Source organism: Amnibacterium sp. (assembly GCF_051956055.1).
Classification (GTDB): domain Bacteria; phylum Actinomycetota; class Actinomycetes; order Actinomycetales; family Microbacteriaceae; genus Amnibacterium.
Genome location: NZ_JBQCGC010000061.1, coordinates 1 through 40832, shown reverse-complemented (window position 1 = coordinate 40832; position 40832 = coordinate 1). Strand labels below are relative to the sequence as shown.

Here is a 40832-nt window from a genome sequence, read left to right as displayed (position 1 = left end):
TTCGTCCGGTTCATCGGCGGCGGCCTCGCCCCGTTCGTCGCGGGTCTGATCGTCGAGGCCTGGGACCCGAAGGCCCACCTGCCGTTCTTCATCGCGGCCGTGACGGTAGCCGTGGCGGCGGTCGTGCTGAGCACCGTGCGGCGCTCCTTGGCGGCGGCGGACCGCGGCGAGATCGCGCAGCCGGAGCCGACGACCCTCGATCGCGTCGAGGGCCGCGACCCGGTGGTCGGAGGTCTCGCGGTCGGCGACGCCGACTGACCCCGTTCCCGGGCGACTTCCGACAACCCGGGCGGGCAATCCCGCCCGCCCTGTCGGATCCCGCCCGGATCCGCGGCTGCGCCCGTCGGACGCGGGCTGATCGACGGAGGCGGGAGACCGCCGGCGCTGCATACCCATTTGCAGGTCGGCGGCCCCCCTCGTCTCACCAGCGACGGCCCGAACGGTCGGACGATGAGACTTCGGAGCCGGACGGAGGGGCAGCTCCGCCCGGAGTCGTGCGCGCTGCGCATGCCACCGACCGGGTTTCGGGCGAGGTCGGCGCGCCAACAGTAGGGCGCCCTGGAAAGCACTGCAATGCGACGTCCCCCGATTGCACCGCACGCCGTACCCCGGTCGCGTCGCCGTTCCATCGAGCGGTTGTGCGGCTATGCTGCTGGCGCCGGGAGACGTCGCATAGTCCGGTCGAGTGCACCACCCTGCTAAGGTGGAGAGCCCTATTAGGGCTCCGTGGGTTCAAATCCCACCGTCTCCGCTCCTGTCGTAGCCCCGCGATCCGCGCGATCCGGGGCTACCGCTCTCTTCAGGGCATCCCACAGCAGCCGCTGCACCATCGGCGGCCCCTGTCAGACGGAGCCCCGACGTCGCCAGGGGGCAGCCACCCCGGCGCTGGATCCGAGCCGTGTCGGAGCGGTACGGTCATCGAGGTGATGGAGCTCGCCGCAGCCGACAGAGGCTGAAACCGTCGACATCCGACTGATAGCCCCTCCCGCGCGACGGCAGCGGAAGGGGATCGGCATGCCCACGACCAGTCTCGGACGGCTCGCCGGACGGCCTCCTGTCCTCGCGCCGGGAACGAACGGCCGGGGTGCGACCCATGGCTGATCTGGACCCCGCAGTGGTCGTCGGGATCGCCGAGCACCAGGCCGACGCCGTCCTGCTCGTCGCCGCAGCGATCGCGAAGCAGTTCGACGCACGCCTGCTCTGTGTCACGGTCGATCCGGAGCACTTCGCCGAGCGGGACGTGACCGGGCGCACGAACCGATGGCCGATCGATCCCGACGCCGTCGATGACCCGGAGGCCGTCGAAGCGGCCGAGCGGGCCCTCGACGCGCACCTGGACTCCGTACTCCGACCGATGCGGGTGGAATGGGAGCTGCGCCTCGTGTTCGGGGACCCCGCCGACGGACTCAGCCGCGTCGCAGCGGAGGTGTCGGCGCTCATGATCGTCATCGGAACGAGCCCCCGGTCGGTCCTGCGCTCGACCCGTGAGCTCTTCACCGGCTCGATCGCGGCCCACCTCGCGCACCGGCAGCCTCGACCCGTCCTCGTGGTTCCGATGAACCCCGTGCTCGACGGCGGCCTCCCGTGGAGCGGGAGCGCGTGAAGCACTCCTGCTCGCTGCCATCGAGGCGACCCCGGTAGCCGAAGCTGCGCCACCCGTCCGCTCGCCGCCCGTTCCGCGCGACCCGCATCCGACCGATCAGGAGCCATGTGCAGCACGAGCGCGACGCCCTCCCGATGGACAGCGACCTCGAGGTGGTGGAGACCGAGCATCGGCCGCGGCCCGTGCACCTGCGCCCCGCGGCGATGGCGGTGGTCGCCGCGGGCGGTGCGGCCGGAACCGCCGCACGGGTGCTCTGCTCGCTCGCCGTGCCGGACGTCGCTGGGATCCCGGTCTCCGTCCTCGGCATCAACGTGGTGGGTGCGCTGCTGCTCGGGCTCCTCCTCGAGGCCCTCGCCCGGAGCGGTCCCGACCGGGGCCTGCGGCAACGGCTCCGGCTTCTGCTCGGCACCGGCTTCTGCGGCGGATTCACCACCTACAGCTCACTCGCCGCGACGTCCGCCGTGTTCATCTCCTCCGGGCTGCCCTGGGACGCCGCCGTCTACGGCGTCCTGACGGTCGGGCTCGGCTTCCTCGGCTCGCTCGCCGGCATCGGACTCGGCAGCCTCCGCGGCCGACGGGCGGCCCGGTGAACCCCCTGCTCCTCGTCGGGATCAGCCTCGCGGGCGGCGTCGGTGCGACGACCCGCCTCGTCGTCGACGGACTGGTCCGGGCTCGCATGGGTACCCGGTTCCCGTGGGGCACCTCCTTCATCAACCTGACCGGCGCGTCCCTGCTGGGTGCCGCGACCGGCCTGGCCGCCACCGCACTGCTCAGCCCCGCGTGGGATCTGGTGCTCGGCACCGGCCTGCTCGGCGGGTACACGACGTTCAGCACGGCCAGCTTCGAGACGGTCCGGCTCGTGCAGGAGCGTCGATGGGCTGCGGCGTTCGGCAACGGGATCGGTGTCTGGCTGCTCGCGGACGCCGTCGCCCTGGCCGGATACGTGCTCGGATCCCACCTGTGATCGGAGGCCTGGGCGACGGCCGGGCACGCGGCGGCGACGGCCACGGTTCGCCCACGTCCCGATGGATCAGAAGCCGGGACGGCCCGGATCCGTGCCCCCAGTTCGCCCGCACATGAGGAACCTCCGGGCACGTCCCGCCCGGCGCGGACGAGGGAGGAAGCCGCCCGGCCCGGCCTCCGACGCGCCCCTGAGGAGCCTCAGCGAGGGTTCGAATCCCTCCGTCTCCGCTCCTGCCGGAGCGCTGCCGTCCCGCGTGATCACCGCGCCGTCGCTTCACCGGATGGGCGGTCAGGCCGACCGACCCACGCGGGCCGGCGTGCGGGCTCGACAGCTCGACGAACCGGAGTCGCGACGTTCCCGCTGCTGCTCGAGCGGAGTCCCGGAGGGGTGGCGCGACCCGCGCGCCACCAGGACTGGGGCGCGTGCCGCGGCGCAGGCGTCCATACGGTCAGCCCGTGCACCTTCAGCAGCAGGCCGGAATCGCGCGGGCCGGCGGCCGAGCCGGACGTGTCATCGTGGGCGTCGTCGCGCTCATCTCAGGTCCGACGACCCGGAGGGCGACGACCGCCAGCTCCGTGGCGAGCGGGACACGCATCGGCTCCCGCCGCGTCGCGGCACTCGTGCTCGCCGTCGGCATCGCGATCGCGGGGGTCGGGGTCAGCGCGTTCGACGTGCAGCCCGCGCAGGCCGCTCCGTCGTCCCCGGCGCTGACCGGGTTCGACCCGGCGAACATCATCGACGACGCCGTCATGTTCAACGGGGGCGCGATGACCGCCGACCAGATCCAGACGTTCCTGAACACCCAGCAGCCCTCATGCGCTCCCGGCGCCACCTGCCTGAAGTCCGTCACCGTCGACATGCCGGCGGTGCCCGCGAACCCGATGTGCGCTGCGATGCCCGGTCAGGCGAACGCGACCGCCGCCCAGGTCATCGCCGCCGTCGCGGTGGCGTGCGCCGTGAACCCGGAGGTGATCCTGGTGACGCTGCAGAAGGAGCAGACCCTGATCACCGGCCGCACCCCGTCCGCCGGTGAGACGGTGTCGCTGATCTACCGCAAGGCCACAGGACTCGGCTGCCCGGACACCGCCGCGTGCGACCCCACCAAGTACGGGCTCTTCAACCAGCTGTACGGCCTCGCGTACTGGCTCGTCCGCTACACGACGCCTCCGGGCACGACGGGACCGGGCTGGACGCAGTTCAACTGGTTCCCGGTCGGGAAGCCCAGCGCCGTGCTCTACAACCCCGACCCCACCTGCGGAACCGAAGCGGTCACGATCCAGAACAAGGCCACCGCCGCGCTGTACTACTACACGCCGTACGTGCCGAACACCGCTGCGCTGTCGGCCGGGTGGGGTCTGGGGGACTCCTGCTCCGCGTACGGCAACCGCAACTTCTACCTCTACTTCACCAGCTGGTTCGGTTCCACACACAGCGTCGCCACCGGGCCGGCCGTCACCGGGGCGATCGCCGCCGCCTGGTCGCAGTCCGGGGGTCAGCAGGGACCGCTCGGGAACCCCACCGGCGCCGCCGCCTCCGCCACCGGCCAGGGCGTCACCGGGCAGACGCAGGCCTTCCAGAACGGCACCATCTACGCCAGCTCCGCGGGAGCGTGGCCGGTGACGGGGCCCCTGCTCGCCGCCTACGCGCACCTGGGGGGCCAGGCCGGCGCGCTCGGCTGGCCGACCACGAACGCCTACACGGATCAGAACGGCTCCGTGCAGCGGTTCCAGCAGGGCGCGCTGTACGTCGACTCCTCGGGGTCCTTCACCCTCGACGGCGCGCTGCTGAGCGCCTACCTGAACGCCGGGGGCCCGACCGGTCGGCTCGGTTGGCCCACCGGCGCTCCGAGCACCTCGCAGGGACGCATCACCGGGCGCTTCGCGCACGGCACGCTCACCGCCGTCTCGCTCCCGGGGTTCGGTGCGTGGCCCGCCACCGGCTCGGTCCCCTCCGCACTGGCTCAGGGGCAGACGCTGTCGCCCGGCAAGGGGCTGCTGTCGCCCGACGGGCGTTTCCTGCTGACCCAGCAGCCCGACGGGAACCTCGTCCTCTACGACAACACGGGCCGCGCGCTGTGGGCCAGCCATCGCTCCGCCCGCGGCTCCCAGACCGTGATGCAGCCCGACGGCAACCTCGTGCAGTACACCTCCGCGCACCGCGCGGTGTGGGCCACCGGCACGAACCGCAGCGGAGCAGCCTCCGCCGTCATGCAGTCCGACGGCAACTTCGTGCTCTACACCCGCGCGCGGAGAGCCGTGTGGGCCACGGGCACCCGCGGTCTCGCCGCCAGGTTCACCCCCATGACCGTCCGTGCGGTGTCGGTCCCGGGCTTCGCCTCCTGGCCGGCGATCGGTTCGCGAACCGGGACGCTGACCGAACCGAACACGTTGTCCAGCGGCCAGGGCCTGCTCTCGCCCGACGGCCGGTTCCTGCTGACCCAGCAGGCCGACGGCAACCTCGTGCTCTACACCAGCGCCGGCAGGGCGCTCTGGTCCAGCCATCGGTTCGGGCAGGGCTACCGCACCGTGATGCAGGCCGACGGCAACCTCGTGCAGTACACCCCCGCGCACCGCGCGGTGTGGGCCACCGGCACCAACCGGACCGGCGCCGCCTCCGCCGTCATGCAGTCCGACGGCAACTTCGTCCTCTACACCGGCGCGGGCAAGGCGGTCTGGGACACCAACACCCGCGGCTGAGGACCCCCGGAACGGCGCCGCGGCCTGCTCGGAGCTCGCTGCGGTTCTCCGCACGCCCCGAACGAAGGATCATCGAGTCGTGACCCCGCACGACGCCCTCGCCGAGATCGCCTTCCGGCTCGAGCGGGACCGGGCCGAGCCGTTCCGGATCCAGGCCTTCCGCCGTGCCGCGGCGGCGATCGAAGGACTCACCGAGGACGACCTCCGCTCGCGTGCCGCGGACGGCCGTCTCGGGCGGACGAAGGGCATCGGGGGCCGCAGCCTCGAGGTCATCACCCAGGCGCTCGGCGGCGCGGTGCCCGACTACCTGCAGCGCCTCCGGGCGGAGGCCGACGCCGACTCGACACCGGAGGGTCGCACCCTGCTGGCCGCGCTGCGGGGCGACCTTCACACGCACAGCGAGTGGTCGGACGGGACCACGCCCATCGAGGCGATGGCGGACGCTGCGCGGCTGCTCGGCAGGGAGTACATCGCCGTCACCGACCACTCCCCGAACCTCACGGTGGCCAACGGTCTGAGCGCCGATCGGCTCACGCAGCAGCTCGACCTGCTCGACCGGATGCGCGACGGAGCGGTCCGCCTGCTTCCGGGCATCGAGGTCGACGTGCTCGAGGACGGGACCCTCGACCAGGAGCCCGCGATGCTCGACCGCCTGGACGTGGTGGTGGCGAGCCTGCATTCACGGCTGCGTGCGGACCGCTCCGAGATCACGGCACGGCTCCTCGGTGCGATCGCGGACCCGCACACGAACGTGCTCGGCCACATCACCGGCCGGCTCGTCGAGGGGCGGCGCGGCACGCGTCCCCAGTCCGCGCTCGACTCCGCCCGGGTGTTCGCCGCGGCGGCGGAGGCGCGCGTCGCGATCGAGATCAACTCGCGTCCAGAGCGGCAGGATCCGCCGGACGACCTGATCGCGGAGGCGCTCGAGGCCGGCTGCCTGTTCAGCATCGACACCGACGCCCACGCGCCCGGCCACCTCGACTTCCTGGGCCTCGGGGCCGAGCGCGCAGCGGCGGCCGGGATCCCGCCCGAGCGCATCGTCACGACCTGGCCCGTGGAGGACCTGCTCGCCTGGACGCACCGCCGCCACTGACCGGTGCGGAGGAGCGGGCTCCCACGTGCTGGTAGCATCGTGCGGTCGCTTCGGCGGCATGCGCCCGTAGCTCAACGGATAGAGCATCTGACTACGGATCAGAAGGTTGGGGGTTCGAGTCCCTCCGGGCGCGCAGCACGACGAAGAGGGCCGCCCGTCAGGGCGGCCCACTTCGTCGTTCTGCGGGGTTGGAGGATCGAGAAGCCACTCGAGGGGTGGGCCCCGACGCGCGCCGGGGTCCCGCGGCGACGCGAAGCGGCGGCGTGGGGCGCGCGGTGGGATCGAGTCCCTCCGGGTGCGCAAGAGCAATGAGCAAAGGAGCCCGGCTCGGCCGTGCCTGTTCCCGTCACGACACATGGCGCCGCGGCGCGCCACGCAGATGGGCAAGGGCGTGACTGAAGGACGTGACCACTGCTCGGTCGGCGCGTACCGGATGAAGGGCCGCGGCGATTGGCGTGGCGTCATCGACCACGGCTACTCCTCAGATGCCCCGTGGGCGCAGCGCTACGCACAAGCGAAGATCCGCAAATAGTGCGTGCGCAAGCTACGCCAGCTGGCGCGCGCGAGGTCGCCGAAGGTGGCGTGCCCGATCGCCCGATCGCGTCGCGGACCTCACCACCTGTGGCCTGGAAAACACCGCCGTGCGCCTGAAGCCGAGCCCGGCAGCGGACACCGTTGCTACATCGAGGCCGACATCGTCCCGGCGCTCGAAGAGCATCAAGCCAGACCGGCGCCCCTCGGACGTCCGGCCCTGCACGGCGCGATCTTCGCGAGGAACGTGCGCCCGCCCCCCTTCAGGCGCGCGACGCACGCTCTCGGCCACGCTCCCCTACTGATATTCCGGAACCTCGCCGAACAACTGGACGCCCGGAGGCAGACCACCGTCGAACATGACCTCCTCACTCGCGCGGGAGCTCAATCGCTCGTGAAGGTGGGAAGCCGTGGTGGATCCTGACCCTGCCGCCCCGGGCCCGGACATTTGCTTCGGGCGCTCCGCGCCCGCGCCCTTCCATCCTGGCTCTTCAGTCGGAACGAAACCCAGGTCGAATCACCAGGACCGACCAGCGCCCGTCACACGCACGCAACCACTGACAGCTCATACTCCGCCCAAGGGGCCAGTGCGACGCCGGTGTCGACTGCCGCCAGGGGCCGGATGCGACTCCATCACACGCGGACGCGCATTCTGCGCCCTTGCATGAGCCGAGCCAGCCTAGAAGCCGACACGCCGCTCAAGTACGCAGCCGGCAACTACTGCACTTGCGGTGGCCATCAAATCTCGGGTTGAATCCGGCCATCGTCACCGGTCGAACTCGGCACTGGAGCCTTGGACGCCTGACGATAACCCCCTCCCCTCCCCCCTTCGCGTGCGCTTCGTAAACGACGCGTAGTTAGGAATACTCATGTCTATACGAATTGGAGCGCGGGTGGCCGCGCTTGTGACCTCCGTCGGCCTGCTCGGCGGAGCCGCCTGGATCGCCTCAGGCACCACGGGCGCTTACTTCAGCGAAACACGAACCGGCTCCGTAACAGGCACGATCGGATCGATTCATGTAACAACGTCCGGAGGAATCGGCAACGACAATGCGGACGTGGCCTTCACGGATCTTCTCCCCGGGCAGCCGCAGACCGTGACGCTGAAGTATTCGAATTCCGGCAGCAGCCCCGAAGACGTGTACGTCGTGTTCAACAACCCTACGGCACTGAGTGCACTGAACAATCTGGGAACATACGGCGAGGTCCACCTCGCCGCGAACGGCAATGCTCTTTTTGATTCCGCAAACCTCAATGACCGCGCAAGCACCTGCGGCGCCTTCGCTCCGACTGGCTGCTGGCCATTGAAGAGCCAGTATCTCGTGGCGCGCAACGTCCCCGCCGGCGCTGGCGGAAACGTCAAGTTCACCTTCCAGTACGCAAGCAAACTGAAGTCCCAGCCTGCTGCAGGTACGACAGCGGCCTGGAATCAGTACCCCGTCTCCGGCCAGACCACGACGAATGCTGCAGATGGAACGGGCAGCGGACTTCCTCTTCAGGTGGTCGCGACGCAGCCTGGCGTGACCCCAGGGTCCTGAGGTGGTGCTGGGGCGCGGTCGTCCAGGACTGCGCCCCAGCATTCAATTGGAGGTGGCCAATGACGCACAGGCGCAAGCGGTCGACAGTATGGCCCCTAGCAGCCCTGGCGCTCTGCGTGGCGGCAATAGGGTTGTTCATGACGAACGGCCCGTACCGTCTTTACATCGTGCACACCGGTTCGATGGAGCCGACCATCCCCACCCGGAGCGCGGTAGTCGTACAACTTCATAGATTCCACGTTGGCGAGCCGGTTGCGTTCATGGAACAGGGGAGCGTCATCACCCATCGCCTCCTGAGCATTAGCAGTGCCGGCACCATCACAACTAAGGGCGATGCCAATACGACAGCGGACCCGTGGCACCCGCCAGTGTCCGCCGTACTGGGCGGAGTGATCGCTGCGCCGCCCAACCTGGGCTACTGGCTGTTCTACTTCAAGACTCCAATGGGTCTGATTTCCGTTCTCCTCGCTGGGCTCGTGTGCTGGCAATTGTGGGCCATCCTCGGGCCCCGGCCACACATGCAGATTTCGACCACACCGCCGCGTATTCATTCATCGCCGGATCAGCTTCAGCCAGTCGAAGAAAACGGACTCTTCTGAAGAGAACTCGTGTTCGCGGTTCGCGCCAGTTGGAGGCCTTGGACGGGCGCGGCACCCCCTCTCGGTGCAATATCTGCCCGTCGACAGTTGCGCCGTCAGTCGCACGGAAGCATGCACGGCGGTTCTGACTACGGATGAGAAGAATGAGGTCCGAGTCCCTCAGGACGCGCACCACGAGAAGCGTCGCCGACCCAGCCGGTCAGCCGGCCGAGACCTCGTCCGCGAGCGCCGCGAGCAGTGACGCCATGGCGTCGAGCGCCGGGCTGTCCCCGGGGAGGTCGAACCGCTCGGCGAGCGCGTGCGGGTCCTCGAAGGCGATGTGCGTCCTCCCCTGCGCACTCCAGACGAGGATCCGGAGCGGCAGTTCGATCCCGACCCGGGGGTCGGCCTGCATCAGCCCGGTCCCGACGGCGGGGTTGCCGAAGATCAGGACGGTCTCCGGTTCGAGGTCGAGTCCCACCGATGCGGCGCCGGCCGCGTGGTCGATCACCGCGAAGAGCTCGATGCCGCGCCGGGAGAGCGCGTCCCTGAGCGCCTGCACCGTGTCCGGCACCGACCGAGGCGCGCGCCGCGTCGTCAGTCCGAGGTCCATGGACGCACACTCTCCTCCACGACCGCGGCGTCCGCACCCGCGCGGTCGCCGCGACGCCACTTCTGCCCTCCTGAGCGACACGTGCCCTGCGGCGCCGGAGGGCACCTGTCGCTGAGCGGGTCATGAGCGCGCCCCACGAGCCCAGCGCGGAGCGCGTCCGCCCCGACCTCATCGCGCGTCGCCTCAGGCGTCGTCGTCGCTGCCCTGGGCGGCCCTTCGCGCGCCGGGGTCGCCGGCCCAGCCTCGCAGGATCATCGAGGCGCCCACGGCGAGCAGCATGCCCACCGCGGGGCCCAGGAGGTAGATCCAGATGGTCCCGAGATCGCCCCCGATCAGCGCAGGACCGAAGCTCCGCGCGGGATTCATCGACGCCCCGCTGACCGGGCCCGCCCAGAGGCCCGCGAGCGAGATGTACGCCCCCGCCGCGATCGACGCCAGCGGGCCGATGTTCTGCGCCCCGGATGCGGCGCCGAGCACGACGCTGACGAGCCCGGCGGTGAGCAGCACCTCCGTCAGCAGCGCCTGCACGTCGGTGAACCCCGGCCCGGGTCGAGTGGCGCCGAGGCCGCCGTGCATGCCGAACAGCGCGGCGATCGTGAGCGTCGCGAGCACGGAGCCGATCGTCTGGACGAGCACGTACCCCGGCACCCGTCGCCACGGGAAGTCGCGGCGGAGCGCGAACGCGACGGTGATCGCGGGATTCAGGTGCGCTCCGGAGACCGTCCCCATGAACAGGATGATCGCGGTGACCATGAGCGCCGGCGCGACGACCTTGCCGCCCGGCCCCACCTGGCCGCCCGACGCCTGGTCCACGACGCCGGCGCCGACCGCGACCAGCACGAGGAGGTAGGTGCCCAACAGCTCGGCGAACAGGCGCCGCAGCTCGTGGTTCGGATTCCGGAAGTCCCGGACCTCCGCCCGCTGCCGGTTGGACAGGGTCGGGTGCTCCACGTCCACCGCGCTCATCGCTCACCCCTTCCGCTGATGCTCAGCATGCTCCGATCCGGGGCCGCGGACGGAGCGCCGAGCACGCCTCGGAGGGCACCCCTGCCCTCGTGAGCGACACGTGCCCTCCGGCGCCGGAGGGCACGTGTCGCGCAGCGGGTCAGGAGCGCGCGGAGGGCGACGGGCGATCCCCGTCGCGGCCGGGCGTCAGGCGAAGTCGGCGAGCCAGAGGTCGGGGCCGAACACCTCGTACTGGATGTCCCGCGCCGGCACACCCCGCTCGATGAGGGCGGAGCGGACGGACTGCATGAAGGGCAGCGGACCGCACAGGTAGTACTGGGCGTCGGCGGGGAGGTCCCGCTCGCGGAGGTCCATGAAGCCCTGCTGCGCGTCCAGACCCTCGGCCCCGTCGGTGTCGAGCAGCCAGGTCGCCGCCGTCGCGTTCGGGAGCCGGCCGAGGTCGGCGAAGACCTGGTCGCGGAGCGCGTAGGTGCCGATGGCGTCGTCGGCGTGGAGGAACAGGACGTGGCGAGGCGCGGCGGCGTTCGCGAGGTGCGAGAGCATCCCGGCCATCGGGGTGATGCCGATGCCGGCGCTCGCGAGCACGAGCGGGCGGTCGGTGTACTCGAGCACGACGTCGCCGAACGGCGCCGACAGCTCGATCTCGTCGCCGACCTGCACCTGGTCGTGGAGCAGGTGCGACACCTCGCCGTCCGGCCTGCCCGGCGAGTGGACCCGCTTGACCGCGAACACCCGGTGCTCGCCGTCGTCGGCTCGCGTGAGGCTGTACTGCCGGGGCTGCAGCACGCCGTCGGGCATGCGCAGACGCGCCGTGACGTACTGGCCGGGCAGCGACGGCTTGACGTCCCGATGGTCGACGGGTTCGACGACGAACGTGACCGTGTCCGGGGTCTCCTGCGTCTTCTCCGTGACCCGCCAGGTGCTGTACACCGACTCGGGCGTCAGCCCGACCGCGCCGTAGAGCCCCCGCTCCCGGTTGATGAGCATGTTCGCCATCAGCCAGTACACCTCGCCCCATGCGCCGGCGACCTCCGGCGTGACGGCATCGCCGAGGACATCGCCGATCGCCCACATGAGGTTCTCCGCGACGACGTCGTACTGCTCCGCCTGCACCCCGAGCGAGGCGTGCTTGTGCGAGATCCGGGACAGGAGGTGATCGGGCAGCTTCCTTGGGTTGGACACGAGGTAGCCCGCGAAGGCCGCGACCGACCCGGCCAGCGCCTGCTGCTGCCGGCCGTCGGCCTGATTGCCGCGGTTGAACACGCCGTCGAGCAGCTCCGGGTGCTCCTCGAACAGGTGCCGGTAGAACCTCGTCGCGATCTCCTGGATGTGCTCCCCCACCACGGGCAACGTGGCCTCGACCACCGGCAGTGCAGCATCGGAAAGCATCACAGACACCTTTCGCAGCGCCTGCGTCGTCGGGTCGTTCCCCGAACGGCTGGTCCGCAGCGCCCAAGTCCAGCCCATAGCCTGCGACCTCGGGACCCCCCGACGCTGAGAGGAACGTCAACCGCGTCCACTCTCCGGAAGGGGCGTCAGGAGGCTCACCCTCGACCTCGATCCGAGCGAGGGCGCCCCCACGAGATCCGAACCTGCTAGGAAGGAGTGGTTCAACCGTGCCAGCCGATCGGATGACCGCGATGAGTCCCTGCCGTGGTGACCGGACCCGCCTTCGGGCGGGCGACGGCCGGCGGAAGAGGTGGTGAGCCGGTGAACACCGCCGAGCTGAAGCGGACGTGGGGGCTGGCGGAGAGCCTCGGCGACGAGGTGCCGCTCTACTTCTACTCCCACCTGTTCCTGACGCACCCCGAGGTGCGCGCCATGTTCCCGGTCTCGATGGCGACCCAGCGGGATCGACTGGTCGGCGCGCTCGGCCGGATCGTCTCGAGCGTCGACGAGCTCGGGGAGGTGACCGAGTTCATCCAGCAGCTCGGCCGCGATCACCGTCGGTTCGAGGTCATCGCCGAGCACTACAACGCAGTGGGCGCGTCCCTCCTCGCCACGCTCAAGCACTTCCTCGGGGAGGGATGGACGCCCGAGGTCGCGGCGGACTGGGCGGAGGCCTACGGGGTCATCGCGTCCGTGATGGTGCAGGCGGCCGAGGCCTCCGAGGAATCAAGCCCGTCCTCCTGGGCCGCCGAGGTGACCGCGGTGGAACGACGCGGCCTCGACGTCGCGGTCGTCCAGGTGCACCCGGAGCCCCACCTGGCGTTCCAGCCGGGACAGTCCGTCGCGGTGGAGATCCCGGCCCGCCCCCGGCTCTGGCGCTACCTCAGCCCGGCCAACGCGCCGCGCCCCGACGGCAGTATCGAGTTCCATGTGCAGATGGTTCCCGGGGGCCAGGTCAGCAGCACGCTCGTGCGCTCCCTGAAGGTCGGCGAGACGGTCCGTCTGGGCGCGCCCGTCGGCCAGGAGCTGACCCTCGACGAGGAGGAGCGGCAGCGGGATCTGCTCATGGTCGCCGGCGGGACCGGGCTCGCTCCGCTCCGCGCGCACCTGGAGCGGATCGACCAGGGCTGGCAGGCGACCGGCCGGGCTCCCCGCGTCCAGCTGTTCCACGGCGCCCGGCTGCCGTGGGGTCTCTACGAGAACCGGTTGCTCGAGCGGCTGACCGCCCGCCCGTGGTTCAGCTACACGCCGGTGGTGTCCGACGACCCGAGCTACCCGGGCCGGAAGGGCCGCGTCGGCGACGTCGCAGCCGACGCAGGTCCCCTGCACGGACTCCTCGCTCTGGTGTGCGGGTCCCCCGGGATGGTGCGGCACACCGTCTCCCGTCTCGGTGCAGGAGGGATCGCGCCCACCGACATCCGCTTCGAGCAGTTCGCGACGCTCGACGAGGACAGCCACGCCGCGCACCACCACAGCCCCGAGCCGCAGCCCTCCGGGCTGCCGCGCAGCGAATAGCCGCCGTAGAGCGAACAGGGGGACCCTCATGATGCAGACCGATTCCGACAGCGTCGCTCCCGCGACCGGTACGGGGCCCGACAGCGCCCTGGCCGTCGCGGTGAGCCGCCTGCCGGACATCCGCTCCATCGAGTTCAACACCAAGGTCAGGGGCGGCGCGTACGACCGTGCCGAGGTCGACCGGTTCATGGGTCAGCTCGCGCGGGTGATCGACGAGGTCCGTGCCGCCACCACGAGTACGGGTCAGGAGCTCGCGACGCTGCGGGCCGAGAACGCGAAGCTGCGCGGCGGGTCGGGCGCCGACGTCGAGGAGGAGATCACGGCCGGGGCGATGGCGCTGCTCACGCAGGCGCAGCTGATCGCCGACAAGGCGATCGCCGACGCCGAGCACTACGCGCGCGACCTGGTGCTCACCGCTCGGAACCAGTACCGCGAGATCCTGGAACGGGCCGAGTCGAGCGCCAGCCAGGCGACCGCGACGATGGCTGCGCAGCAGCAGCCCGGGCCGGCCGTCCCGGAGATCGAGTACGTCCGCACCTACGCCCGGGTCGCGCAGATCCAGTTGCGCTCGGTCCTCGAGGCCCTGACGGAGCAGGTCGACCGGCTCGGGAGCCTGCCGCAGACCCCTCAGGCGCCGCAGGTGCGCCCGAGCGCGCAGGACGTCCACGAGATGTCCACGGGTGAGCCCGAGTGGGCACCGCCGGTCACGGCCCACGCCACCGCGCAGCGCTGACTCCCTGCGGCGCCGCGCGCGAGGCCCGGCGCTGCCGGCCTCTCCGGGAGGGTGGACGATGGGTGACGTGACATCCACCACGGAGCAGGCCCTCGCGACCGATCGCATCATCGACATCACGACCATCGGCAGGAGGACCGGGGAGCCCCGCCGCATCGAGATCTGGTTCCACCGCGTCGACGGCCGGTACTACATCACCGGGACCCCGGGTGCGCGCAGCTGGTACGCCAACCTGCTCGCGAACCCGGACTTCACGTTCCACCTCAAGCAGTCCGCGGAGGCCGACCTGGCCGCGAGGGCCGTGCCGGTCGAGGGCGCCGAGAAGGAGCGCATCCTCGCGGCGATCACCGAGTCGATCGACGACACCGGGGTCCGGCTCGACGCCGGAACGAGCCCGCTCGTCGAGGTCGTGTGGTCCGAGGAGGCCTGAGCACGCGGGGCGCCCGCGGCAGCACGGCGACCCCGGGCGGCCTCCGGAACCGACGGTCCCGCCTTGGTCGGCCTTGGACGCGTCTGGTACACAGGGCCGAGCGCGGCCGGGTCCTCGCTCCACGACCGGTGGGAAGAACCCGGACACCGCTGCGTTGATCCCAGCGTCCCGCGCGTCTCGAACGAAGGAGCCAGAGACATGAAGCGAGTCGTCCTCTTCGGCCCACCCGGTGTCGGCAAGGGCACCCAGGGCGGACGGCTCGCCGTCGCGCTCGGCGTGCCTGCGATCTCGACCGGCGACCTGTTCCGCGCGCACGTCAAGAACGGCACGGAGCTCGGGACGCGGTTGAGCGCGCTGATCGCCGCGGGCGACTACGTGCCCGACAGCATCACCAACACGATGCTCGCCGAGCGGCTCGCCGAGCCGGACGCCGCGGCCGGCTTCCTGCTCGACGGCTACCCGCGGACCGCCGATCAGGTGGCCGAGCTGGATCGGCTCCTCGCGCTCGCGGGGACCTCGCTCGACGCGGTCCTGCTGCTGGCCGCCGACGACGACGTGCTGGAGGAGCGGCTGCTGAAGCGCGCCGCGGACCAGGGCAGGGCGGACGACACCCCCGAGGTGATCCGCCATCGACTCGCGCTCTACCACGCCGAGACGGAGCCGCTCGTGGCGCTCTACGACGCGGCGGATCTCGTCCTCCGCGTCGACGGAGTGGGCACGCCGGACCAGGTGCACGAGCGCCTCATCGAGGTGATCGGCCAGAAGGAACCGAGCGCGCTCTCCTGATCCCGACGCGTGCTGCGACGCGGCGCGCCGGTGCACAGATCGGCATGGACAGATGTTGCAGAGGGTGTAATCTTGCACTCACTGCAAGCATCGACGTCGAGCTGTGGCGCTCGACGTCGCGGCCACCGGTGCGCCTCCGCTCCCTCTGAAGGACCTTCGTGACCTCCACCACCACCGCCGAGCGCCCCGGCGCCGTGATGACGCACCGGCAGATCCTGCTGGTCATCTACGGCCTCATGGCCGGCATGTTCCTCTCCGCCCTCGACCAGACGATCGTCGGCACCGCGATCCGCACGATCGGCGACGACCTCCACGGCCTCGACCAGCAGGCCTGGGTGACGACGGCGTACCTCATCACGTCGACCATCGCGACGCCGATCTACGGCAAGCTCAGCGACATCTTCGGCCGTCGGCCGCTGTACATCTTCGCGATCAGCGTGTTCGTGTTCGGTTCGCTGCTGTCGTCGTTCTCGACCTCCATGCTGATGCTGGCCGGCTTCCGGGCCGTGCAGGGCATCGGTGCGGGCGGCCTGATGTCGCTGCCGCTCGCGATCATGGGCGACATGCTCGCTCCCCGGGAGCGCGCGAAGTACCAGTGCTACTTCCTGGCCGTGTTCGGCATCTCCTCCGTGATCGGCCCGCTGGTCGGCGGCCTGTTCGCCGGGGCGAGCCAGATCCTGTTCATCCCGGGCTGGCGGTGGGTCTTCCTCGTCAACGTGCCGATCGGCGCCGTCGCGCTGTTCATGGTGCTCTCGTTCCTCCACCTGCCCCGCTTCGGCTCCCGCAGCGTGCGGATCGACTGGTGGGGCGCCGCGGCCGTCGTCGCGACCCTCGTGCCGCTGCTGCTCGTCGCGGAGCAGGGCCGCACCTGGGGCTGGGGGTCGATCGGCTCGATCACCTGCTACGTGATCACGGGCCTCGGACTCGTCGGCTTCCTCGTGGCGGAGACGCTCATGAAGGACGACGCGATCATCCCGCTCAAGCTGTTCCGCTCGCGGGTGTTCTCGATGTCGACGGTGCTCGGCGTGCTGGTCGGCTTCGGCATGTTCGGCGCGATGCTCACCCTGCCGCTCTACCTGCAGATCGTCGTCGGCCTGAGCGCGACCGCGTCCGGATTCGCCACGCTGCCGATGATGGCGGGCCTCATGATCGCGTCGATCGGTTCCGGCCAGATCGTGTCCCGCACCGGCCACTACCGGATCTTCCCGGTGACCGGCACGGCCGTGCTGGCGATCGGCTTCGGCTTCATGTCGACCGTGACGATCGACAAGCCGCTCTGGTACCTGATGATCGGGATGTTCCTGATCGGCCTCGGGCTCGGCCAGATGATGCAGACCCTCACGCTCGCGGCGCAGAACTCCGTGCAGCCGAGGGACATGGGCGTCGCGACGAGCTCGTCGACGTTCTTCCGGCAGATCGGCGGCACGCTCGGCACCGCGGTGCTGCTGTCGGTGCTGTTCTCGGCGATGCCGGGCAACATCACCAACGCGCTCGAGGACAAGCCGATCCTGACCTCCGCCCTCGACGCGGCGCTCACGCCCTCCGTGGCGCAGGCCCCGAAGAACGCGGCGATCATGAAGCAGATGTGGAACCCGATCGTGGACCCCATCAAGTCCAAGGTCGACGCGAGCCTCACCGACGCCACCGCCACCGTGAAGAAGGCGGCCGACGCCGCGGCGACGCAGGCGGTCACGAAGCAGGTCACCGCAGCGGTGAACCAGCAGGTCGCCGCCGGGCGAGTGCCCGCCGCCGCCGCGCAGACCGTCATCGACCAGCAGGTCGCGGCCGCCCTGCCGAACGCCAAGGCCACCGCCGAGGCGGCGGCGCTGAAGCAGGCGGCGTCGAAGGCGAACGCGAGCGTCGTGAACGGCACGCTGACCGTCGACTACAGCAACACCGCCCAGCGGCACGCGGTCGTGAACGAGGTCGTCCCGACGATCATCAAGCAGATCAAGAAGGGCACGTCCTCCTCCTCGTCGTCGACCACCAGCGCGACGAGCGACACGTCCTTCCTGAACGGCGCGGACCCGCGGCTCGCGAAGCCGTTCCTCACCGGGTTCAACAACTCGGCCGTGCTGATCTACCTCGTCGCGCTCGGCGTGATCCTGCTCGCCTTCGTGATCACGTGGTTCTTCAAGGTGCCGCCGCTCCGGCAGCGCTCCGCCCTGCAGGAGCAGGCGGACAAGGCGCACGCCGACTCGCTGGAGGTGGACCAGGCGACCGCCGCGGCCGCGACGGGCACGACGGCTCCCGCGAACACCGGGGCCGTCCCCGCTGGACGGAGCTGACCTCCGGCTGATCGACGAAGCCCCCGGCGCTCAGGCGCCGGGGGCTTCGTCGTCCCCGGCCGCGGGTGTCGGTGCGGGGCCCTACCGTGAGCCCGTGACGCTGGAGCTGCCCGTTGCCGCGGAGGTCTCCTGGGCGCCGGTCGGCCCCGACCTCGTCATGGAGGGCGACAACCTCCCCCGGCTCCGCGCCCTGCCGGACGGCGCGTTCCGGCTCGCCTACCTCGATCCGCCGTTCAACTCCGGTCGCGAGCAGCGCCGCAGGACGACCATCACGCGGCACGACCCGATCGGGGGCACCCGCATGGGCTTCCACGGCAGGCCGTACGACGTCGTGAAGAGCACGGTCACGCGCTACGACGACGCGTTCACCGACTACTGGGGCTTCCTCGAACCCCGGCTTGAGGAGGTCTGGCGACTCCTCGCCGAGGACGGCACCCTGTACCTCCACCTCGATCAGCGGGAGGTGCACTACGCGAAGGTGCTGCTCGACGCGCTGTTCGGGCGGGAGTGCTTCCTGAACGAGATCGTGTGGGCCTACGACTTCGGCGCCAGGAGCACGCGGCGGTGGCCCACCAAGCACGACACGATCCTCGTCTACGTGAAGGACCCCGACCGTTACCTGTTCGACTCGGCGGAGGTGGACCGCGAGCCGTACATGGCGCCGGGCCTGGTCCCGGCCGCCAAGGCCGCGCTCGGCAAGCTCCCCACCGACGTCTGGTGGCACACGATCGTGTCCCCCACCGGCCGGGAGAAGACGGGCTACGCGACGCAGAAGCCACTCGGCATCCTACGGCGGATCGTCGCCGCGAGCAGCGCCCCGGGCGACTGGGTCCTGGACCCGTTCGCCGGCAGCGGCACGACCGGCGAGGCGGCGCGCGCGCTGGGCCGCCGCTTCGTGCTCATGGACCAGAACCCCGACGCGATCGACGTGATGCGGCGCCGCCTCGGGTCCGGGGTGCTCGTCAGCCGACCCCGCTGAGCGATGCCCCACAGTCCGTTCCGCTTCCGCTTGTAGGACTTCCACATACCGCGCGGGAGCATGCTCCGGCGACGCGCACGGATCCCGCCAGCGGATTCCGGGGTCCTCCGGGCTCGGGATTACTGTCCTGACCGAACGGACAGGAGGCAGGCATGGCAGTGGAATCGGTGACGAGCACGACCGCGAGGACCGTGGACGGCACGCGCGCGGGCGGCGGCGAGCAGCCGGACTTCGACCGCATCCGCGACGACCTGCTCGGCAGCTGGAAGGACATCCGCCTCGCTGCCCGCGCCCGCACGCTCGACCCCGCCCTCCACCGTCGCGACGACCAGCTCGTCGCCGACCACCGGGCCCGGGTGACGGCGCAGCTGCAGGTGCTGCTCGACAGCGGCGCGGTCCGCCTCCCCTTCCCCGAGCAGTTCGGCGGCTCCGGCGACGCGGGCGGCAACCTGGTGGCGTTCGAGGAGCTGGTGACGGCCGACCCGTCCCTCCAGATCAAGGCGGGCGTCCAGTGGGGGCTCTTCGCCGCGGCGATCCTCCACCTCGGCACCCGGTACCACCACGAGCACTTCCTCGCCGACGCGATCGAGCTGCAGACCTTCGGCGGCTTCGCGATGACGGAGACGGGGCACGGCTCGGACGTGGCGTCGATCGCCACCACCGCGACGTACGACCCCGCGACGCAGGAGTTCGTGATCGACACCCCCTTCCGCGCCGCGTGGAAGGACTACATCGGCAACGCGGCGGTCGACGCCAGGGCCGCGGTCGTGTTCGCGCAGCTCGAGACGCTCGGCGAGCGGCACGGCGTGCATGCCTTCTACGTGCCGATCCGGGACGAGGCGGGCGGGTTCCTGCCCGGAGTCGGCGGTGAGGACGACGGCCCGAAGAGCGGCCTCAACGGCGTCGACAACGGGCGGCTGCACTTCTCCGGCGTCCGGGTGCCGCGCGCGAACCTGCTGAACCGCTACGGCGATGTCGCGCCGGACGGCACGTACACCTCGCCGATCGCGAGTCAGGGGCGCCGCTTCTTCACGATGCTCGGCACGCTCGTGCAGGGTCGGGTCTCGCTCGCGGGCGCGGCGAACACCGGCGCGAAGATCGCGCTGCAGATCGCGCTGACCTACGCCGACCAGCGCCGGCAGTTCGCCGGGGCGACCGGCGAGGAGGAGGTGCTGCTCGACTACCCGCAGCATCAGCGCCGCCTGCTCACGCGGCTGGCGGGGGTCTACGCCGCGACCTATACGCAGGACGAGCTGCTCCTGGACTTCCACCGCGTGTTCACGGGCGAGCACGACACCGACGAGTCCCGGCAGGAGCTGGAGAACTTCGCGGCCGCCGCGAAGGCGGAGGCGACCTGGCACGCCCTCGACACGATCCAGGAGTGCCGCGAGGCGTGCGGCGGCGCGGGCTTCCTCGCAGAGAACCGGTTCGGTCAGCTGCATGCGGACCTCGACGTGTACGCGACCTTCGAGGGCGACAACACGGTGCTGCTGCAGCTCGTCGGCAAGCGCCTGCTCACCCAGTACGGGCGCCGCCTGAAGGCCGCGGGGTCCACTGGGGCAGCCCGCATCGTCGGCGCCCAGCTGCTCGGTGCCGCGGCCGCGTCCGCCGGCCTGACCGCGCTCGCGCAGCGCACCGCGGACGGCGGCACGGCGGCCGGCGCGGCACGCTCCCTCCGGGATCCCGCGGTGCAGGAGCGGCTGCTGCGGGAGCGGGTCGAGGTGGCCGTCGCCGAGATCGCACCCGCCCTGCGGCCGACGCCGGGCACCTCCGCCGAGGAGCTCGCCGCGCGGTTCGGCGAGCACCAGCACGCGCTCATCGACGCGGCCCGCGCCGAGGCGAGGCTGCGGCAGTGGCGCGCCTTCACCCGCGCGGTCGAGCGGGAGCAGCACGGCCCGACCAAGGCGCTGCTCGCGCTCGTGCGGGATGTGTTCGCGCTGACCACCATCGAGCGGGACCTCGGCTGGTACCTCGTGCGGCGCCGGCTCAGCACCTCCCGCGCGAAGGCCGTCACCCGTCTGCTCGACTCGCTCATCCGACGCATGCGCCCGCACGCCGTCACGCTGGTCGAGGCGTTCGGCTACGAGCAGGGTCATCTCCGCGCGGCGATCAGCTCGGGTGCGGAGGCGGCGCGGCAGGCGGAGGCTCGGGGCCGCTGAGCGGGGCGCTCGCCGGGCGGCCCGGTCAGGTCAGCCGCGCGAGCGCCGCTCCGGCGGCCGTGAGCGCCGCGACCGGCTCGGTCAGCGCCCGGTCGCGCCCCACGAGTTCGGTCAGCGACACGGCCGCGGCGTACCCCGTCGTGGGCGCATCGATCGCGCCGGCGATCAGCGCGGCGCGGACCCCGGCCCCGGTCGCGAGCGAGCGCACCGCATCGGGCACCTTCCCCTCGAGGGACTGCCCGTCGAACCGGCCCTCGCCCGTGATCACGAGATCGGCGCCCGTCAGCGCCTCCGGCAACCGCACGTGCCGCGCGACGGCGAGCGCCCCGGGGGCCAGCTCCGCACCCCAGGCGAGCAGGCCGAAGCCGGTGCCGCCCGCCGCGCCGGCCCCAGGCGTCCCCGGGTCGATCGGGAGCTGCGCGGCGAGGCGGCCGAGCGCCTCGTCCAGCACGGGGACGTCCGCGGGCGTCGCGCCCTTCTGCGGTCCGTACACGGCCGCCGCCCCGCGGGGACCGAGGAGCGGGTTCCCGACGTCCGACAGCACGAGCGCGCCACGGGCCGGCAGGGGTTCGAGCCCCGAGAGATCGACCGCGGCCAGGTCGAGCAGACCGGCGCCACCGTCACCCACCGCCCTGCCCCGATCGTCCAGGAACCGCGCCCCGAGCTCGCGGAGCATCCCGGCGCCGCCGTCGGTGGAGGCGCTGCCGCCGATCGTCAGCAGCAGCCGGGTCGCGCCCGCGCGGATCGCGGCCCGGATCGCGGCGCCGAAGCCCCTGGTGTGCGCGGTGAGCGGTATCAGCTCCCCGAGCAGGGTGATCCCGCTCGTCGACGCCAGCTCGACGACGGCGCTGCCGTCCTCGAGGAGGAGCACCGGCGCCTCGACCTCCCGCCCGTCGGGACCTGGAACGCGGACCGGGAGGCGCACCGCGGCCGGCGCGGCTGCGGCGATGACGTCGAGCGTGCCCTCGCCGCCGTCCGCCATGGGCACCTCGACGACCTCGTCCTGCGGCCGGATCGATCGCCAGCCCTCCGCCAGGGCCGCTGCCGCTCGCGTAGCGGAGATCGTCCCCTTGAAGGAGTCGGGGGCGATCACCACGCGCATCGATCCTGGCGACCGCATCAGCGGAGGGTCACCGGGTACCGAGGTTGTTCCCGACGGAGCAGGTCTGCTGCTGCACGGTCTGCCCGACCACGGTGCTCGGCAGGTCGACGGTGTCGCTCGAGGTCGGGGACGGGCTCGGCGACGAGGCGCTCGACGACGAGGGCGCCGACGATGAGGAGGCCGATGACGGACTCGGCGTGCTGCCCTCCGTCACCGATCCCACACCGGAGGTCGCACCTGTCTGCTTCTTCGCGAGCCGGAGCGTCTTGTCCGCCTTCACGGCGTCCATCAGCACCGTGTCGCTCGCCTCGTTGGCGACGAGGCCGTCGCCGTAGAGCGTCGTCGGGTACTGGACGAGGACGAACTGCGCGAGCGGGATGGCGGCCACCGCACGCCCGATCGAGACCATCGTGTCCACGTTCGCGAGGCTCGAGGAGAGGGTCATGCTCTGCGAGGCCGCGGTCGCGAGGCCGTAGAGCTTCGTCACGTCGGAGAGTGTGGCGTTGCTCTTGATCTTCCGCACGAGGGACGACAGGAACACCTGCTGGGAGCTGATCCGCGTGAGGTCGCTGCCGTCTCCCACGCCGTGGCGGGTGCGGAGGAACTCGAGCGCGGTGGGGCCCTGGATGGTGTGCTCGCCCTTCGACAGGTGCAGCCCGGTGTAGTCGTCGTTGATCGCGGACGCGACGCAGACCGGGACCCCGCCGACGGCGTTCGACATCTCGACGACGCCGTCGAAGGTGATGAGCGCGGCGAACGGGATCGTCATGCCGGTGAGCGCCGCGACGGTGTCCCGCACGCAGCCGAGGCCGCCGTACTCGAGCGTCGTGTTGATCTTCACGCCCGTCGCTCCCGGCAGCGTCTTCGACGGGTCGGAGGGGTCGGTGCAGGACGGGCGCGTGACGTAGAGGTCGCGCGGAAAGCTGATGACGGTCGCCTTCGTGTGGTCCTGACTGATGTGGATCAGGATGTTCACGTCGTTCAGCGTGCTGCCCGGGTTGGAACCGTAATGACCCTTCTGCCCGTTCCTCGTGTCGCTGCCGACGAGGAGCAGGTTGACGGTGCCCGAGTAGGCGCCGATCTGCGGGACGTGCGTCGAGGAGTCGCCGGGCAGCGTGACCGTGTTCGTGCCGATGTTCGCGGAGAGGCGCTCGAAGGCGATGGCGCCGACGGAGACACCCGCGACGAGGACCACGCAGAGCCCGATCCCCACGGCACGGAGGACCGCCCCGGCGAGGCCCGGGGAGCGCAGCCGACCGTGGCGCGCGACGGTCCCATCCGGGCGACCTGCCATGACGGCTCCTCCTTCCGGGACGTCGATGGTGCTGGACGACGGTCGGGGTGTGAGCGCGCACGCATGCGCCTCGCAGTGGGGGACGAGGTTCCGTCACCCGCCCTCTACCGTCGATCGGGCACGACGAATGGGATCCTACCGATCGCGTTTCCCCTGAACAGGGGTTGATCCTGAGCGGTTCCTACTCATTCGGCCAGACCTGGGGGGCCTGACGAAGCACCGATGACCGCACGCACGACGACCATCACCACCGCGCTCGCCGCCGCCATCGTCGGCGCACTCGCGCTCGGCGCCGCCGCGCCCGCGGAGGCGACGACGCCGACCCCGGCGCCCTCGGTGTCCGCCTCGACGACCCCGGCCCCGGGGACGAGCACGTCCGCCGCCTCCCCCAGCCCGGCGCCCGACGACCCGCCGACGGCCGACCCGAGCCCGACGCCCACCCCGACCCCGGTCGTGCCGCTGCCGCAGGTCGCGACGATCGACAAGCACGTCGGGCACACCACCGCGTCGCGTACCGCGACGATCACCGGCACGCACCTCCTGAACCTCGCGGGGGTGCAGATCGCGGGTGTCGCCATGCCCGACCTGGTCGTGCTGTCCGACGACCTGGCCCGATTCGTGATCCCGAACGCGATCGACTACCAGGCCAGGACGGCCGCCATCACGACCACCGCGTACTCCGACCCCACCGCGCAGCCCACCGGCCTGACCTTCCAGTACCGGGTCACGAGCAAGCTGGACCGGCAGATGGCGTACGCGTTCCGGTACTGGAACGTGTCCTCGAACCGCACCTTCGGCTACCTGAGCGGCAACGACTGCGCCAACTTCGCGAGCCAGACCCTGCTCGCCCGCGGCTGGAAGCGCTCATCGCAGTGGTTCGACTACGGGCCCGGCCGCTGGAGCCCGACCTGGGTGTCGTCGACCGCGCTGAGCAGGTGGCTCCAGAAGCGCAAGGATCTGGCCACCCACCTCACCTACGCGCAGCGGGACCTGGTGTCCGTCGGCGACATCGTCCAGTTCCGGTGGCCGGGCCACCCGAAGTCGTACAGCTCGTGGGACCACACCGCGATCGTGTCGAAGGTTGTCGTGCTGCCGAACGGGCGCCACGACATCTTCTACGTCGCCCACACCACCAACCGGCAGTACGGCGGCAGCACCGGGGCGCTCGCCGCCTGGTACTCCGGGCAGCGGATCAAGGGATCGACGCTCCACATCCAGTTCTTCCACCTCAGGAGGTGAGGGCGGCCCGAGGTGCGGCGGGGCCGGGCGCGGCATACTGACCGCCCGTGGCCCCGCTCCTCTCCGTCCCGTTCGCGCTCCTCTCCGTCGCGTTCCTCCTCGTCCTGCTGCTCGCGCTCGTCGTCGCGACGGTCCTGCTCGCGCTGCTCGTGCTCCTGGTGCTCGACCTGCTGCTCGAGCGCCACGGCGTCGACCGATCGGGTGCCCTGCGCCGCACCTGGGAACGCCTCCGCGGCCCGGTGGTCGCCGCGCCCGCCCAGGCGGCTCCCGGCCAGGACGGGGCGCCCGCCGAGCGCCCCAGCGCCCGGATCCCGTTCTCCGCCCGGCATCCGAGCAGGCCCACCCGCCCGGTCCAGCCCGAGGCTCCCCGGCAGCCGGAGGACGCCGAGCGGCCGGAGCAGCCGGTGGCGGCTCACCAGGCCCCAGCTCAGGACATCCCGGCTCCGCGGGTCCCCGCTCCCCAGGCCCCGGCTCAGGTCATCCCGGCCCCCCAGATCCCGGCTTCACAGGACGACGACGCGGTGACGGAGGTGCTCACCGCCCCTGCACCGCCCCGCACCCGCGCGCCGAGGACGCCCCGTCCCGCGACGGCTCGCCGGACCGTGGCCCCCGCCCCCGCACCCGCACCCGCACCCGCACCCGATCAGGAACCGGGCGCCGAGGACCGGGATTCGGCCATGGACCGCCTGTTCGCACCGCTGCTCGAGACCGATCGGACCGAACCGCTTCCCCGTACGACGCGGCCCGCGCGCCGACCGCGGGACGAGCGCTGACCGCCGGTCAGGTGCGGGTGAGGGCCGTCACTCGGCACCGAACCCGGGGAACGCCTTCCCCGGGTTGAGGATCCCCCTGGGGTCGAGCGCCCGCTTGACCGCCTCGTGCATGCCGAGCACGACCTCGCTCAGCTCCGCGCGGGCGCCCGGCAGCTTGAGCAGACCGACCCCGTGCTCGCCGGTCACCGTTCCTCCCAGCTCGCGGCACGCGTCCACGATCCGGTCGAACGCGGTCTTCGCGCGGACGGCGGCGGCCGCATCCCCCTCCGGCGCGATGATCAGCGGGTGGAGGTTGCCGTCACCGGCGTGCGCGATGTTCGCGATCACGACGTCGGCGTCGGCCGCGATGCGCTCGATGCGGCCGAGCATCGCCGGTACGGCGCCTCGCGGCACGCACACGTCCTCGGTCAGCACCGGCCCGAGCCGCTCGAGCGCCGGGTAGGCGAGCCGCCGGGCGAGGAACAGCCGATCCACCTCCTCGGGCGCCGCGGCGCGCTCGACGCCCACACCGCCCTCCTGCTCGAACAGCACGGCGATCCGCTCCTGCAGCGCCTCCCCGGCCGGTCCCGGGGTGTCGACCTTCGCCATCAGCAGCGCGCTCGCGTCCTCGGGGAGGTCCCAGCCCTGCCATTCGCCGACGGCGTGGAGGCAGGTCCGATCGATCAGCTCGAGCGCCGCCGGCACGATGCCTGCAGCCGACACCGCGGCGACCGCGCGGCCCGCGTCGGTCAGCGACCGGAACGTGCCGACGACCGCTCGCTCCTCACGCCCCTCGAGCGGCAGCAGCTTCACCGTCACGTCCACGACGACCCCGAGCGTGCCCTCGGACCCGACCATCAGCGCCGTCAGGTCGTACCCGGTGACGCCCTTCGCGGTCGAGCGCCCGAGGCGCGCGACGGAGCCGTCCGCGAGCACGACGGTCATGCCCAGCACGTAGTCGCGCGTCACCCCGTACTTCACGCAGGCGATCCCGCCCGCGTTCGTCGCGACATTGCCCCCGATCGTGCAGATCGACTGGCTCGCGGGGTCCGGCGGGTACCAGAGCCCGTGGTGGGCGACGTGCCGCCGGAGGTCGTCGTTGATCACCCCGGCCTCGACGACCGCGAAGCGCTCCGCGCGATCGACGTGCAGCACCCGGTTCATCCGCTCGAGCGAGAGGACGACGGCGCCCTGCATCGCGTTCGCTCCGCCGGAGAGCCCGGACCCCGCGCCCCTCGGGACGACCGGCACGCCGAGCTCGGCGGCCAGGCGCACGGTCGCGACCACGTCGTCGACGCCGGTCGCGAGCACGACGGCGGCCGGGCGGGCGAAATCCGCCCACTCCGCGGCGTCGTGGCTGTACCGGTCGAGCGTCTCGGGGTCGGTGCGGAGCGCGTCGGGCGGCAGGGCCTCGCGCAGACGGTCGGTGAGGGTCGGAACGGGGGTGTCCATGGCGCCCTCAGGCTAGGGCGCGGTCCGCACCCGGTTCACGCCGGGCTCAGCGGATGGTGCTGTACGACGCGCTGACCACGGCCCAGATCTGCGTCAGCAGCACCAGGCCGCCGATGAGGATCAGCAGCACGCCGCCGACGAGCATGCTGCGCCGTGTCGCGATCGCGTGCTGCGTGGCGCCGGTCTGCCAGACCAGCATCCCCACGCCGAAGCCCGCCGTGATCACGGCGAGCAGTCCGTAGAGGGCTGCGGTGGGGAACACGGTCAGGTCCACGTGTCGGCGCTCCTTCCGCCCGCCGGCTCCGATCAGCGGAGCGGTGTCGAACGGGCCGTCTCCAGCATCTCATCCTCCGGCGGTGGATCGCCGCGATCGCCGGCGCCCGCATCCCCGCACGGCCGCCGGAGGGACCTCAGCGGCGCCCCCGCAGCGTCTCGCTCGGCCGCTCGCCGAACCGTGCGCGGTAGAGGCGCGCGAACCGGCCGCTGTTCCCGAATCCCCACCGCTCGGCGACCGCCCGCACGGAGCCGCAGTCGCCTCCCGCACCCCGCAGCAGCTCCTTCCTCGCCCCTTCGAGGCGGATCGCATGCAGGTGCTCGACGGGGCTGACACCCAGGTGGCGCCGGAACAGCGCCTGCAGCGACCGGACCGAGATCCTGGCCGCCGCCGCGACGTCCGGGATCGCGATCGGCTCCAGCGCGTGCTCCTCCAGGTACCCGACGGCGCGGCGGAGGGAGCGGGGAGCGTCCAGTGCGACCGCACCCCGGTCCTCGTCCGGATCCCCGAAGCAGGCGAGGAGGGTGCGCACCGCGAGATCGAACAGCTCGCCCGCGACGATCGGGTTGTCGAGGACATGCGGGTCCCGCGCCGCCCGCTGGATGTGCGACGCGGTCCAGGCCCAGGCGGCGCACGCGGAGGGCGACGGCGCACCGCCCGGCCCGGGACGCAGCGGGGCGCCCTGATGGCCGTACCGCTCGGCAGCGGCGCGGAACGCGGGCTCGTCGAGCTCGGTGGTGCGCAGGTGCAGGTCCTCCGACGTCATCCGGGCCGGTCCCGGCGGACGGAGGAAGGGGCGTGCGGGATCGACACCGCTCCGGGCCGGCTCCAGCGACAGGCGCCCCCCGAGCACCTCGCCCACGGCGACGACGCCGTCGGGGTGGGTGCCGCTCGCCCGCGCGCGACCGGCGAGCACGAGCTCGGTGCTGGACAGGCGCCCGTCACCGACGACGCTGTGGCGGAGCACGAACGGGCCGTCCGCGCACCCGAGGTCGAACCGCAGGCGCGGGTAGGCGCGCCGGAGGATGACCGCCGCCTCGCCGCGGTCGTGGGTCGAGACCGCCACCCGGCCACCGGACCCGCCGGGACCGGCGATGAACCCGGGCATCGCACCCGCCGCCTCGTCGCGCAGCATCGGACCTCCGACTCCCAGTTCGGAGCGTCCGGGCGGACGGAGTGGTCCAGGACCCTCGTCCGGTCCTGCAAGAGGCGCGGGCCGGGGATCAGCGGGTCGGCGCTGCGCGGTGGATCGGGCCCGAACCGCTGCGCAGCGGGGCGGCATCGCGCCCGGCGCGCTCGGCGAGCACCTCCGCGAGGATCGCGATCCCCAGCTCCGGCGGGGTGCGGGCGCCGATGTCGAGACCGATCGGCATGCAGATGCGCTCGAGCGCCGCCGCGTCCGCACCGAGCGCCGCGAGCTGCGCGCGCCGCCGCGCGGCCGTCGCCCGCGACCCGAGCGCGCCGACGAACCCGGCCCCGCTCTCGAGCGCGGTCAGCAGGGCGAGCGCGTCGAGGTCCTCGTCGTGCCCCAGGAGGCACACCGCGTCCCGCGCCGTGAGCGCCGCGGCGCGGACGACATCGTGCGGACGCGCCACCACGACCTCGACGCCCTCCCGGAACCGCCCGGGCTGCAGGAGGGCCGCCTGCGGATCGCAGACGGTGACCCGGTACCCGACAGCCGTCGCGAGATCGGCGAGCGCCACCGCGCTCTCGGTCGCGCCTCCGACGATCATCCGGCGTCGGGGAGCGGCCACGTCGACGTACAGGCGCACGGTCGCGTCCCCGCACGCGAGGTCGACCAGTCCGCCCGTCCCCGCGTCGCGGCGGCCCTCGAGCGCGGCGTGCAGCCGCGCGACGGGCGAGCCGGGCAGCTGCACGGCGAACGCGTCGACCGTCGTCGGGACGACCGCGCGGCCGAGGAGGGCGGGAGGTCCGGAGACGACGAACCCGACGACCGCGGGAGCGCCGAGCGCGGCGGCGCGCAGCTCGGGCAGCACGACGGGATCGAGACGATGCACGAGGACGTCGAGCTCGCCCCCGCACGCCAGGCCCGCACGCGCAGCCGCCGCGTCACCGAAGCCCAGGCGACGGATGCGAGCGACGTCGTCCGCGAGGAGCGCCGAGCACTCGCGCAGCACGGCGCCCTCGACGCACCCTCCGGACACGGAGCCGAGCACGTCGCCGGCCTCCGTCGTCACCATCGAGGTGCCGACGAGCTGCGGGGCGCTCCCGATGACGTCGATCGAGGTCGCCACCGCGCACCCGACGCGCGCTTCGAGCAGCGGCAGCAGACGTTCCGCGAGCTCGAGCACGGGGGCCATCCTCGCGGCCACGGGTTACCGCCGTGTGACGGGTGCCACCGAATACGACATCGAATAGCGCCGGAATACTTCGAACACGAATTCGCTCCCCGCACTGGGGCCAGAAGAATACGGGGACAGAACGATCTGTCTGTCCCCGCGGGTGCTACTGTCCCACTACGCGATACCCGTCGCCGATAAACGAATACCCACATCGACTCGCTTTCCGAGCGTCCCGCTTGACGGACCCAGCCGTCGGCGTCGACTCCCGATCGGAGGTGCGAGATCAGCGCTCGACCAGCGGTTCGGCCCGATCCCCCATCGGGCCGGACGCGCGGCGCGGAAAACGGAAAACGCCGCGTGCGACCGATCCCCCAATCGGCCGCCGCGGCGTTCCCGTAGCGAAATCGGGCCTCAATTCCAGCCCCCCAGCTGGAAGCGGCCCGATGTCCCCAGCGTAATGCGGGGCAGGTGAATTCGCATCCGAATTCGCACCCCACTGCGAGGCACACCCCATGACGGGACACGCGAACCGCGGCGCCCGCGCCCGTGGGACGCCCCGACGCGACCCGACACTCCCGCATCCCCCGGGTCCGCCGGTTACGGTACGGCCGTGGTCGATGAGGAGCGCAACTGGGCGCGGACACTGACGTACAGCGCACCCGTGCGACACCCCGCCGACCTGCGGGAGCTGCAGGAGCTGGTCCGCGGCGCGGATCGCGTGCACGCGCTCGGCACCCGCCACTCGTTCAGCCGGTGCGCGGACACGGACGGGGTGCTCGTCGCGCTCGACCGGTTCGCGCCGGATCTCGTCGTCGATCCGGAGGGCGGCACCGCGACCGTCGGCAGCGCTGTGCGACTCGGTGATCTCGGCCGGCTCCTGGAGGAGCACGGGCTCGCGATCCCGAATCTCCCCTCCCTGCCGCACATCTCCCTCGGCGGCGCGGGGGCGCCCCCGACCCACCGCTCGGGGGACGGCACCCCCATGCTCGCGACGTTCGTGGGCGGACTGGGGACGGTCGGTCCCGGAGGCGTGCAGCGCCGGTTCAGCGGCGCCGAGCTCGCCGGCGCGGTCATGTCCTACGGTGCGCTGGGCGTCGTCACGCGGGTGACGGTCGCGACAGTGCCGGCGTTCCGCGTCCGGCAGGACGCCTTCGGTGCCATGCCGTGGACCACGGTGGAGGAGCGCTTCGACGACGTCTTCGGCGCCGGCTACTCCGTCAGCCTCTTCTCCCGCTGGACGGAGGGGGTGCGCGGCGGCCTGGTGAAGTCGCTCGATCCGTCCGACCGGTCGGGCGACTTCTTCGGCGCGGCCTGGTCGCCGGTGGACCCGGCGGAGATCGCGACGGAGACGCGCTCGACCCGGGTCGGCGACTTCGGCCCGTCGTGGGACCGTCTTCCGCACTTCCGGCTCGCGGCCGTCCCGAGCGTCGGGGAGGAGCTGCAGAGCGAGTACTTCGTCCCCCGGGAGCACGCCGTCGAGGCGCTCGAGGCGCTGAGCGGCATCGGGGCGGAGATCGATGACGCGCTGCACGTCAACGAGCTGCGCACCGTCGCCGCCGACGACCTCTGGCTCTCCCCCGCGTCCGGCGCCGATGTGCTCGCGATCGGCTTCACCTGGAAGGACGCACCGGAGCTGGTGCTGCCGCTGCTCCCCCGCATCGAGGAGCGGCTGCTGCCGCTCGGGGCCAGGCCGCATTGGGCGAAGCTGTCGCACGCCGGAGCGGCGGATCTCCGCGACCGCTACGCCGGCTGGGCCGACTTCGCGGCGCTGCGCGACAAGGTCGACCCGGACCGGGTGTTCGGCAACCCGTTCCTCGAGCAGGTGCTCGGCTCCTAGTCCTGCACGCAGGCGCCTCCGCCGGAGGCCATGACGGAGGAGCTGTCAGGCGCCGGATCAGGGAATCCTCTCGCCTCGCGCCCCGAACTGGGTCGCATCGCCTGCGCGCCGTTCTCCATACCCTGAGCCGACCGCCACGGCCGGAGGGGAGGGGCGGAGCATGAGGAGTCCTCGCCTGATCGTGGGCGTGCTGACCGCGGCGCTCGCGCTCGCCGTCACCTCCGTGGGCACGACCCCACCCGGCGACGGCCCTGTGCGCTCCTTCCTGCAGGTGCGGCCCGCGTCCTCGACCGCGCGCGGATACGGGCTGAGCCCCGCCGACATCGCCTCGGCCTACGGCCTCGACGGCGGGGGCACGGGCACCGTCGCGATCGCGACCGCCTACTCGGACCCGCACCTCGAGGCGGATCTCGCGGTCTACCGCGCACGGTTCGGCCTGCCCACCTGCACGACCGCAGGCGGCTGCCTGCGGATCGTGGGCGAGGACGGCGGCACGAACCTACCGAAGGCGGACGCGGACTGGGGCGAGGAGACCTCGCTCGACGTGGACGCGGTCTCCGCGGCCTGCCCGGGCTGCAGCATCCTCGTCGTGGAGGCGAGCACCGCCAGGATCGACGATCTGGGGACGGCCGTCGACAGCGCGGTCTCGCTCGGAGCGACCGCGGTCTCCGCCTCCTGGGGCGACACGGAGTGGAGCTTCTGGAGCTCCACCTCGGCCCGCTACTTCACGCACCCCGGGGTGCCGATCGTCGCCGCGACCGGGGACGACGGCGCCACCACCGCGGTGTTCCCCGCGGCGCTGCCGAACGTGATCGCCGTCGGCGGAACCACGTTGACGAGCACGACCGACGGCACCGGGTCGCCTGCGACCGTGCAGCAGGTCCAGGGCGGGGCCGTGACCACCACCACGACGTCCGCGACGGTGACGAAGGATCGGCAGACCCTCGCGAAGGCGAAGTCGGCGCTCGGCACCGCCAAGCGCCGCGTGACCGCGGCGGCCGCGTCGCTGCATCGCGCGACGGTGCGTCGCGCCCACGCCGCCACCGCGCGGTCGCGCACGCTCTGGCGTCACCGCGTGAGCTCGCTCACCCGGGCGCTCGCATCGGCCCGCAAGACGGAGAAGACGGCCGCCAAGCGGGTGTCCGGAGCGGAGTCGGTGCTGCTGAAGGACCTCGTGCGCGAGCAGAGCGAGCAGGCGGCCGTCCGCGCGAAGCTCGGGCAGACCGGCCGGGCGGGCTGGATCGAGACCGCATGGAGCGGGGGCGGCTCGGGCTGCTCCGCGTTCGTGCCCAGACCCTCCTGGCAGCCCCGAGCCGTCTGCGCCCGGCGCAGCACCGCCGACCTCGCGGCCGACGCGGACCCGCAGTCGGGTCTCGCGACGTACGACACCTACGGCACGTCGGCGGACACGCCGGACGGCTGGTTGGTCGCCGGCGGGACCTCGCTCGCCGCGCCGCTCGTCGCAGCGATGCTCGTGCGGTCGGGCCATGCGGCGTCGTACTCGAGCGCCCAGCCGCTCTACGCGCACGCGGGAGCGTTCTGGGACGTCACCGGAGGCGCCAACGGTTCCTGTCGCACAGCCCTGTGCGATGCGGGCGTCGGCTACGACGGGCCGACCGGGCTCGGCTCCCCGAGGTCGCTCGCGTCCTTCTGACGCGGCCCCGGCCTCAGACCCGGTGCCCCACCATCGAGTGGCGGATCTCGATCGGCACCCTGGTGCCGTTCGAGAGGACGCCTTCGAGGTACTCGGAGTTCGGATCGGGCAGGGGGCGCGGCTGCCAGCCGCTGCCGATGACCAGCTCGACGATCTCCGCCGCGGAGGCGTGCCGCTCCATCGCGGCCTCGATCTCCTCCTGCAGTCGCCGTCGCGCGACCATTGGGGTGGTGCTCATCCGCTCAGCATGTGGCTCTCGCCCGCGCTCGGCAAGCCCCCGCCCGGGTGTTCCCGATCGATTCATCGGAAGGCCGCTCGGCGCGCCCGCCGGACGGCTCAGCCGTCGAACAGCGCCCGCCGGCTCGCGAGGCGGAGGTCGAGCTCCCGGATCGCGATCTCGGCGAGCTTGCCGAGATCGTCGAGCTCCTCCTCGGAGAAGACCCTGATCCGCCGGTCGAACACGCACAGCGTGCCGATGACGTGCCCGTCCTGGGTGGTGAGGGGCACCGCGGCGAAGCCGTGGAGCTCCGCGTGCGTCTGCACGAGCGGGTTGCCGGCGAACCCGTCCCCGTCCTGCACGTCCGGCACGCACAGCGGCCGGCCGGTCGAGACGGTGTTCGCGCAGAGCGCGACGTCACGATCCACCTCGGTGAGCTCGAGGCCTCTGCTCGACTTGAACCATTCGCGATCGGCGTCGACGATCGAGATGAGGGCGATGGGCACGTCGAGCATCCGGCGGGCGAGTTCCGCGATGCGGTCGAAGGCGTCGTCCGGAGGGGTGTCGAGGATGTTGTACCGGCGCACGGCCGCGAGGCGGCGCTCCTCATCGGTCGCGAGCCGCTCCCGATCCACCCGGCCCGCGAGGACCAGATCCTGCACGTAGGCGTTCTGGAACGCGACGGCGACCTCGTCGAGGCCGGGCCGATCCTCCGGCAGCAGCGCGGTCATGCGGCGCAGGAGCGAGGCGAGCGCGGGGGGCACCGTGTCGGGCACGATCGGGTCGCGCTCGAGGCGGGCGACCGCGGACTCCTCCACCCCGCCCGGGAACGCGACCTCGCCGGTGAGCGCCTCGAGCAGCACGAGCCCGAGCGCGTACACGTCGGACGCGGTCGTCGCCTCCTGGCGGTCGACCTGCTCGGGGCTGAGGTAGGCGACCGTGCCCGTGGTGCGCTCGCCGCCGTCGGTCTGCCCGATCATCGATGCGATGCCGAAGTCGGTCAGCTTGCCGCGGATCCGGGTGTCGATGCGCCGGTCCGCGAGGAGCACGTTCGCGGGCTTGATGTCCCGGTGCAGGAAGCCGTGCTCGTGGACGTACTGCAGCCCCTCGGCGAGGTCGAAACCGAGGTAGGCCACCTGCGCGGGTGTCAGCGGGCCGTGCTCCCGGAGGCGCCGTCGCAGGTCGACGCCGGGGATCCGTTCCATCACGAGGTAGATCCGGGGTCGCTCACGGTCGGTCGAGTCCACGCCGGCGTCGAACAGCGTCGTGAGCGCGTAGTGGTTCATGCTGGCGACGAGCCGGGCCTCGGACTCCTGCACGCGCACCGCTGTGCCGTCCGCGGCGGCCGCGTGGAAGATCTTGATCGCGACGTCCCGATCGAGCAGCGGGTCGGTGCCCTCGTACACGACGGCGCGACCTCCTCGCCCGATGGGCCCGCGGATGATGTAGCGGCCGGCGACGACGGTCGACGGCGGCATCGAGTCGGATCGTGGCTCGGGCACGGGCGCTCCAGGCTGGTCCCTCGTGGATCGAGGTACTCGGGTCAGATGATGGCACAGCGCCGCGCCCGTCGAACACCTGTGCGCCGCCGCGTCCGCGCGCCGGCCCTCGCGCCCGCCGGGCCGGTCAGCGCGTCGGCTCGGCGAACCCCAGCGGCTCGCGGGTGAACCGGTAGGTGGCCCAGTTCAGCGAACGGACCGATCCGTCGTCCCGGCGCCGGACCGTGAGCCGCTCTCCCCGTTCGCGGCCGGAGACGGTCCGGTAGGCGTCCGGGCCCTCCGCCTCGAAGACCGACGGCGGCGTCGCCGGGTCCGCACCCCCGACGACCGCCTCGAGCCGCCCCTCCCGGATCCGGAACACGAACGGCGACCCCTCCGAGAACCAGAGGCCCACGAGCGGCAGCAGCTCCGCCGGCGCGACCCGGCCGGGTGCCCACGGCTCGAGCGGGGCCGCGTCGTGGTCGGCGACCTCCGCTCCCAGCCGCACCGCCGTGCCGGCCGGGTCCTTCGCGACGCTGTTGTTCATCAGCACGACCGCCGTGACGCCCGACTCGCGGTCCGAGAACGCGCCGGTGATGCCGCCTGGCGCGCCGCCCGTGTGCCCGAACCAGGTGCGGCCGTCCTGCCGCATGATGGCGAAGCCGAGCCCCTGGGCACCGCTGAAGCGCTCGTCCCTCACCGCGTGCGGCTCGAGCATCTCGGTCACCGTGTCCCGGCGGAGCACCGACTCGTCGGGGTCGAGCAGGAACGCGTGCCAGCGGACGAGGTCGGCGACCGTGCTCGCGAGGCCACCGGCCGCGGCGAGGATGCCGGTGAACAGGACGGGCTCCTCCACCGGCACGTCCGTGAACGGCGGCACGTAGTACAGGCCGGCTCGAGGGGCCCGGAGCACGGTCGTGGTGTCGCGGAGCCCGATGGGGTCGAGCAGCCGGGCCTGGAGGCTCTCGGCCCACGGACGTCCGTCGAGGTGCGCGACGATCTCACCGAGCGCCAGGTAGCCGAGGTTGCTGTAGTGCCACGCGCTGTGCGGCGGGAGCACCCGCTCCGTCCCGTTCCAGTCGGCGACGAACCGGTCGGCCGGCGGCACCTCGAGCGTGTCCCAGAACTCGGGGGCGACCGGTTCCCGCTGCATGCCGCTCGCGTGCGCGAGGAGCTGCCGGACGGTGACTCCGGGCTGGCTGCTGCCCGGCAGGAGGTCGTCGACGCGGTCGTCGAGATCGAGTCGTCCCTCGTCGCGCAGCTGCAGCACCATCACCGCCGTGAAGGTCTTCGTGTTGCTCGCGATGAGGAACTGCGTGTCGACACCCAGGGGCACAGCGGGGTCGCCGAGGTCGGCGGTGCCCACGCCGGCGGACCACAGCAGGTCGCCCCGGTGCGCGACGCCGGCGGCGAGCGCCGGCGTCCGGCTGGCGCGCTGCGCCTCCACCGCGAGTCGATCGAGGGTCCGGCGAGTGGTGTCGAGGAGCTCGTAGCGCACGGACGTCGATGGTACGAGCGCCGCCCTCGTGCTCCGTGAGGCGCCGATCCGGCCGCGGCGGCGGAACGCGGGGAGCCGCTTCGCCGTCCTAGGCTCGTCGTACAGGGGGCGGAGCACGGACCGCGCGCCTCCGGATGACGAAGGAGTCGCATGCCGATCCGGACCCGCACCGCTGCCGCAGGGCGGGCCCCGGGCCTCCGGTGGGCTGCGCCGCTCGCGGAGGAGGGCCGATGACGGAGCTACGGAGCCAGGACTGGTACGGCGGCGAGGGCCGCGACGGCTACATCCACCGGGCCTGGATGCGGCGCGGCCTGCCGGAGGACGCCTTCGACGGGAAGCGCCCGCAGATCGCGATCGCGAACACCGCGAGCGACCTCACGCCCTGCAACATGCACCTCGACGAGGTGATGGAGTCGGTCAAGCTGGGTGTCGCGGAGGCCGGGGGCATCGCCCTCGACCTGCCCGTCGTCTCCCTCGGGGAGACCCTCGTGCGGCCCACGGCGATGCTGTGGCGGAACATGGCCGCGATGGCGATGGAGGAGATGTTCCGCGCCAACCCCATCGACGGCCTCGTGCTGCTCGGCGGGTGCGACAAGACGATCCCGGCGCTGCTCATGGCCGCGGCCTCGGTGGGCATCCCCGCGGTCGTGGTCCCGGGCGGTCCGATGATGAACGGGATGTTCCGCGGCAAGCGGATGGGCTGCGGCACGGGCGTCTGGCAGCTGTCGGAGGAGGTGCGGGCGGGCACCCTGTCGCAGGAGGCGTTCCTCGCGAGCGACCGCTCCATGATCCGAAGCAAGGGGCACTGCAACACGATGGGCACCGCCTCGACCATGGCGATCATGGCGGAGGCGCTCGGCATGACCATCCCCGGCCTCGCCGGCACCCCCGCCCCGGACGCCCGCCTGCTCGAGGCGTCGCAGGCGACCGGCCGGCTCGCGGTCGAGCTCGTCCGCGAGGGCCGCACGATCGCGGACGTCATCACGAAGGAGTCGTTCCACAACGCGATCGTCGCGCTCGCCGTCTGCGGCGGCTCCACCAACGCGGTCGTGCACCTGATGGCGATCGCCGGGCGGCTCGGCATCGAGCTCACGCTCGAGGACTTCGATCGGATCGGCGCGGAGGTGCCGCTGCTGGTGAACCTGCAGCCCTCCGGCAGCTACCTGATGGAGGACCTCTACAACGCGGGCGGGGTGCTCGCCGTGCTCGCGCAGGTGCGGGACCTGCTCGACCCCACCCCGATCACCGTGACCGGGCGTCCGCTCGTCGACTACCTCGACGATCGGGACGTCTGGAACGACGAGGTCATCGCGCCGCGGGAGGAGCCGCTCATCGCCGGGGCGGGCATCGCCGTCCTGCGCGGCAACCTGGCGCCGAACGGCGCGATCATCAAGCCCTCGGCCGCATCCGCGCACCTCCTGCAGCACCGCGGGAAGGCGGTGGTGTTCGACTCGATCGAGGACTTCCACGCGCGGGTCGACGACCCCGACCTCGACGTCACGCCGGACTCGGTACTGATCCTGCGCGGCTGCGGCCCGATGGGCTACCCGGGCATGCCGGAGGTGGCCAACCTGCCGCTGCCGCAGAAGATCCTGCAGCAGGGGGTGCGCGACATGGTCCGGATCAGCGACGGACGCATGTCGGGAACGGCATACGGCACGGTCGTGCTGCACGTCGCGCCGGAAGCCGCGGCCGGGGGCACGCTCGCGCTCGTGCAGGACGGCGACGAGATCGTGCTCGACGTACCGAACCGCACCATCGAGCTCGACGTCCCCGCCGACGAGCTCGCGCGGCGCACCCCCTCCCCCGCCCTGGTAGCCGGCTACGCCAGCGCGACCCGCGGGTGGGAGCGGCTGTACATCGAGCACGTGCAGGGCGCGGACACCGGCGCCGACCTCGACTTCCTGGTCGGCGCGAGCGGAAGCGAGGTCACCAGGGAGTCCCACTGACGAGTCGCGGCCGCACGCGAGCACGGGCCGGGAGACCCGGCCGTCGGATCCCCCGGCCCGTGCTCGGTGCCGGTCAGCGCAGTCGATCAGCTGCGGTGCGGCACACCTTTCGCCGTGCGGAGCACCGACTGCAGAGCGAAGTACTGCGGCTTCGCGACGAGGTTCGCGTCGTACAGATCCGCCGACCCCTCACCCGCGAAGACGCCCGGGATCCAGGAGTACGCGTCGCCGAAGCCCCACACCGTGTACGAGATGCAGGCCCGGACGAGCAGGCAGGCCTGCAGGCTCTCGCTGTATCCGGCGTTCTGCGCCGACTGCTCCGTCGCGGTGACGGGCAGCGTGGTGCGGACGTCGACCTCGGTCTCCGCCGTCCTGAGCCCGAGGTTCGCGAAGCGCTGCATCGAGGTCTCGAGGTCCGGGATCCCGTACTGCGTGTCGAGATGGGTCTGGAAGCCGACGCCGTCGATCGGCACGCCCTTGCGGACGAGTCCCCGGACGAGGGCGTAGGCGCCGTCCTGCTTCGGACCGGCGTACTCGATGTTGTAGTCGTTGTAGAAGAGCAACGCCTTCGGGTCGGCCTCGTGGGCCCACCGGAACGCCTTCTCGATGTAGCTCGGGCCGATCTTCTCCAGCCAGAGGTTGTCCCGCAGCGTCCCGTCCTCGTTGAACGCCTCGTTGACGACGTCCCACTGCCAGATCTTCCCCTTGAAGTGCGTCATCTCCTCCGTGATGTGCTGCTTCAGGATCGCGGCCGTCTGCTTCGACGTCAGGAAGGGGCCGAGGTCGACCAGCCACTGGGGCAGCTGGTTGTACCAGACGAGCGTGTGGCCGCGGACGAGCTGGTGGTGCTGCCGGGCGAAGCGCACCAGCTCGTCCGCAGCGGTGTAGTCGAACTGGCCGCGCTTGGGCTCGATGGCGTCCCACTTCATGACGTTCTCGGGCGTCACCGTGCTGAACTGGCTGCCGGCGATCTGGTCGTATCGCGTGTTCGAACCCAGCTGATCGGTGTTGATGGCGGTCCCGATCTTCAGCCCCGCCGCGGACTGGGCGAGCGCTCGGAGGGTCGAACGGCCTGAGCCGTCGGGGGCGGCGGACGCGCCGAGCGCGCCGCCGGCGACCAGCGCGACGGCGAGTGCCGTAGCAGCGGTGCCGGCGAGCGCGCGGCGGTGGAGGGGCGGATGGAGAGACATCGTGTGCTCCTCGTGAGTGGGCGACTTCATCGTGACCCGTGGCCGGCGCCGGCGGCGGTTGTCCAGTAGGACAACGTTTTCCATATCGGGTGTCAACGGTTTCGATGAGGTTTCGACGGCGCCCCGCGCGTCGCCGAGCAGCCGGTGCGCGGTCGACCCGAATACGCCAGAGTGGTCGGGTCCGTGCACGGCGCGGCGCGATCGGAGGAGCGCACATGGAGCCCCAGAGCCTGCCCGAGTGGGCCATCCGCCGAGCGGTCACGGGTGACGGCGCACGATGGGCGGTGCGCATCGGCGGCGAGGACCGCTGGATCGACGGCGGCCTCGCAGACCTGCTGGCGCTGCCGCTCGATGCGGCCCGTGCGCGGCTCGAGGCCGCGAGGGAAGCCGCCGAGGCGTTCGAGGTCGGGGCTCCCGTGGACGAGCAGGAGGTGTGGGCCGCAGGCGTCACCTACGAGCGCAGCCGGGACGAGCGCATGGCCGAGTCCACGGAGGCGTCGATCTACGACCGCGTCTACGTGGCCGAGCGGCCCGAGCTGTTCTTCAAGTCGACGGCGTCGCGCGTGGTCGGCCCCGGCGGGGCGGTGGGGATCCGGGCCGACTCGGCCTGGGACGTGCCGGAGCCGGAGCTCGGCCTCGTGTTCACGAGCGCCGGGGAGCTGTTCGGGTACGTGCCCGGCAACGACATGTCGAGCCGGTCGATCGAGGGCGAGAACCCGCTGTACCTGCCGCAGGCGAAGGTCTACGAGGCCGCATGCGCCCTCGGGCCGGCGATCGTGCCGGTGTGGGCGGCAGGAGGTCCGTTCGAGATCGGGCTCGAGATCGAGCGGGACGGCGGCGTCGCGTTCGAGGGCACCACCTCGACCGCGGCCATCACGCGCACCGCCCAGGACCTCGGCGCCTGGCTCTTCGCGGCGATGCCGTTCCCCGCGGGCGCGGTGCTGCTGACCGGCACGGGCATCGTCCCGCCCGAGTCGTTCACGCTGGCGGCGGACGACGTGGTGCGCGTCCGGGTCGAGGGCGTCGGCGTCCTCGAGAACCGGGTGCGCGTGGTCGGCCGGGATCCGCGTGACCGGTCGGACGACACCGCGGGCTGACCCGGCCGGCCGGCTCAGCCGGCGAACGCGTACTGGACGGCCCCTGCGACGCCCGCCTCGTGGGCGAACACCGCCCCCGCAGCCGGCTCCGCGCGGTCCTCGCCCTTCCCGTCCCTCGAGGTCGTGATGAACAGGGTGGTGCCGTCGGGGCCACCGAAGGTGCAGGAGGTCACGTCGCGGACCGGCACCTCGACGACCTCCGTCAGGCGCCCCTCCTGGTCGTAGCGGTGCACGGCGTTGCCGCCGAACAGCGCCGTCCAGAGGCCGCCCTCGGCGTCGATCGCGAGGCCGTCGGGGTTGCCCTGCTCCTCGGGGATGTCGACCACCGTCGTGCGCCTCCCGAAGGCGCCGGTGACGGGATCGAAGTCGAAGCGCGAGATGCGATGCGTCGGGGTGTCGTTGTAGAACGCGGCCAGCCCGTCCGCCCGCCACTGGAGCCCGTTCGAGATGGTCACGCCCTCCAGGACGCGGTGCACGGACCGGTCGTGGTCGATCCGGTAGAGCGTGCCGGCGCCCTCGGTCGCCCCGTAGGCCATGGTGCCGAGGAAGAGGCGCCCCTGCGGGTCGCACCCGCCCTCGTTCATGCGGATCGCCGGGTCGTCGAATACCGTCTGGACGTCGCCGACCGGGGTCAG

The 40832-nt window shown here is 72.2% G+C and carries 34 protein-coding genes, 2 tRNA genes and 1 pseudogene; 23 read left to right on the top strand and 14 right to left on the bottom strand.

Annotated elements, in window-relative coordinates; translation table 11 throughout:
* The 10 genes and pseudogenes from ACTHLI_RS08985 to ACTHLI_RS08940 all read left to right on the top strand — a co-directional run.
* Nucleotides 1-258: pseudogene (locus tag ACTHLI_RS08985) on the top strand (hypothetical protein); the annotation flags it as partial.
* Nucleotides 259-661: 403 nt separating this feature from the next.
* Nucleotides 662-751 (top strand) — tRNA-Ser (locus ACTHLI_RS08980).
* 342 nt (nucleotides 752-1093) lie between these two features.
* Complete coding sequence (locus tag ACTHLI_RS08975; protein ID WP_440182872.1) at nucleotides 1094-1603, top strand: universal stress protein; 510 nt, start codon at nucleotides 1094-1096, stop codon at nucleotides 1601-1603.
* A gap of 107 nt (nucleotides 1604-1710) precedes the next feature.
* Nucleotides 1711-2193: a fluoride efflux transporter FluC gene (locus tag ACTHLI_RS08970; RefSeq protein ID WP_440182871.1), complete on the top strand. Its 483-nt coding sequence runs from the start codon at nucleotides 1711-1713 to the stop codon at nucleotides 2191-2193.
* Nucleotides 2190-2567, top strand: coding sequence for a fluoride efflux transporter FluC (locus ACTHLI_RS08965; RefSeq protein WP_440182870.1), 378 nt, complete (start codon nucleotides 2190-2192; stop codon nucleotides 2565-2567). Before ACTHLI_RS08970 ends, ACTHLI_RS08965 begins: the two co-directional genes overlap by 4 nt.
* A 455-nt stretch (nucleotides 2568-3022) precedes the next feature.
* Nucleotides 3023-5263, top strand: coding sequence for a hypothetical protein (locus ACTHLI_RS08960; protein ID WP_440182869.1), 2241 nt, complete (start codon nucleotides 3023-3025; stop codon nucleotides 5261-5263).
* A gap of 79 nt (nucleotides 5264-5342) precedes the next feature.
* Nucleotides 5343-6356 (top strand): PHP domain-containing protein, encoded by a 1014-nt coding sequence (locus ACTHLI_RS08955; protein WP_440182868.1) that lies wholly within the window; start codon nucleotides 5343-5345, stop codon nucleotides 6354-6356.
* 60 nt (nucleotides 6357-6416) lie between these two features.
* A tRNA-Arg gene (locus tag ACTHLI_RS08950) sits at nucleotides 6417-6489 on the top strand.
* Between the two features lie 1291 nt (nucleotides 6490-7780).
* Nucleotides 7781-8425 carry a hypothetical protein gene (locus ACTHLI_RS08945; protein ID WP_440182867.1) on the top strand — a complete coding sequence of 215 codons (645 nt, stop codon included), beginning with the start codon at nucleotides 7781-7783 and terminating at the stop codon, nucleotides 8423-8425.
* A 137-nt stretch (nucleotides 8426-8562) separates the two neighbouring features.
* Nucleotides 8563-9024, top strand: coding sequence for a hypothetical protein (locus ACTHLI_RS08940; protein WP_440182866.1), 462 nt, complete (start codon nucleotides 8563-8565; stop codon nucleotides 9022-9024).
* Nucleotides 9025-9223: 199 nt separating this feature from the next.
* Here ACTHLI_RS08940 and ACTHLI_RS08935 read toward each other — a convergent pair whose 3' ends face one another.
* The 3 genes from ACTHLI_RS08935 to ACTHLI_RS08925 all read right to left on the bottom strand — a co-directional run bounded on the left by ACTHLI_RS08935 (nucleotide 9224) and on the right by ACTHLI_RS08925 (nucleotide 11971).
* Complete coding sequence (locus ACTHLI_RS08935) at nucleotides 9224-9616, bottom strand: DUF302 domain-containing protein (protein ID WP_440182865.1); 393 nt, start codon at nucleotides 9614-9616, stop codon at nucleotides 9224-9226.
* Between the two features lie 183 nt (nucleotides 9617-9799).
* Nucleotides 9800-10582 carry an MIP/aquaporin family protein gene (locus tag ACTHLI_RS08930; RefSeq protein WP_440182864.1) on the bottom strand — a complete coding sequence of 261 codons (783 nt, stop codon included), beginning with the start codon at nucleotides 10580-10582 and terminating at the stop codon, nucleotides 9800-9802.
* 186 nt (nucleotides 10583-10768) lie between these two features.
* Nucleotides 10769-11971, bottom strand: coding sequence for a globin domain-containing protein (locus ACTHLI_RS08925; RefSeq protein ID WP_440182862.1), 1203 nt, complete (start codon nucleotides 11969-11971; stop codon nucleotides 10769-10771).
* 321 nt (nucleotides 11972-12292) lie between these two features.
* On the opposite strand from ACTHLI_RS08925, the gene ACTHLI_RS08920 reads away from it, so the two are divergent.
* The 7 genes from ACTHLI_RS08920 (at nucleotide 12293) to ACTHLI_RS08890 (ending at nucleotide 20861) form a co-directional block, all read left to right on the top strand.
* On the top strand, nucleotides 12293-13486 hold the full coding sequence (locus tag ACTHLI_RS08920) for a globin domain-containing protein (RefSeq protein WP_440182860.1): 1194 nt from the start codon (nucleotides 12293-12295) through the stop codon (nucleotides 13484-13486).
* A 28-nt stretch (nucleotides 13487-13514) separates the two neighbouring features.
* Complete coding sequence (locus tag ACTHLI_RS08915; protein ID WP_440182858.1) at nucleotides 13515-14219, top strand: DivIVA domain-containing protein; 705 nt, start codon at nucleotides 13515-13517, stop codon at nucleotides 14217-14219.
* A 67-nt stretch (nucleotides 14220-14286) separates the two neighbouring features.
* Entirely contained in the window at nucleotides 14287-14649 is a 363-nt protein-coding gene (locus ACTHLI_RS08910) for a nitroreductase family deazaflavin-dependent oxidoreductase (protein ID WP_440182856.1), read from the top strand.
* A 198-nt stretch (nucleotides 14650-14847) separates the two neighbouring features.
* The gene (locus ACTHLI_RS08905) at nucleotides 14848-15435 is read left to right on the top strand and encodes an adenylate kinase (RefSeq protein WP_440182854.1); all 588 of its coding nucleotides are present in this window, start codon (nucleotides 14848-14850) and stop codon (nucleotides 15433-15435) included.
* Nucleotides 15436-15593: 158 nt separating this feature from the next.
* Nucleotides 15594-17723, top strand: a complete 2130-nt coding sequence (locus ACTHLI_RS08900; protein WP_440182852.1) for an MFS transporter — start codon at nucleotides 15594-15596, stop codon at nucleotides 17721-17723.
* A 157-nt stretch (nucleotides 17724-17880) separates the two neighbouring features.
* Nucleotides 17881-18702: a DNA-methyltransferase gene (locus ACTHLI_RS08895; RefSeq protein WP_440182876.1), complete on the top strand. Its 822-nt coding sequence runs from the start codon at nucleotides 17881-17883 to the stop codon at nucleotides 18700-18702.
* A 152-nt stretch (nucleotides 18703-18854) separates the two neighbouring features.
* The gene (locus ACTHLI_RS08890) at nucleotides 18855-20861 is read left to right on the top strand and encodes an acyl-CoA dehydrogenase family protein (RefSeq protein WP_440182851.1); all 2007 of its coding nucleotides are present in this window, start codon (nucleotides 18855-18857) and stop codon (nucleotides 20859-20861) included.
* A 25-nt stretch (nucleotides 20862-20886) separates the two neighbouring features.
* Here ACTHLI_RS08890 and ACTHLI_RS08885 read toward each other — a convergent pair whose 3' ends face one another.
* On the bottom strand, nucleotides 20887-21963 hold the full coding sequence (locus ACTHLI_RS08885; protein ID WP_440182874.1) for a glycerate kinase: 1077 nt from the start codon (nucleotides 21961-21963) through the stop codon (nucleotides 20887-20889).
* A gap of 28 nt (nucleotides 21964-21991) precedes the next feature.
* Entirely contained in the window at nucleotides 21992-23257 is a 1266-nt protein-coding gene (locus ACTHLI_RS08880) for an LCP family protein (RefSeq protein WP_440182849.1), read from the bottom strand.
* Between the two features lie 222 nt (nucleotides 23258-23479).
* Here ACTHLI_RS08880 and ACTHLI_RS08875 point away from each other — a divergent pair, with 222 nt between their 5' ends.
* Both ACTHLI_RS08875 and ACTHLI_RS08870 read left to right on the top strand, forming a co-directional pair.
* Entirely contained in the window at nucleotides 23480-24496 is a 1017-nt protein-coding gene (locus ACTHLI_RS08875; RefSeq protein WP_440182847.1) for an amidase domain-containing protein, read from the top strand.
* 47 nt (nucleotides 24497-24543) lie between these two features.
* Complete coding sequence (locus ACTHLI_RS08870; protein WP_440182845.1) at nucleotides 24544-25269, top strand: hypothetical protein; 726 nt, start codon at nucleotides 24544-24546, stop codon at nucleotides 25267-25269.
* A gap of 27 nt (nucleotides 25270-25296) precedes the next feature.
* On the opposite strand, the gene ACTHLI_RS08865 is transcribed toward ACTHLI_RS08870, so the two are convergent.
* From ACTHLI_RS08865 to ACTHLI_RS08850, 4 genes are all read right to left on the bottom strand, one after another.
* On the bottom strand, nucleotides 25297-26700 hold the full coding sequence (locus tag ACTHLI_RS08865) for an FAD-binding oxidoreductase (protein WP_440182844.1): 1404 nt from the start codon (nucleotides 26698-26700) through the stop codon (nucleotides 25297-25299).
* Between the two features lie 46 nt (nucleotides 26701-26746).
* A complete protein-coding gene (locus ACTHLI_RS08860; protein ID WP_440182843.1) occupies nucleotides 26747-26974 on the bottom strand; it encodes a hypothetical protein in 228 nt (75 codons plus the stop codon).
* Between the two features lie 136 nt (nucleotides 26975-27110).
* The gene (locus tag ACTHLI_RS08855) at nucleotides 27111-28109 is read right to left on the bottom strand and encodes a helix-turn-helix domain-containing protein (RefSeq protein ID WP_440182841.1); all 999 of its coding nucleotides are present in this window, start codon (nucleotides 28107-28109) and stop codon (nucleotides 27111-27113) included.
* Between the two features lie 88 nt (nucleotides 28110-28197).
* Nucleotides 28198-29286 carry an XdhC family protein gene (locus ACTHLI_RS08850; RefSeq protein WP_440182839.1) on the bottom strand — a complete coding sequence of 363 codons (1089 nt, stop codon included), beginning with the start codon at nucleotides 29284-29286 and terminating at the stop codon, nucleotides 28198-28200.
* Nucleotides 29287-29887: 601 nt separating this feature from the next.
* On the opposite strand from ACTHLI_RS08850, the gene ACTHLI_RS08845 reads away from it, so the two are divergent.
* Both ACTHLI_RS08845 and ACTHLI_RS08840 read left to right on the top strand, forming a co-directional pair.
* Nucleotides 29888-31114, top strand: coding sequence for a D-arabinono-1,4-lactone oxidase (locus tag ACTHLI_RS08845; protein ID WP_440182837.1), 1227 nt, complete (start codon nucleotides 29888-29890; stop codon nucleotides 31112-31114).
* Nucleotides 31115-31274: 160 nt separating this feature from the next.
* Nucleotides 31275-32768 carry a S53 family peptidase gene (locus ACTHLI_RS08840; RefSeq protein ID WP_440182836.1) on the top strand — a complete coding sequence of 498 codons (1494 nt, stop codon included), beginning with the start codon at nucleotides 31275-31277 and terminating at the stop codon, nucleotides 32766-32768.
* Between the two features lie 13 nt (nucleotides 32769-32781).
* Here ACTHLI_RS08840 and ACTHLI_RS08835 read toward each other — a convergent pair whose 3' ends face one another.
* From ACTHLI_RS08835 to ACTHLI_RS08825, 3 genes are all read right to left on the bottom strand, one after another.
* Complete coding sequence (locus ACTHLI_RS08835; protein ID WP_440182834.1) at nucleotides 32782-33006, bottom strand: hypothetical protein; 225 nt, start codon at nucleotides 33004-33006, stop codon at nucleotides 32782-32784.
* A gap of 98 nt (nucleotides 33007-33104) precedes the next feature.
* Nucleotides 33105-34487, bottom strand: a complete 1383-nt coding sequence (locus ACTHLI_RS08830; RefSeq protein WP_440182832.1) for a protein kinase domain-containing protein — start codon at nucleotides 34485-34487, stop codon at nucleotides 33105-33107.
* 124 nt (nucleotides 34488-34611) lie between these two features.
* Complete coding sequence (locus ACTHLI_RS08825; RefSeq protein ID WP_440182831.1) at nucleotides 34612-35961, bottom strand: serine hydrolase domain-containing protein; 1350 nt, start codon at nucleotides 35959-35961, stop codon at nucleotides 34612-34614.
* Between the two features lie 230 nt (nucleotides 35962-36191).
* Between ACTHLI_RS08825 and ACTHLI_RS08820 the strand changes: the two genes are divergently transcribed.
* Nucleotides 36192-37910 (top strand): IlvD/Edd family dehydratase, encoded by a 1719-nt coding sequence (locus ACTHLI_RS08820; RefSeq protein ID WP_440182829.1) that lies wholly within the window; start codon nucleotides 36192-36194, stop codon nucleotides 37908-37910.
* Between the two features lie 86 nt (nucleotides 37911-37996).
* Here the strand turns inward: ACTHLI_RS08820 and ACTHLI_RS08815 are convergent, their stop codons facing one another.
* Nucleotides 37997-39100 carry an endo-1,4-beta-xylanase gene (locus ACTHLI_RS08815; protein ID WP_440182827.1) on the bottom strand — a complete coding sequence of 368 codons (1104 nt, stop codon included), beginning with the start codon at nucleotides 39098-39100 and terminating at the stop codon, nucleotides 37997-37999.
* Nucleotides 39101-39315: 215 nt separating this feature from the next.
* Between ACTHLI_RS08815 and ACTHLI_RS08810 the strand changes: the two genes are divergently transcribed.
* A complete protein-coding gene (locus ACTHLI_RS08810; protein ID WP_440182826.1) occupies nucleotides 39316-40197 on the top strand; it encodes a fumarylacetoacetate hydrolase family protein in 882 nt (293 codons plus the stop codon).
* Between the two features lie 14 nt (nucleotides 40198-40211).
* On the opposite strand, the gene ACTHLI_RS08805 is transcribed toward ACTHLI_RS08810, so the two are convergent.
* A partial coding sequence (locus ACTHLI_RS08805) for an SMP-30/gluconolactonase/LRE family protein (protein ID WP_440182824.1) occupies nucleotides 40212-40832 on the bottom strand: 621 nt, incomplete at its 5' end.

What these genes read in the sequence shown, in the direction of transcription:
- ACTHLI_RS08975 (WP_440182872.1), top strand. Translation starts at nt 1,094, where the DNA reads ATGGCTGATCTGGACCCCGCAGTGGTCGTCGGGATCGCCGAGCACCAG.
- ACTHLI_RS08940 (WP_440182866.1), top strand. Translation starts at nt 8,563, where the DNA reads ATGACGAACGGCCCGTACCGTCTTTACATCGTGCACACCGGTTCGATG.
- ACTHLI_RS08935 (WP_440182865.1), bottom strand. Translation starts at nt 9,616, where the DNA reads ATGGACCTCGGACTGACGACGCGGCGCGCGCCTCGGTCGGTGCCGGAC.
- ACTHLI_RS08930 (WP_440182864.1), bottom strand. Translation starts at nt 10,582, where the DNA reads ATGAGCGCGGTGGACGTGGAGCACCCGACCCTGTCCAACCGGCAGCGG.
- ACTHLI_RS08925 (WP_440182862.1), bottom strand. Translation starts at nt 11,971, where the DNA reads ATGCTTTCCGATGCTGCACTGCCGGTGGTCGAGGCCACGTTGCCCGTG.
- ACTHLI_RS08915 (WP_440182858.1), top strand. Translation starts at nt 13,515, where the DNA reads ATGATGCAGACCGATTCCGACAGCGTCGCTCCCGCGACCGGTACGGGG.
- ACTHLI_RS08905 (WP_440182854.1), top strand. Translation starts at nt 14,848, where the DNA reads ATGAAGCGAGTCGTCCTCTTCGGCCCACCCGGTGTCGGCAAGGGCACC.
- ACTHLI_RS08895 (WP_440182876.1), top strand. Translation starts at nt 17,881, where the DNA reads ATGGAGGGCGACAACCTCCCCCGGCTCCGCGCCCTGCCGGACGGCGCG.
- ACTHLI_RS08890 (WP_440182851.1), top strand. Translation starts at nt 18,855, where the DNA reads ATGGCAGTGGAATCGGTGACGAGCACGACCGCGAGGACCGTGGACGGC.
- ACTHLI_RS08885 (WP_440182874.1), bottom strand. Translation starts at nt 21,963, where the DNA reads ATGCGCGTGGTGATCGCCCCCGACTCCTTCAAGGGGACGATCTCCGCT.
- ACTHLI_RS08880 (WP_440182849.1), bottom strand. Translation starts at nt 23,257, where the DNA reads ATGGCAGGTCGCCCGGATGGGACCGTCGCGCGCCACGGTCGGCTGCGC.
- ACTHLI_RS08875 (WP_440182847.1), top strand. Translation starts at nt 23,480, where the DNA reads ATGACCGCACGCACGACGACCATCACCACCGCGCTCGCCGCCGCCATC.
- ACTHLI_RS08865 (WP_440182844.1), bottom strand. Translation starts at nt 26,700, where the DNA reads ATGGACACCCCCGTTCCGACCCTCACCGACCGTCTGCGCGAGGCCCTG.
- ACTHLI_RS08855 (WP_440182841.1), bottom strand. Translation starts at nt 28,109, where the DNA reads ATGCTGCGCGACGAGGCGGCGGGTGCGATGCCCGGGTTCATCGCCGGT.
- ACTHLI_RS08840 (WP_440182836.1), top strand. Translation starts at nt 31,275, where the DNA reads ATGAGGAGTCCTCGCCTGATCGTGGGCGTGCTGACCGCGGCGCTCGCG.
- ACTHLI_RS08835 (WP_440182834.1), bottom strand. Translation starts at nt 33,006, where the DNA reads ATGAGCACCACCCCAATGGTCGCGCGACGGCGACTGCAGGAGGAGATC.
- ACTHLI_RS08820 (WP_440182829.1), top strand. Translation starts at nt 36,192, where the DNA reads ATGACGGAGCTACGGAGCCAGGACTGGTACGGCGGCGAGGGCCGCGAC.
- ACTHLI_RS08815 (WP_440182827.1), bottom strand. Translation starts at nt 39,100, where the DNA reads ATGTCTCTCCATCCGCCCCTCCACCGCCGCGCGCTCGCCGGCACCGCT.
- ACTHLI_RS08810 (WP_440182826.1), top strand. Translation starts at nt 39,316, where the DNA reads ATGGAGCCCCAGAGCCTGCCCGAGTGGGCCATCCGCCGAGCGGTCACG.